This window comes from Arthrobacter sp. N199823 (assembly GCF_002929705.1).
Classification (GTDB): domain Bacteria; phylum Actinomycetota; class Actinomycetes; order Actinomycetales; family Micrococcaceae; genus Specibacter.
Map to the genome: position 1 here is coordinate 339,125 of NZ_PJIN01000004.1, position 55,347 is coordinate 394,471.

Here is a 55,347-nt window from a genome sequence, read left to right on the forward strand (position 1 = left end):
GAAAATTTCCGAGACGATGCCGAAGAACGGCAAAGCAATAATGTAAACCTCAGGGTGACCGAAGAACCAGAACAAGTGCTGCCAGAGCATGGCTCCACCATTTTCGGCGTCAAATATATGCGCGCCAAATCGTCGATCTGCACCCAATGCGAACAGTGCTGCAGCCAGTGGCGGGAATGCCATCATGACCAAGATAGCTGTAACCAGTGTGTTCCAGGTAAAGATGGGCATGCGCCACATGGTCATGCCGGGAGCACGCATGCAAATGATGGTGGTGATGAAGTTAACGGAACCAAGGATGGTACCGAAACCAGACAGTGCCAGACCGAAGACCCAGAGGTCTCCACCCACGCCGGGGCTGTAGGTGGTGTTTGACAGCGGTGCGTAGGCGAACCAGCCGAAGGCTGCAGCACCCTGAGGGGTGATGAAGCCGGCAACGGCAATGGTGCTACCGAAAGCGAAGAACCAGAACGCCAGAGCATTCAGTCGCGGGAAGGCAACGTCGGGTGCACCAATTTGCAGTGGCATGATGACGTTAGCGAAGCCGGCAAACAAAGGTGTTGCAAACATGAGCAACATGATGGTGCCGTGCATGGTGAACAACTGGTTGTACTGATCCTTGGTCTGCAAAATCTGCATTCCAGGCTCAAACAGTTCCGCCCTGATGATAAGCGCCATGACGCCACCAAGACAGAAGAATATGAATGATGTAATCAGGTACATGTACCCGATGGTCTTATGGTCGGTCGAAGTCAACCAGTTGACGACAATGCGTCCCTTGGAAACCGGAACGACTCTAGGAGCAGCTGAATCAACGTCAGTTGCCGAGTACTCGCGCGTAGACACTTTCCTCCCCCTACTTCTTCTCGTCCGCGATGGCGGCGCTTGGGTTACGGTCGTACTTCTCAGTCAATTCACCGGTCTGGCCCTTGGCCTTCAGTGACTCGAGGTGGGCATCAAATTCTGCCTGAGAAACAACCTTGACGTTGAAAAGCATTTCGGAGTGGTACTCACCGCACAACTCAGCACACTTACCGTCATACGTGCCCAACGCGGTGGGCGTCAGGGTCATGTAGTTGGTCTTGCCGGGAAGCATGTCCTTCTTGTCCAGGAACGCAGGAACCCAGAAGGAGTGGATGACTTCACGTGAGTTCAGCTGAAGCTCAACCGAACGGTTCACCGGCAAATACAGTGTGGGCAGCGTCGACTTGTCGAACGGCTTGCCGTCCAGTTCAGCCTGAACACCAACGGAATATACGGATTCCTTGACATCGTTGCCAGCCAAGTAGTTGAAGTCGAATGACCACTGCTTGGCACGGACGTCGATCGTCACATCCGGGTTGTCGGTCCGGGCATTGATGGATTCCTGCTCCACATTTGTGAAGTGGAAGAACACCAGCACCATGAACAACGGGATCAACGTGTAAAAAATCTCCAACGGGAGGTTATAGCTAGTCTGCTTCGGGTAGCCAGTGGCACCCTTGCGACGACGGTAGGCAATGATGCACCAGATGATCAGTGCCCATGTAATAAGGCCAACGATCAGGACCGTGATCCAGGTATTAACCCAAAGATCGATGATCCCAGCCGTGTGATTGGTCGTATCACGTTCGGATGGCAACCAGCCATTCTTATTCTCTGCCGTACATCCTGACAAAGCTAACGCTCCGACAATCGCCATCCCAGCTATGGGGATGACTTTTGCGCGTCGGCTGCCGGTTCGGTCCTGCGAACTCACAGACGGCCCTTCCTCTTGTTACTATGCTCTGCAACGGTTACACACCGCTGGAGCGAAATGGGTTTTACTACTCGATGTAGAGCTTACCGCTATGGCACGCAAAATGCGTACTAAACCCTCCGTGCGTCGAATGTCCACAAAGAATCTTTGTGGACATTCCTACCTCGAGTAGAAGTTTTATTTAGTGGAACGAATCGCCGCAGGCGCAAGAGCCTCCAGCGTTGGGGTTGTCAATGGTGAAACCCTGCTTTGAGATGGTGTCCTCAAAGTCAATGCTGGCACCGTCCAAGTAAGGAACGCTCATCTTGTCAATGACAACTTCGACGCCGTCAAAATCGCGGACAGCATCACCATCGAGCATGCGCTCATCAAAGTACAGCTGGTAAATCAGACCGGAGCAGCCTCCGGGCTGAACTGCCACGCGCAGGCGAAGGTCGGTGCGACCTTCCTGCTCGAGCAGGCTGCGCACCTTGCCTGCAGCAACATCGCTGATCAGCACACCGTGGGTGGGCAGCTCAGTTGCTTCTGCGGCGGCGGCAGTTGAGGTTTCTTCGTGAACATTTGCAGTCATGGCGTTTCCTTACGTGGGGGTACATGTACATGCTACGTCGAGCCCGGCAGGGGCGCTAACTAGTCTCAACCATTGCTGGGTGCGTTGTGTTCCCGCAACGCTCCGCCGTTGACGGCGGCCAACAGTAGGGCCTGCGCGACGATGGCCTTTTCGAAATCGCCCAGGTGCAGTGACTCGTTGGCGCTGTGCGCCCTGGAATCTGGATCTTCGACGCCGGTCACCAGGATCTGTGCGTCGGGGAAGATCTCCTTCAGATCAGCAATGAACGGGATGGATCCGCCCATTCCTGTCTCAACAGCAGGGACACCCCATGACTCCCCCATCGCCCACAAGGCTGTCCGGGCGGCAGGTGCCGTGGTGTCGGTGGCGAAAGCCTGGCCTGCTTCGCCAGGGGTGAAGGTAGCCAACGCACCAAAGGGTGCGTTGGCAGCAACATGGGCCGACAAGGCCTCCATGGCCGCTGCCGGGTCCTGACCCGGTGCAACGCGCATGCTGATCTTTGCCCGGGCAGAAGGCAATAATGTGTTTGAACTCATATCCACGCTGGGGATGTCCATGCCAATCACGGAGAGTGCGGGCTGGGACCACAGGCGTGAGGTGATGCTGCCCCGTCCGGCCAACTTCACGCCGTCGAGCACTGCAGCATCGGCGCGGAACATCTCCTCCGGATAGTCAAGATCCCCTTCAGCCCCGCGATGCAGCCCCGCGACAGCCACGGAACCCTGATCATCGTGGAAGGTGGCGATCAGGCGGGCCAGCAGGGTGGGTGCGTCAAGGAGGGGCCCACCGAACATGCCTGAGTGGACCGCGTGTTCGGTGACGCGAACTTCCACCGTGCCGTCAACAAGGCCACGCAAGCTTGTAGTCAGGGCCGGAATGCCCACCTGCCAGTTCGCGGAATCGGCCACTACGATGACGTCACCGGCGAGCAGTTCGCGGTATTCCTGCAGGAAATCCTTGAAGGTGGGTGAGCCGGCTTCTTCCTCGCCCTCGATGAAGAAGGTAATTCCGACGCCGAGCTTTTCACCGAGGGTTTCGGTAAGGGCCCGGAATGAGGCAATGTGGGCCATGATGCCGGCCTTGTCGTCTGCAGCGCCGCGCCCGTAGAGGCGGCCCTCACGTTCAACGGCAACAAACGGCTCACTGTTCCACAGGGTTGAATCACCAGGAGGCTGGACGTCGTGGTGCGCGTACAGCACAACTGTGGGCATGCCGGGGGCTGGCAGTTTCCTGGCCACGACGGCGGGACCGCCCTGGCCGCCGTCGTTCTTGGGCACACGGAGAATCTGGACATCATCAAGACCAGTGGAACGAACCAGCGCCGCCACGGCCTCTGCGCTGCGTTCGAGCTGCGCGGCATCGAAGGCTTCCCAAGCAATCCCGGGAATGGCCACGAGCTCCACCAGCTCGGCAACTGTCGTCGCAAAATTTTCGGCCACGCGGGCACGCAGTTCAGTAATGGGTAGATGGCTAGCGATTTGCGGATCCAGCACTGTAGGGCCGGTCTTCTCAAGAGTCATAATCCAAACACTACCGCCGACAAAGCTGAACCGGTCAAGGTGGCGGCCCGGTTCAGGGTATTCTGTACGGGTGTTTGGACGTAAGAAAGATCAAGCCCCCGACCAGCAGGTCACGCCTGCCTCCACCGCGCCGATTAACCGGTCTACGGACCCGCAATCTGCCAAAGGCGTGCCCACGCCCTCGCGCAAGGCACAGGAAGAGGCCCGCAAGCGGCCGCTCGTGCCTACCGACCGCGGAGCCGCGAAAGTGGCAGCGCGCGACGCACGCCGTGAGGAACAAGCCCGGATGCGCCGTGCCTTGGACACCGGCGAGGAACGCTTCCTCCCGGCCCGTGATAAGGGTCCGCAGAAGCGCTACGCCCGCGACTACGTGGACGCCCGTTTCAGCCTCGGCGAGTACGTCATGTTTGCCGCCTTGGCGATTGTGCTGCTGACAGTGGTCATCCCGCCGCAAAATGACGCAACACTGATCTTGTTCGCCGCCTTCTGGGTCATGGTTGCCGGTGTTGCTGTTGACGTGTGGCTGATGACGCGAAAGCTCAAGCGGCTGCTGATCGCCAAGTTCGGCGGTGTTGACTCCGGAGTCATCTGGTACGCCTCCATGCGTTCCATGCAGTTCCGCCGTTTGCGTCTCCCCAAGCCCCTGGTGCGTCGCGGGGAATGGCCTTCCTAGTCCCCACTCCCTCCCAAATCTCGTACCTCGGTTCGGGACCCTCGGGAGCGTGGGCCCACCACACCTCCTAAATCTCGTACCTCGGTTCGGGACCCTCGGGAGCGTGGGCCCACCACACCGCCCGTCAGCAAAGCTGACCCCAGCGCAACACGCCGGCACTTTCCCAACGGAAGTGGCCGGCGTCGCACTTTAACAGTGGTTACCCTGAAGGTATGGAATACCGCTACCTCGGCCGCTCAGGCCTGAAGATCACTGAAATCACCTACGGCAACTGGCTCACGCACGGCTCTCAGGTAGAGAACGACGTCGCTACGGCGTGCGTCCGTGCCGCGCTCGACGCCGGCATCACCACCTTTGACACGGCCGACGCCTACGCCAACGGGAAGGCAGAAGAGGTTTTGGGCGCTGCCTTGGCCTCCGAACGCCGCGAATCCCTAGAAGTGTTCACCAAGGTGTACTGGCCCGTGGGCCTCAAAGGACCCAACGACACCGGGCTCTCGCGCAAACACATCATGGAGGGCATCAACAACTCCCTGCGCCGCCTGAACATGGACTACGTGGACCTCTACCAGGCGCACCGCTTCGACTACGAAACTCCGTTGGAAGAAACCATTTCCGCCTTCGCCGATGTGGTGCGGGCTGGGAAAGCACTCTACATCGGTGTTTCCGAGTGGAATGCGGAGCAGCTCCGCGAGGGCCAACGTCTGGCACGTGAGGCCGGGTTCTCCCTGGTATCCAACCAGCCCCAGTACTCCGCGCTGTGGCGCGTCATTGAACCCGAGGTCATCCCGGCTTCAATTGAATTGGGCATGTCCCAGGTGGTGTGGTCACCCATGGCACAGGGCGTACTGAGTGGCAAGTACCTCCCCGGCGCTCCCCTGCCAGCCGGTTCACGCGCACTTGATGAGCACGGTGGGGCGAACACCATCAAGTCATTCCTCGATGATGAGATCCTCTCCAACGTGCAAAAGTTGCGCCCCGTTGCCGACGAGCTTGGCCTCACTATGCCTCAGCTGGCCATCGCCTGGGTGTTGCAAAATGAAAACGTCGCCACAGCCCTCGTGGGTGCCTCCCGCCCCGAGCAGGTTGCCGAAAACGTCAAGGCCTCCGGCGTGAAGATACCGGCCGAACTCATGTCCGCTATCGACACTGCCCTAGCCCCGTCAATTGTCAACGACCCCACCAAGACGCAGAGCCCGGCAACACGCGTCGCATAGCCGGAAACAGAAGCCGGGCCCCGCAGTCGCAGGCCCCGGAGCGAGGATGGATTTTGCTCGGGAGGAACGACCGGCAAAATCTTACTGCTCGCGAGGGGTCTGCGACGGAGGGCCGGGCTTCTTCTCGGCGGAACTACTTGCGCAGGGCTGCCAGTTCCTTGTTGATGCGGGCTGCCCAGAAGGGCCCTTCGTAAAGGAATGCCGTGTAACCCTGAACTAGGGTGGCCCCGGCGTCGAGGCGTTCCTGGACGTCGGCGGCGGTTTCAACGCCACCTACGGAGATCAACGTCAGCTGATCTCCAACGATGGCTTTCAGCTGCTTCAACACGGCGAGTGAGCGAGCCTTGAGCGGTGCACCGGAGAGTCCGCCGGCACCCTTCTCCTGCACCAACGCGTCGGGGCTGGCCAGTCCATCGCGGCTGATGGTGGTGTTGGTGGCGATGATGCCGTCGAGCTTGAGCTCAAGAGCCAGCGCGGCAACATCGGCCACGTCCTCGTCGGCCAGATCGGGTGCAATCTTGACCAGCAGCGGCACGTGGCGGCCGGCAGCGGCGTCCGCTGCCTCGCGGACACCCGTCAGGAGCGGCCGCAGCGTGGCAACGTCCTGGAGCAAACGCAGGCCGGGAGTGTTGGGAGAACTGACATTGACCACCATGTAGTCCGCCGATTGCGCCAAGGTGCGGGCGCTGACCAGATAATCGGCCAGCGCATCGTCAAGCTCAACAACCTTTGTCTTGCCAATGTTCACACCTATGATGGGGCGCACGCCCGGGTACGTCTTGACCAAGCCGGCCAGCGCCTGCGCCAGGCGTGGCGCAACGGCGGCGGCGCCGTCGTTATTGAACCCCATGCGATTGATGACGGCCCTGTCCGCGACGAGACGGAATAGGCGCGGTTGCGGGTTGCCGTCCTGGGCCGCACCGGTGATGGTTCCGACCTCAACGTGACCAAAACCGAGATTGGCCAGGGCGTTGATGCCTTGGCCTTCCTTGTCGAAACCAGCAGCCAAGCCAAACGGCGTCGGGAACGTCATGCCCAGAGCCTGCGTCTGCAGGGACGCGTGAGGGGTGAACAGGCGGCGCAGCACAGCACCAGCTCCCACGGTGTGGATGGCCTTGATCATGGTGAACCCGATCTTGTGGGCCTTTTCGGCGTCCATCCAGGAAAAGCAGAGCCGGAAAACTGTGGGATAAATTCGCATACCCCTAGTTTTCCGGTTCCGCAGCCCAACTGCAAAACGATCAAACATGACGTGGATGCGAAAAGGACTACCCACCTCACCGCAAAGAGGCGTTAGCATGGCCCAATGAATACCAATGGCGGTAACATCTGGCAGCAGTCTGACGTGGTAGTTGTGGGGGCTGGGCTCTCCGGTCTGGTGGCCGCCGCCGAGGCTTATAACGCGGGACGCAAGGTACTGATCCTTGATCAGGAGCCTGAAGCGTCGCTGGGCGGACAGGCTCATTGGTCCTTTGGCGGGCTGTTCCTTGTTGACTCTCCCGAGCAGCGCCGCCTCGGCGTCAAAGACTCCGTTGAGCTGGCCTTGAGTGACTGGATGGGTTCGGCCGCCTTTGACCGCCCCGAGGACACCTGGCCCCGCGCCTGGGCGGAGGCGTATGTGAACTTCGCCGCCGGCGAGAAACGCTCGTGGCTGCATGCCCTCGGCGTGCGGCTCTTCCCTTTGGTCCAGTGGGCCGAACGCGGCGGTTACGACGCGCAAGGGCACGGCAATTCCGTCCCCCGCTTCCACGTGGTCTGGGGCACCGGCCCCGGCATCGTGGCGCCCTTCCTGAGCAAAGTGCAAGAAGGTATTGCCGCCGGACGCGTGCAAATCGCATTCCGTCACCGCGCCACGGAGTTAATGTTCGACGGCGGAGCCGTCACCGGAGTGCGTGGGCAGCTTCTGGAGCCTTCTGCCGCCGCTCGCGGGGTGGCCAGTAGCCGAAGCGTGGTGGGCGCCTTTGAGGTCTCTTCCGACGCGGTTATTGTCACCACTGGCGGCATTGGCGGGAATCATCCCATGGTCCGCGATCAATGGCCCAACGGTAACGGACCGGCCTACATGCTGGCCGGGGTCCCGGCCTCCGTTGATGGTCAGTTCCAGCAGTCGGTGGCCAGCAGCGGTGGCACCCTGATCAATACTGACCGCATGTGGCACTATCCCGAGGGCATCCATAATCCTGATCCGGTATGGCCCAACCATGGAATTCGCATCCTGTCCGGCCCCTCTCCCCTGTGGCTCGACGCCACCGGAAGGCGGCTTCCGGTGCCCCTGTTCCCGGGCTTTGATTCGCTAGGCACCCTGCGCCATTTGGAGACCACCGGACATGGGCATTCCTGGTTTGTGCTGAACAAAACCATCATGAGCAAGGAATTTGCCCTCTCTGGCTCCGAGCAAAACCCGGACCTGACAGGCAAGGATGTAAAGCTCCTGGCGAAGCGGGCCTTGCCGGGCACCATCGGCCCTGTGCAGAAGTTTCTCGATGCCGGGATCGACTTTGTCCAGGCCACCACGGCCCAGGAACTGGCAGCCAAAATGAACGCTCTAGTGGGCACCACCCTGATCGATCCCGAAGGTCTGCACAGTTCCATCGTGGCGCGTGACATGCAGGTAAACAGCGGGCTGGGTAAGGACACTCAGCTCAACGCCATCCGTGAAGCACGCCGTTTTGCCACCGACAAGTTAATGCGAGTGGTGCCACCCCATCCTCTGCTGGCCCCAGAGCACGGCCCGCTCATTGCTGTCCGCTTGAGCACCTTGACCCGCAAAAGCCTGGGCGGGCTTGCCACGGACCTATCTGCCCGAGTGCTTGGTGCGCACGGTGAGCCAATCCCTGGCCTCTTTGCTGCCGGGGAAGCGGCCGGCTTTGGTGGCGGCGGCATGCATGGCTACCGCTCCCTTGAAGGAACATTCCTGGGCGGCTGCCTATTCTCCGGCCGCACGGCGGGCCGGCAGGCTGCGGGTACCATCGGTGGATGAGCAACAGCAAACCACAGTGGGTCCCTGACATTCTGGGCCCCGACTATGAGGCCACCACCTTGCTGGTGCAGACCCGCGAACAGGTGATGGCCGAGCAGGACTACCTTGAACAGGGCTCAGCTGAGCAGAATCTGGCCGGACCGCTTTACAGAGCGACCCTGGTGCGGCACCGACCGCGTGAGCGAGCAGCTGGGGCTGGGGTGCCTCGCTCAGGTGTCCCCGTGCTCTTCATCCACGGATGGAGCGACTACTTCTACAACACCGGGCTAGCCGAATTCTTTACTGACCGGGGCTACGATTTTTACGCCCTTGACCTCCATAACCATGGACGCAGCTTGGATTCCCCGGATATGGGCGGTTACGTAGCCAATCTGGCCGACTACGACGCCGAGATCCTCGCCGCACACGGGGTTATCTGTAATGACGTCACTAACAACTGTGAGATTGGTGGCGACCGTCAGCTCATCCTGGTGGGCCACTCCACCGGCGGACTCATAGCGACTCTCTGGGCACACCACCATCCTGGACTTGTCAGCCATCTGGTGCTCAACAGTCCGTGGCTGGAGATTCAGGGAGGAGCCGCCATTAGGCGCGCCGCCACTCCGCTGGTACAGCTTGCTGATCTGCGACCACTGCTGCGCATGCGCGTTCCAGAGCGTTCCTTTTACTGGCGCGGCATCAGCAATCAGGCGTACGGCGAATGGGCAGTCGATAAAGCCCTGCGACCACCGCACGCGTTTCCCGTCCGGGCCGGGTGGATGAAGGCCATTTTGGCCGCCCAGCAGGAGGTCGCCACAGGACTAAAGCTCCCCATGCCGATCCTGGTGCTGCTCTCATCCAAGAGCATGCTCGGCCCGGTGTGGAATGATCAAATGCTGCACGCCGATGTGGTCCTGGACGTGCGCTCTCTCGCCTTGCGAACCCTGTCTCTTGGCAATTCGGTAACGCTGGAGAGGATCGACGGCGCCCTGCACGAAGTGTTCCTGTCCCGGCGGCCGGTCCGTGAAGACGCCTATGCCAAGTTGGCTCGCTGGCTGCACGGTTACGTAGATCATAATTTAACCCAACAGCGTTAAAAAGAGAGTTAACTGAGAATCAGGCAGCCTAGGCTTGAGCGGCTGCGTCTATGGCACCACCATAGCGCCGGTCTCGGCGGGCATACTCATCCACGGCAGCCCACAAGGTCCGGCGGTCCACATCAGGCCACATGGTATTCATGAAGACGAACTCGGCATAGGCCGACTGCCACAGAAGGAAGTTGGAGAGCCGCTGCTCTCCGCTGGATCGTAGGAACAAGTCCACGTCCGGGACATCTGGCAAGTACAGGTACTTCTGGACGGTCTTCTCATTAACGTGCTTGGGACTCAGTCGTCCGGCTGCCACATCGGCAGCCAATGCGGCTACGGCATCGGCGATTTCTGCCCGCCCTCCGTAGTTAACACACATGGTCAACGTGATCACGTCATTGTCTTTGGTATGTTCCTGTGCGGCCTCGAGCTCTTTGATGACCGACCCCCACAACTTTGGCCTGCGTCCGGCCCAGCGAATCCGAACTCCCCAGGCGTCAAGCTGGTCCCGCTGACGTCTTAGCACATCTTTGTTAAATCCCATGAGGAAGCGAATCTCTTCCGGTGAGCGCTTCCAGTTTTCGGTGGAAAAGGCATAGACGCTGATGTACTTAATGCCCATTTCAATGGCACCGGCCATCACATCCAGCAGCGCCGGCTCTCCAGCTTTGTGACCTTCTATACGCGGCAGGCCCCGCTCATTGGCCCAACGACCGTTACCGTCCATGACGATGGCCACATGTTCGGGGATAAGTTCTCGTGGAATAGCCGGAACCGGCACACCCGTTGCGTGCGGCCAGGGTGCCACCACGGGTGGCTTTGCCGGATTGCGGCCACTCTTGCTTCCGCTTCTGCTTTTGTTTCCGCTTCGCTCCAGTGCCATATTTCTATACACGCTCCACAAGTTTCAGGGAACGCACTGTGCGTTCCAAATGCCATTGCACGTAAGCAGCTACTAGTCCTGCCGCTTCGCGTCGGTGAATTGTCAAAGATCCATCGGCTCCACTCCAGTTGCCACTGAGCAGCTGCCCCAACAACACCATGGTCTCGGGGGCAGGGGCAGGAGAGCCCGGCGGCCGGCAGTCGTGGCAGACCGCCCCACCCAGCGACGCGTTGAAAGCACCATGGGGACCGGGCTCGCCGCAGCGTGCGCAGTCCGAGAAACTTGGCGCCCACCCTGCTATCGACACAGCGCGTAACAGATACGAGTCAAGAATGAGTTCGGGGGCATGGGCGCCGCGACTGAGAGCAGCCAGAGCGCCCACCAGCAGCAGGTAGTGGGCGGTTGAGGTTTCACCATCAATGTCGGTGAGCCGCTCTGCTGTCTCGGCCATGGCTGCAGCCACTACATATCTGTCATAGTTGGCCGCGATGGCATCCCCGTAGCTGGCACGGGCCACAGCTTGGGTGATGATGTCCAGTGAGCGGCCCTTGACGAGCTGCAGATCTGCCACCATGAATGGTTCAAGTCGGGCGCCGAACTTACTGCTTGTACGCCGCACACCTTTGGCTACCGCCCGCAACTGCCCATGATGATGGGTCAATAAGGTGATGATCCGGTCTGCCTCACCCAATTTGTGAGTACGCAAGATGACGGCATCATCCCTGTAGGTGCGGGCAGCAAACGATTGATTGGGCACTCCCCCATTGTCCCATCTTTACCCGGCGCGGGCGTCCCAACCGCGCCGGCAACCAGAACACCCCGGTACTGGCCACTGTCATGGCGAATACCGGGGTGTTTTTTACGGCTGGTAGGAGGCTAGGCCTTAGGCGGCGTTCTTGACGTCCCGGATGGCCCGGTTGACAGCTGAGATAACGGCCTTGAGCGAGGACGTGGAGGTGTTGGCATCAATGCCGACGCCCCACAGCACACGCTCGCCGACGGCGCACTCAACGAAGGCTGCGGCGCGGGCATCGCCACCCTCAGAGAGAGCATGCTCGGAGTAATCCAGAACTCGCACGTCCACGCCGTCCTCGGCCAAAATGGCCAACAGGGCCGCGATGGGGCCGTTGCCGGTTCCCGTGCGGGTGTGGACGGCACCGTCAATGCTGACCTTGGCAGTAAGGGTCATTTCGCCCTCATCATCCGTTGACGTGGTGAATGAACCGATACGGTAGCGAGCCCACTGGCCGTCATTGCCCTCAGCCGGCAGGTATTCGTCCTTGAAGATGGTCCACAGTTCAGCGGCACTCACTTCACCACCCACCGTGTCGGTGCGCTGCTGAATGACGCCGGAGAACTCAATCTGGGCACGGCGGGGCAGGTCCAGGCTGTGCTCGTTCTTGAGCAGGTAGGCCACACCACCCTTGCCCGACTGGGAATTCACACGGATAACAGCCTCGTAGCTGCGCCCCAAGTCCTTCGGGTCAACGGGCAGGTACGGCACGGCCCAGGTGTGGTTCTCCACAGTGGTGCCAGCCGCTTCGGCGTCGGCAGCCATGGCGTCGAAGCCCTTCTTGATAGCGTCCTGGTGTGAGCCGGAGAAGGCTGTGAACACGAGGTCGCCACCGTAAGGAGAGCGTTCCGGAACGGGCAGCTGGTTGCAGTACTCCACCGTGCGGCGGATTTCATCGATGTCGGAGAAGTCCAGCATGGGGTCAATACCCTGAGTGAACATGTTCAGTCCCAGCGTCACCAGGTCAACGTTGCCCGTGCGTTCGCCGTTACCAAACAGGCAGCCCTCAATGCGGTCAGCGCCGGCCAGGTAGCCCAGTTCAGCAGCAGCGACACCCGTTCCGCGATCGTTGTGCGGGTGCAAGGAAAGAATGATCCCTTCACGCGGGTGCAAGTTGCGGCTCATCCACTCTATGGAATCCGCATAGACGTTGGGAGTCGCCATTTCAACGGTGGCTGGCAGGTTCATGATGACCTGGTTGTCGGCAGACGCTTCGAAAATATCAGCGATGGCGTTGCACACGCGCAGCGCATATTCCGGCTCTGTTCCGGTGAAGGACTCGGGAGAGTATTCGTAGGTGATATGGGTATCGACCAACGTCTCTTCATACTTCTTGCACAGGCGGGCACCCTGCAATGCAATGTCCAAGATGCCGTCTTCGTCCTGGTTGAACACCACCCGCCGCTGCAGCACAGAGGTGGAGTTGTACAGGTGCACGATGGCCTGCTTGGCACCCTGAAGTGATTCGTAGGTCCGCTCGATCAGGTGTTCGCGGGCCTGCGTCAGGACCTGGATGGTGACATCGTCGGGGATATGGCCACCCTCGATCAGTTGGCGAACAAAGTCAAAGTCAGTCTGTGAGGCGGAAGGGAACCCAACCTCAATTTCCTTGAAACCCATCTTGACCAGCAGCGCAAACATCTTCAGCTTGCGGCCCGGGCTCATGGGATCGATGAGTGCCTGATTGCCATCCCGCAGGTCAACGGCGCACCAGCGCGGGGCCTTGGTGATGGTCTTATCCGGCCAGGTGCGGTCAGGCAGGCTGACGGAAATCTGGTCCTGGAACGGAATGTAGCGGTGTACGGGCATTCCTGAGGTTTTTTGCGCATTTCGCATTGTGGGTGACCTTAATGTTGTTCAACGAGAGGGAGGCCGGCCGGGCAACACAAACACCGCAGCGAGGGTGGCCATTGCCCACATTGATCACATCAACGGGTTCGAGGCCTCGCCGCGGCAGCTAAGAAGAAGCATTCCAGTGCGCACAAATTCACCCTAACACGGCACGTAGGATGAAGGTGAACGATCTCACGTTGTGGGCTCTGGCGCCGCCCATCACCACTTCGACAGCCAGACAGCAATTCGGCAAGACTGCAAGAGCACAAATATTTTTAAAGGCCGCAAACCCACGAAGGGGAAACGATCCACTTGACTCACACCGGAATCAATCTCAGTAATATTGACCCGAGCACAAGGCCCCAGGATGACCTGTTTCGCCACGTCAATGGCGCTTGGCTGGACGCGGAGGTGATTCCTGATGACCGCGCAGTCACCGGCTCATTCATCACCTTGCGTGACGACTCTGAAAATGCCGTCAAGGCCATCATTGAACACGCTGCCACCGAGGCAAGTAACCCAGACGCCGCAAATCCCGTCTTATCCGCCAAAATCGGCGCCCTCTATTCGGACTTCATGGATGAGGCTGCCATTAACGCTGCCGGGGCCGCGCCGCTCGGTGACAAGCTCCGTGCCATTGCGGAGGCCACCACGATCGATGCCTTGGTCCAACTCATGGGCGCGCTTGATCGTACCGGTGGCAGCACCTTGTTTGGTGCCTATGTTAATAACGACGCCGGCAATCCTGACCACGCGCTGCTGCACCTTTTTCAGGCTGGCCTGGGACTCCCGGATGAGTCCTACTACCGGGATGAAAAGTTTGCGGCAATCCGCGCATCCTATGTGAGTCATATTCAGTCCATGTTGGAGTTGGCGGCAGTGCCAGATGCCGCGGCAAAGGCACCACGCATCATGGCGCTAGAGACGCAGATCGCCGCGACACATTTGGACAAGGTGTCCCTACGGGATCCGCAAAAAACATACAACCTGATGACGCGCCAGGAAGTCCTCACCCTGTTGCCTGCACTGGCCACTTGGCTGGATGAGCTCGGCGTCACGGCCGCGCAGAGCAGCGAAATGGTTGTTGCCACTCCTGAGTTCTTCATCGGCCAGCAGGCGCTGCTGGTGGAAGACCGGATTGCTGACTGGCAGGCATGGCTGGTCATGCGCACCATCTCCAGCCTGGCCGGTTACCTGTCCAAGGAATTCGTCGACACCAACTTCGCCTTCTACGGCACAACCCTCAGCGGCACTCCCGCCATCCGGGACCGTTGGAAGCGCGCCGTGGCACTTGTAGAAGGCGTGCTGGGCGAGGCCGTGGGCCAGCTGTATGTGGCAAAGCACTTCCCGGAATCCCACAAGGCACACATGGAAGCCCTGGTGGCCAACCTCATTGAGGCCTACCGCATCAGCATCGCCGACCTTGCTTGGATGAGCAATGCAACCAAGGAGAAGGCGCTTGAGAAATTGGCCGCCTTCACACCCAAAATTGGGTACCCGTCCACGTGGCGTGACTATTCAACCTTGGACATTGTGGAAGGTGACTTGCTGGGCAACATTGAGCGCAGCAACGCCTTCGAGCTGGCCCGCCAGCTGGCAAAAATCGGGGCCCCCATTGACCGTGAGGAGTGGCTTATGACCCCACAGACGGTCAATGCCTACTACAACCCCGCCATGAATGAGGTGGTCTTCCCGGCTGCTATTTTGCAGCCGCCCTTCTTCGATGCCGAGGCCGACGACGCCGCCAACTACGGCGGAATCGGCGCCGTTATTGGCCACGAGATTGGCCACGGATTCGATGATCAGGGTTCCCAATTTGACGGTTCCGGAGCACTGCGGAATTGGTGGTCCGACGATGACCGTGCCGCGTTTGAAAACCTCACGGGAAAATTGGTGAATCAGTACAACGCTTTGTCCCCTGAGGCCGCCCCTGAAGAGTTCGTCAACGGTGAGCTCACTCTGGGTGAGAACATTGGTGATCTAGGTGGTTTGGCCATCGGATACAAGGCCTACCACCTAAGCCTCAACGGCAGCAGCGCCCCCGTCATTGATGGACTGAGCGGTGCCACGCGTTTCTTCTACTCGTGGGCCGAATGCTGGCGTACCAAGATCCGTCACGAGGAAGCCGTGCGGCGCCTCACGGTTGATCCGCACTCCCCCGCGGAACTGCGCTGCAATGCTGTGGTGAGCAATCTTGACGCCTTCCACGAGGCCTTCGGCACGGCAGACGGGGACCAGCTATGGCTTGCCCCGGAAGAGCGCGTGAGCATCTGGTAGGACTAGGAGAACAAGGACAAATCGGGGCGCCGGGATGAAAGAAATCTTTCATCCCGGCGCCCCTATTTGTTTGAGTCGCAACAGCTCCAGCAAGTGGATACAGCTTGCTGCCAGTTCGGGGTCAGTTCGTCGCTAGTTGGTGTAGAACAACGGATTGACTACTAAACACCCGGAGCTTTGTTCGGCGGTGCTGGAGACTATGTCCGGTGGGATTACGATCGTGCCAAACTCCTTGCCGGAGACCCAATCTGCGCCCACTACCAGGCTCACGCCGGTCACCGTGGGATCAGACTTCACGGCGCTGGCCGGAAGCTTGAATAGCGTGGCAAGGTCTGCTGCAACATCTGCCATATCGGCGCCGTACAGTAGCTGGGTCTCGTTCACCACTGGGACATCGCCAGCCTGCCATGCACTCTGGAAGCCCTTTGCTGCCAGTTCCTGCACAAGCTCCAGGGATCGGCCAACAATTCCAGTGGCATTGACCACGCTGATGGGTTGAACTGACTTGTCATAGGGCACCGAGCTCGGGGCTGCAGTGGTAGGCGCCGCACTCGCAGGGGCGCCGGACGTGCCAGACGGTTTAGCTGCCGCCGTTGTGGGCTTTGGACTACCCGTCAAGTCCGTGTCCTTGCGCAGCGCAGCGAAGAACTGGCTGGCCTGAGGCTGTTTGAGCTGAACCCTGTTGTTATCGGCTGCATATGGCTCGGTGGGAACGGTGACAAAAGAGACCTTGGCGAGGTCGATCTTGGCCAGACGAGTGGCAATCTTCACCATGGAGGGAACATTCGCCAGGTCCTGGTCAATGGTGAGGTTCTTCGTGATGACGTCAGCCAAGTTGTAAAGCTTGGGCAAATTAGTCAGGGTGTCTTCGCTCTTGACCTTGCGGACCATAGAGCCGAGGAACTGTTGCTGAGCCTTGATCCGGTCTAGGTCACCGGAATCACCAAAGGCGTGGCGAGTTCGCAGGAAGGCCAAGGCCTGTTCACCTTCCACCAGGCTTTTGCCCTTGGGCAGACGAAGGAAGGATCCGCCGTCGTCGAACATGGCGTGGTCCACGCATACCTCAACCCCGCCCAGAGCCTTGGAAAGCTCCTTGACAGCTGTGAAGTCGGCCAGCATGAAGTGGTCAATAGTCAGCCCGGTGACGTCATTGATGGCAGCCACGGTGCAACCGGGGCCTGCCTGCAAGGCCCCGTTGAGCTGTCCACTGAGGCTCCCAGGGATAGTTTTTTTGTCCGTGGCGGAGACGCAATCGGGGATGGGGACCATCAAGTCGCGAGGGAAACTCGTGACAGAAACCCTGCTGTTGTCAGGGGAGATATCCATCAGCAGCATGACATCTGACTGGCCGGCTCCGGCCGAGTCCTCCTCGGTGCCGTACTGACTGTTCTTGCCTTCGCGAGTATCGGTGCCCAGAATCAAGATTTGCAGCGATCCGGTGTCTTCTATGGACGAGCTCGAGGTGCCGTTCGGTACACGGGCATCCAATGGAGACGTGGTGACGTTACTCTGCAGCTTGTAGAACAACAGTCCAGCCGTGCCCACCCCGACGACCAAAACCGTGCACAGTGCCAAAGCGGTAATACGGATCCACAACGGTGCTTGGCGGCGGGGCTTGAAATGCCTACCGGCCGGATCGTTAGCATTCTCCGGTTCACTATTTGGGGTGCCGGCAGCCTCAGCTGCCCCCGTTTCGGCACGGCGTCGCCCCATGAATAAACCTTTCAGTATGGATATAAAACTCTGATGAGTTTAGCGGCGAAGGCTGGGAACATCCCCAAAGCCACACGTTCGCCCAAAATAAACACCAAGAAGTTGGGCGGCGGCTCTAAGGAGCGCCGCTCGCCCAACAACTTTTTTTCGAATAGCAGGTGTTTAGAAGCCGAGCTTCACAAGCTGCTTGGGGTCCCGCTGCCAATCCTTGGCTACCTTGACATGCAGGTCCAGATAGATCTTTGTTCCAAGCAAAGCCTCGATGCCTTTTCGGGCGGTGGTGCCCACATCACGGAGCCGGGCCCCACCCTTACCAATGATGATGGCCTTCTGCGAGGGTCGCTCAACGTAAAGGTTGACACGTACATCCAGCAGCGGGTTGTCCTCGGGACGCCCCTCACGAGGCAGAATCTCCTCAACCACTACGGCCAGGGAATGCGGCAGCTCGTCACGAACACCTTCCAGTGCAGCCTCGCGGATCAGCTCCGCGACCATGACAGCCTCGGGCTCGTCGGTGAGGTGACCATCCGGGTACAGGGCAGGCGAGAGGGGCATAAAGCTGGCAATGACGCCGGCCAGGGTCTCGACTTGGAAGTCTTCCACAGCGGAAACAGGCACGACGGCGGCAAATCCACTCTCGCCGAAGATCTCCCGTCCCAGCCGGTCAACGGCAATGAGCTGGTCTGTGACAGCCTGGCGGTCCACGGTGTCAGTCTTGGTGACGATGGCGATGACGGGCTTTTTGCCCACCTGTGAAAGCTGCTGAGCGATGAACCGATCACCGGGACCGATCTTTTCGTTGGCCGGCAGGCAGAATCCAATGACGTCAACTTCGGCAAGGGTGTCGGCCACTAGATCGTTCAGGCGCTTGCCCAATAGGGTGCGCGGGCGGTGCAGACCCGGGGTGTCAACCAGAACCAGCTGGTAGCTGTCCCTGTGGACCAGGCCACGAATGGTGTGGCGGGTGGTTTGCGGCTTCGCAGAAGTGATGGCAACCTTTTGGCCCACCAGTGCGTTAGTCAAGGTCGACTTGCCAGCGTTGGGACGGCCAGCCAAGACGGCAAAGCCGGCTCGAAAGCCGTCGTCCTTGGGAGCAGGCATAGCCAGTTTCTTGTTCGACTTACTCATGGTTGCTCCTATTATTTTCATCATTGGACGCCTCGTTATGAGACGCAATACCTTGTTTTTGTTCTGTACTGAAAGTGTCCGTCTCAGGGCGCCTGCTGGCAATACTGCGACTGGCAATGACATGGCTGATGCGGTTGCGTTGGGGTTCTTTACGTTCTGCTTGCAAAATTAACCCGGACACTTCAACAATGTCCCCCACCATGGGGATCCTACCCAAGTGCTTGGCCAGAAGGCCGCCCACCGTGTCCACCTCGTCGTCGTCCATGTCCTTGCCAAAGAGCTCACCCAATTCAGCGACAGCCATTCTGGCCCGGATCCGGAATTGTCCTTCAGCAAGTGTTTGCACATCAAGGGACACTGAATCGTACTCGTCAGCAATGTCACCGACAATTTCCTCAATGAGGTCCTCAAGGGTGACTAGGCCAGCAGTTCCGCCGTATTCATCCACAACAATGGCAACATGGGTGGACTCCACCTGCAGTTCTTTCAGCAGCACATCCACCGGCTTGGACTCGGGAACGTATCTGACACTGCGGGAGAGCTGCTCGACTGTGGGCTGCCCTTGGACTCCACTGTTGCGATAGAGACTTGCCACCAAATCTTTCAGGTACAAGATGCCCAGAATGTGATCGGTACTGTCGCCGATCACCGGAATGCGGGAATAGCCGGAGGAGAGAAAGATCTCCAACGCTTCTTCCAAGGGGGAGTCTTGTTCGATGCTCTGAATATCGGTGCGCGGAACCATGACGGCGCGAACCATGGTTTCACCCATGTCGATCACGCTGTGGATGAGTTCGGCCTCGTTATCCTCAATCATGTCCGATTCGCTGGCCCTGTCGACGAATTCACGGAATTCCTCTTCGCTGACAAACCCCTCATCGGCGGGCGGGGCGTCCTTGGCCAGTGCCGCACCGAGCCGGTTCAACCACTCGGGGATGGGTCCCAGAACGCGGCGCAGCGCGTGCACCAGCCAGGAGGAGCGGCCCACTAGTGCACCGGCATGGAGCCGGCCTAGGCGACGAGGGGAAACTCCCACGATCATGAAGCCGAGAAAGGCCATGATGACGGTGGCAATGAGTCCGGCAATCCATTCGTTCTCGAGTAAACGCACAAAGAAAATCGCCACAGCCACGGCAGCGGCCATCTCAGACCACACCCGCCAAAACTTCAGGGCGTTAATGTGTGCCAGCGGATCTTCCAGGACTTTTTCCAAGGAAACGCCCCGGCGGTGCGTGGCAATAGTTTCAGCATCGTGGCGCGGGAAGAATGCCACGGCTGATTCAATAGCCGTCAGGAAGGCGGCAATGGCCGTGAAGAGAATCCCCATGACCGGTAAGAAAACCAGAGTCACCGAGTAGTCTCCTGAGGCGCTTCCTTACCTAGGAAGCTGGACAGCAGTTCACGCTGAAGGCCAAACATCTCTTCTTTTTCATCCGGTTCACGGTGGTCATAGCCCATGAGGTGCAACATGCCATGCGTGGTCAGCAGCAGCAGTTCCTCATCCATGGAGTGCCCTGCGGCCACAGCCTGCTCTTGGGCTACTACGGGGCACAGGACAATATCGCCCAACAAACCGGCAGGGGTGGGATCGCTGGCCGTGCCCGGACGGAGTTCGTCCATGGGGAAGGAGAGTACGTCGGTGGGGCCTGGCTCATCCATCCACTCGATGTGGAGTTTTTCCATGGTTTCCAGATCCGCCAGAATCACCGAAACTTCGGTTTGCGGGTGCAGGTGCATGGCGTTGAGGATGTGCCTGATGAGCTTGACGAGCTCCTCCTCGGGCGCCGGAACGCCCGACTCATTGTTGATTTCGATGCTCATCGTGAAGTGCTGTCCTTCGGTTTTGTGGGGCTGGGATGGGCGTCATCCCAGCTGTTGTAGGCGCTGACAATGGCGCCCACCAGGCGGTGGCGCACCACATCGGTGGCGTCCAGTATGGAGAAGTTGATGTCATCAACGTCTCGAAGAATGTCCCTGACCACGCGCAGCCCTGATTTGGTTCCAGAGGGCAGGTCAACTTGGGTGATGTCGCCGGTGACGACAATCTTGGAGCCGAAGCCCAACCGAGTCAGAAACATTTTCATCTGCTCGGGGGTGGTGTTTTGGGCCTCATCCAAAATGATGAACGCATCGTTGAGGGTGCGTCCTCGCATATAAGCCAGCGGAGCCACTTCTATGGTTCCAGCCGCCATGAGTCGCGGGATAGTTTCGGGATCCATCATGTCGTGCAGCGCGTCATAGAGCGGGCGCAGATAGGGATCGATTTTGTCGCTCAGAGTTCCAGGCAGGAAGCCCAACCGTTCCCCGGCTTCAACAGCGGGGCGGGTCAGAATGATCCGGCTAACTTCCTTGTGCTGCAGGGCCTGGACGGCCTTGGCCATGGCCAGATACGTTTTTCCGGTACCAGCCGGGCCAATGCCAAACACCACGGTGTTGCGGTCAATGGCATCGACGTAGTCTTTTTGATTTGCTGTCTTGGGCCTAATGGTGCGGCCCCTGCTGGAGAGGATGTCGTGGGTCAGGATGTCAACCACTGACACCTCAGGCCGAGACTTGAGCATGGCAACCAATTGTTCCCACACCCCGGCCGTCATGGCGCTGTCGCGGGCTACCATGCCACGGGCTTCTTCCATGAGGTGCATGATGCGTGGCACCACAGAGGTGGGTCCGGTAATGGTCAGGACATTGCCACGGGCCAGAAAAGAAATTCCGGGGTATAGGTTCTCAACTATCCGTAACCCTTCATCTTCGGTGCCGAGCGTGGCAACCATCTGCTCGGTGGAGCGGAAATGGACCAGTTCGGTGCGTGTGCCGTCGACGGAGTGCGGGAAACGCCCTCCGGGCCCCTCCTCAGAGGATGGACCGCCGTGGTGTGCTGTTGTCTCTGCCATAAGTCCGGCCTATCGAGGCCTGAAATCTCTCCTTGGTTGTACCGGCTTTTAGCTCCGGCTATCTGGCTCTTTCTACGTAGAGTCAATTCTAATGCACGGCCTCGTCATAGTGCCCCTACCATTTCCCCACAGGGCCCAAAACCCCGCTGCGCAACTCCAATACACACTGTTCATCGAGTCTGCAAGCTACCTGCGAGAAGTGTTTCGATACGGTTTCAGTTCTCACCAACGGGCCAATTCCAGCGCATCCGGACATTCTCCTGTGCCAAGCTAGATAGTGTTCACGGCCTTGTGGGGATGCTTGGAACAGCCCAATTCTCCTCATGGATTGCGGCCTATAACCATCTTTGTCAACAGAAATAGTGAGATAACTCCCCATGCGTTCCTTGCCCCCTGCGCCAACACCACGGAACGGCGCCTGCGCCATCCGTGATGTCAAAGCGCAGCGGACAGCGCAGCGGTATCGAACCGTAGACAAAATCGCAATTGTGGCGCTTTCGGTGACGTTGCTGTTGGGCGGCTGCACCTCAGGCAATGGTGAGAACCATGACACTTCGATGCCAGCCACCGTGTCGTCCTCAGCAGCCGGGATGGTGACTAGCGCTCCACTGGAAACAGCAACGTCCGCTGAAACCCTGCCGGTCTACTGGCTCGGGCACAGCAATGATGAGGTGTTCCTCTACAGGGAGTTCCGTTCCTCCACCAACGCCGATGAGCCCATTGTCGCGGCATTGCGCACCATGATGAGCGAGAAGCCCTTGGACCCCGACCACTTCACCCTATGGAACAGTCCTTCCCGGCTGGGTGCTTCAATTTCAGCCAAGAACGTCATCACAGTTGACGTCTCTGCCGACGCCTTTGGCCAAAAAGTGGATACCGGCCTGGCCCAACGCTCCATCGCCCAGCTGGTGTACACGGCCACTGCGGCTGCAGCGATGGCAGGACTGGTTGACACCACCACACCCATCCAGGTCTCTGTTTTGGTTGATGGACACACAGGCTACAACGCTTTCGGCGAAGTCTCGCTAGATAAGCCCCTCACCCGCAACCCTGACTTTGTGGCACCGATCTGGATCATCGATCCCGCCCAAGGCTCCACGTACAAGAAAGTCCCCCTCAAGGTGACTGGGCAAGGTGTCTCCCCCACCGGGACCCTGTCCTGGCAGCTGTCCCTAGTCAATGACGGCAAAGTGTCCAGAGACTACCTCAGCGGTACCGTCAACATTCCCGCGGGCCCCAATGAGCTGGGCGAATTCACCTTCAGCCTGGTTCCTCCGCCGGGTAGTTACGAGCTCTCGATTTTCATCAACGACCCCATGCTGCCGGGCCGAAAAATCGGCATCGACAGCAAACTGGTCACGATAGCTACCCCTTAGCCCACGCGCCCGAGGGACCCGCATCGAGCTAGCGAACCGTCAGCGGCGTGGTTGGGCCCACGCGCCCGAGGGACCCGCGGCGAGCTAGCGAACCGTCAGCGGCGTGGTTGGGCCCACGCGCCCGAGGGACCCGCGGCGAGCTGGCGAGCAGTGGGAGGGCGTGGGGACCAGCGGCGAGCTAGCGAGCAGTGGGAGGGCGTGGGGACCAGCGGCCAAGTTCCTGACTCAGAAGTACGACGGCGGCCGGTCCGGCAGTCGAGGAGCGCAGGACATGGTGGCCCAGAAGCGCAGTCCGTGCGCCGGCAGCCGTGAAGGCCGCAACTTCTGCGCTACTCATGCCACCTTCCGGGCCAACGATCATGAGAACAGTTTGGGGACCGGTTGCCGGGGCACCGGGTGCAGCGAGAGCATCCTGCCATTGGCGGGCAACGGCCGCCACAGAGTCCGTGGCGTCTTCGTGCAAAATCAAGGCGAGCCCGGAGGCTGCAATCGCCTCACAGACGCCCGCCGTTCCCACCAGAGAGCCGACGCTCGGGACGGTTGAACGCCGCGCCTGCTTGGCGGCGGCAGCTACTACCTGACGCCACTTCTCCGGGCCTTTGACGGCCTTGTCCATCTTCCAGCGCACGATAGAACGTTCGGCCTGCCACGGCAGCACGGCGTCAATACCGAGTTCCGTGGCCATTTCAATGGCCAACTCATCCCGGTCACCCTTGGCTAGTGCCTGAATCAAGGTGAAGGACAGCGTTGGGGCAGATTCACGCTCAATCCGTTCCACCTGCACCGTCAACAGCCCCTTTTCGGCGCTACTGACAGTGCAGGACAAACGCAGCCCGGCGCCGTCGCACATGTCAACCGACTCACCTGTGGCCAGGCGCTTCACGGTTGTGGCATGCCGGCCCTCAGCACCGCCCAAAGTGAAACTCGAGCCGGGGATGAGCCCGGCAAGCTCTGAAGGATCGGCGTAGAAGACTGGATTGCTCATGGGCGTTTAGAGGTTGCCCAGCTTATCCCGCAGCTTGGCGAACATGCCGCCGCTGGAGACCAGCTTGCCTTCGGTGAACGTTTCCCCACGCAGGGCAGCGAGCTGCTTCAGAAGTGCTTCCTGTTCGGCGTCGGGCTTGGTGGGCGTCTCAACATGGATGTGCACCTTCAAATCGCCTCGGCCAAAGCCGCGCAAGTGGGTCACGCCCAAGCTGCGTAGGTTGATGACTTCACCGGCTTGGGTGCCGGGCTTGATGCTGATGGGCTGTTCGCCGTCGAAGGTTTCGAAATTCAGCTCGGTGCCCAACGCCGCTGCGGTCATGGGGACGCTCAGTGTGGCGTGCAGGTCATCGCCTTCGCGCATGAAGTTGGGATCGTTGTTGACCTTCATCTCCACGTACAGATCGCCAGCGGGGCCGCCGGCAGGGCCGGCCTCGCCCTGGTTGGCCAGCTGGATCCGGGTGCCCGTACCCACGCCGGCCGGAACCTTGATGGTGAGCGTGCGGCGGTTGCGGACACGGCCTTCGCCCATGCATTCGTTGCACGGATCGATGATCATGGTGCCGAAGCCCTGGCAGGAGTTGCACGTAGCCAAGGTCATGACGTTGCCCAGGATGGAGCGCATGGGACGCTGGATCTGGCCAGCACCGTGGCAAACATCGCACGTGGTGGGTGAGGTGCCTTCACGGCAGCAACTGCCTTCACACGTGGGGCAGGTGACGGCCGTATCGATTTCCAGTTTCTTGTTGACTCCGAAAACTGCTTCGCGAAGTTCGACGCGGACTGTGATGAGCGCATCCTGACCGCGGCGCATGCGTGACGCGGGGCCGCGGCCCCCGCCTCCTCCACCGGAACCGCCGAAGAAGGTCTCGAAGATGTCCTGGAAAGCGAATCCGTCGCCACCATATCCGGCTCCTCCGCCACCGCCGCCAACATCGTTGCCGTTCTCGTTGCCTGTGGTGTCATAAATGCGTCGCTTCTGCGGGTCCGACAGTACTTCATAGGCGTGTGTGACAGCCTTGAACCGGTCCTGGGCATCAGGGGCGTCGTTGACATCTGGGTGGAACTTGCGGGCAAGCTTGCGGTAGGACTTCTTAATTTCCTCGGCGGTTGCGTCGCGGGCGACGCCCAATGCATCGTAATGGTTGCTCAAAGTGTTGCTCTCTTTTGTTGACTCGGTGGCCGCTTAGCTGGCCAAAATTCTCGACAAGTACTGGGCCACGGCGCGAACGCTGGCCATGGTGTTGGGGTAATCCATTCTGGTGGGGCCAACCACACCGAGCTTGGCATTTTCGCCAGGCACGTAACTGGTAGCCACCACAGAGGCCTCGGCCAAGGAATCGTGGGGGTTCTCGCGGCCGATCACGACTGCCATTCCCAACGAATCCTGGGCCATTGCCTCCAGTAGACGTAGCAGCACCACCTGCTCCTCCAGAGCATCCAGCACTGGGCCGATACTCAGCGGAAAGTCATTGTTGGACCGGGCTAAATTAGCCGTGCCCGCCATGACAATGCGGTCCTCGCGGGCGTTGTGTGCCAGCAGCGCGAGCCCTTGGGCCAGCCGAGTGGCAGCGCTTTGCTCCACTGCTGCAACATCGAGGGGAATCTTTGCCACAGCTGCGGGTAGCTGGGCCACTGTCAGCCCATTGAGCCCGGCCATGAAAATTTTCCGCAGTCCGGCAAGGACCTCGTCATCGACGGCGGCGCCCAGGTCAATGACGTTTTGCTCCACTTTGCCAGAGGCAAGGATCAGCACCACCAGAACCTGATGGGCTGCCAGTGAAACAAACTCAATGTGGCGAACAGTTGCCGCGGTGGTGCGCGGATACTGGACAACAGCTACCTGATTGGTCAGGTGCGCCAGCGTCCGGACTGTGCGTTCCAAAACATCATCAAGATCGGTAGGCCCATCCAGCAATACCGAAATGGCTCGCCGTTCAGCAGCAGACAACGGTTTGACGGAGGCGATCTGATCCACGAAGAGCCGGTATCCGGCATCCGTGGGGATACGGCCCGAGCTGGTGTGCGGGGCGGTGATTAGCCCCTCTTCTTCCAACGCGGCCATGTCATTGCGGATGGTAGCGCTGGAAACGCCCAGGTGGTGCCGTTCGACCAAAGCTTTGGAGCCCACAGGTTCACGTGAATGCACATAATCTTCAACAATGGCCCGTAGGACTTCCAATTTCCGTGGCTCACTCATGCCTGGCACCTCCTTTCAGCCTTTTCACCGCACAAATTTTCTTCGTAGGGCATGCCTGGCGGCACTTGATAACTAACTTTTAGCACTCTACCCAACCAAGTGCTAAGTCTAATACCTTTTCAGGCCGCCTCCCCCTGACTGATCCACAGGCCGGCCGGGCACGCCACGGCCCGCAACTGCCGCTGCCACGGGGGTAGACACAGCACGCGATAGCATGGCTTTTCACCCAGTAGCGTTCGCCATGAGCGTTTCTTTGAGCGTCAAGAGTCAGGTTCCTCTATGCATTTCAATGACGTATCCCACCATCAGTGGGGTCCACAGGATCTCAGCACCCCTCCGGAACGGGTGCTGCGAAAAATCGAAGCCCGCCCAGGCCTCGTGGTGGAGGATGTCCAGACAGGCTGGGTAGGTGCTGTGGCGCGTCTGGAGAAGTCCGGTGGCATGCACATTGTGGAACTCGCCGACAGACGAGAGAAGATCCGTGCCTTCCCGCTCGGATTCGGCTTCCTACTGGAAGGCGAACCCATTGAACTCATCGCCCCCATGGCTGCCGCAGCCAAGCAGGTATTGCGCACCGCTTCTGGTTCCGTCAAGGTCACCGGAGACAGGGCCAAGGTTGCTAAGGCCAGCCGAATCTGGGTGGAGGGCAAGCACGACGCCGAGCTCGTCGAGAAGGTCTGGGGAGACGATTTACGGGTGGAGGGAATCGTGGTGGAGCCCCTGCGAGGAATTGACGATCTTGCCGCGGCCGTGGCCGATTTCAGCCCCGGTCCTAACCGCCGCTTGGGCATTCTGGTGGACCATTTGGTGCCCGGCTCCAAAGAAACTCGCATTGTGGCGAATCTCATGAAAAACGCTGGCGTGCGGGCGAATGTGTTAGTGGTGGGTCACCCCTATGTTGATGTTTGGCAAGCCATCAAACCTGCCACTTTAGGGATACCGGCATGGCCGGTTATCCCGCGAACAGTGGAATGGAAGGTGGGAATCTTGAGAGCCTTTGGCTGGCCGCACACCACTGCAGAGGACATTGGATTGGGCTGGCAGAGGTTGCTTTCACGCGTGAGTTCCTACTCCGACTTGGAGCCTTCATTACTAGGCCGTGTCGAGGAAGTCATTGATTTCCTGACAGCACCCGTATCCTAGACTAAGGGCCATGATCTTTCACGCCCGTAGCTTCGCATGTTGAAAGGCCTGTAACTGTGAGCCACCCGGCCAACCAGAAAAATCAAAACAACCAGGGCAACGTTGTTCCCGTGGTACCCCTCACCCCCTCAGAAGACAAGCAGTGGGCTTTCATGTCCCATTGCGGTGGCATTTTGGGTTGCGTTCCGTCGCTGTTGATTTACAAGTTCATGGCGCCCCGCGGCCGTTTTACGGCACAGGAATCCAAAGAAGCCCTGAACTTCACGCTGATCCCCACCTTGGTGGCGGTCCTCTTGAACATCGTGGCTTTTATCCTGCAGATGATCAAGCCTGGATCCGGCACACCCTTTTCCCTGTTGGCACTGCTGATCTGGGCTCTCCTGACCGTATTCGCCATCATTGGCGCTGTGCGGGTCAACAACGGCCAGCCTTACCGTTACCCGATGAATCCGCGGCTGATCAAATAACGCAGACGTTTTTGGTTTTTTAACGCCGAAGGGGCCAGTTCATGACGAACTGGCCCCTTCGTATTTTCCTCTGCGTTTCCACAAGGAATCGTTCAACTAGTCCAAGAGGGCCCGTGTTACGGCGTCGCCCAGCAGCCGGCCCTTGAGCGTGAGCACCAAGGTACCAGCAAAGGCCTTGACAGGGTCCACGAGTTCCCCGGCGATGAGCCCCGCAATAGCTTTGCGTGCGGCTGGAGACAGCGTCTCAATGACCAGCCCTTCTTTCAGCCGTGAGACCAGCATGATGCGTTCAAGCTCGCGGGTATCGGCGTCGAGAGTTTCACGCCCGGCCGCCGGCGATTCACCGTTATCCAGACGGTTAGCGTAGGCCGTGGGGTGCTTAACGTTCCACCAGCGCACACCACCCATATGTGAGTGTGAGCCTGGCCCAATCCCCCACCAGTCGTCCCCACGCCAATAGGCCAGGTTGTGCTGACAGGCGTCCTGCGGTGTGCGGGACCAGTTACTGACCTCATACCAAGACAAGCCGGCCTCTTGAAAGAGCCGATCGGCAAGTTCGTATTTGGCGGCATGGTCGTCGTCGTCAATGTTAGGGACCTGGCCGCGGCGGATCTGAGCGGCTAGCTTGGTCCCCTCCTCCACAATTAGAGAGTAGGCAGAGATATGGTCCGGCTCATAGCTCAGCGCTGTGCGCACCGAGGTTTCCCAGTCCGCGAAGCTCTCCCCCGGCGTGCCGTAGATCAAGTCGACACTGACCCGCAGGCCAACCTCGCGCGCCCACGCAACCGCCTGCGGAACCTTCTCCGGGTTGTGGGTACGATCCAAGACCTTGAGGACGTGCGGCACAGCCGACTGCATGCCGAAGGACACGCGAGTGAATCCGCCGTCGAACAACTCCTGCAGGGACTCCCGAGTGACTGAATCCGGGTTGGCCTCGGTGGTCACCTCGGCGCCGTCCTCAATCCCCCACTGCTCGATGGCGGCACCCAAAATGCGGGTGAGGTCGCTGGCAGGCAGGAGCGTTGGGGTGCCGCCACCAAAGAAGACTGTGCTCAGCTTTCTGGCGGGCAGGCCCGACGCCACCATGGCCTTGGCGGCAAATTCCACCTCACGAACGGCAGTGCCAGCGTAGGCATCCTGGGACGCTCCACCCCCGAGCTCGGTGGCCGTGTAGGTGTTGAAATCGCAGTAGCCGCAGCGTACAGCACAAAAAGGAATGTGCGCGTACAAGCTGAATTTACGGACGGAAGCACCGACGGCAGCCTGCGCGGGCAGGACGCCGTCGGCCGGAGCCGGGTCCCCGAGGGGCAGCGCAGATGGTGTCACTTCTTTGCTTTGTCCTTGGGCGATTCGCTGGTGGTCAAGGCGGCGATGAAGGCTTCCTGCGGGACTTCTACACGACCCACCATCTTCATGCGTTTCTTACCTTCCTTCTGCTTTTCGAGCAGCTTGCGCTTACGCGAAATATCGCCACCGTAGCACTTGGCCAAAACGTCCTTACGGATGGCACGGATGCTCTCACGGGCAATGATGCGTGCACCAATAGCCGCCTGAATGGGCACCTCAAACTGCTGACGCGGGATCAGTTCACGCAGTTTGCCGGTCATCATGACACCGTAGGCGTAAGCCTTCTCGCGGTGGGTGATGGCGGAGAATGCGTCCACTTGCTCGCCCTGGAGCAGGATGTCGACCTTGACCAGATCGGCGACCTGATCGCCGTCGGCCTTCCAATCCAGCGAACCGTAGCCCCGGGTCTTGGACTTCAAAATGTCAAAGAAGTCAAAGACAATCTCAGCCAGTGGCAGACGGTAGCGGATCTCGACGCGATCCTCGGAAAGGTAGTCCATGCCGCCAAGGATTCCTCGGCGGGTCTGGCACAGCTCCATAATGGCGCCAACAAACTCGGTGGGGGCCAGAATGGTCGCCGCAACCATGGGCTCACGTACCTCGGCAATCTTGCCCGAGGGGTATTCACTGGGGTTGGTAACGTGCACGACCTTTTTGTCTTCCAACGTGACCTCGTACTCCACGTTGGGAGCTGTGGAGATCAAGTCCAGGTTGTGTTCGCGTTCCAGACGTTCACGGGTGATTTCTAGGTGCAGCAGACCCAAGAAGCCAACTCGGAAGCCGAAGCCCAAGGCTGCGGAGGTCTCGGGTTCATAAATGAGCGCAGCGTCGTTGAGCATGAGCTTCTCGAGCGCATCACGGAGCACCGGGTAATCGGTGCCGTCCATCGGGTACAGGCCGGAGAAGACCATTGGCTTGGCGTCGTGGTAGCCGGCCAATGCCTCGGTGGCGGGCTTGTGGAAGGTGGTGACGGTATCGCCCACCTTAGACAGGCGAACGTCCTTCACACCCGTGATCAGGTAACCCACCTCGCCAACGCCCAGGCCTGTGGAGGGCTTGGGCTCCGGGGAGCTGACACCAATTTCCAGCAGCTCGTGGGTAGCACGGGTGGACATCATCTGAATTTTTTCACGCGGGCTCAGGCTGCCGTCAATGACGCGGACGTAAGTGACCACGCCGCGGTACGTGTCATAGACGGAGTCAAAGATCATGGCGCGGGCCGGGGCGTTAGGGTCACCCTTGGGAGCTGGCAGATCACGGACAATCTGATCCAACAACTCTTCAACGCCGGCACCGGTCTTACCGGAAACCATCAGCACATCTTCGGGCTTGCCGCCGATGAGGTTAGCGAGCTCAGCAGCATACTTCTCAGGCTGCGCGGCCGGGAGATCAATCTTGTTCAACACCGGGATGATGGTCAAGTTGTTTTCCATGGCGAGATACAAGTTCGCCAGGGTCTGCGCTTCAATGCCCTGAGCGGCGTCAACCAGCAGGATGGCACCTTCACAAGCGGCCAGAGAACGGGAAACTTCATACGTGAAGTCAACGTGGCCCGGGGTGTCGATCATGTTTAGGCAGTATGCCGTGCCATCAACTTCCCACGGGATACGAACAGCCTGGGACTTGATGGTGATGCCGCGTTCACGCTCAATGTCCATGCGGTCAAGGTACTGTGCCTTCATGTCACGCTGCTGAACCACTCCGGTGAGCTGGAGCATCCTATCGGCCAGGGTGGACTTGCCGTGGTCGATGTGGGCGATGATGCAGAAGTTCCTGATGATCGCCGGATCGGTCTGGGCGGGCACCGGGGCAGTGCGGGCCATGGGTGACACTAGGGTTCCTTACTGTTGCATGAACGCAGGGATTGCAGCTGTAGCGCCGAACCGTGCAGGGTTGTGACCGCGCCTTGCACGGGCGGACACTCATTGCCATCAAGTCTCCCACGTTTACCGCGCCATAAGAGAACGCACCACCTAGAAGCGTCCTCCTATTCGTTACCCTAGAAACCATGGCATCGACTTCCGAGCACATTTTCAAGTTCCTCCGGTCCCTGGCGGGCGCACTCTTCAGCCCTGGGAAAACCTCCCAGCCACGGAATAACGCACCCAAAAGCCGGCCCGGCAACAAACCCTCAGCCTCCTCCAACGGTAGGGCAACGTCCCGCCCTGGCGCCCGTCCGAGCCCGCCCACCAGCGGGCTCAGCGCACCCTACCCGGGAGACTTCCGCGGCGCGGCGACTGTGAGCTATTCCCCCAAGCCCGACGGCGCGGCGGACCCCGGCGAGATTGTGTGGACTTGGGTGCCGTATGAGGAAGACCACAGCCAGGGCAAGGACCGCCCCGTCCTCATTGTGGGTAAATCAGGAAAATATCTGCTGGCGCTGATGATGACCAGCAAGAACCATAGCGATGATCGGCGAGGCGACAACGACTACGTCGACATTGGAACGGGCTCCTGGGACAAGCAGGGACGCGATAGTGAAGTGAAGTTGGATCGCGTCCTGCAGGTCTCCGCCGCGGATATGCGCCGTGAAGGAGCCGTCCTCGATAAGAAGCGCTTCGGCGCCGTGGCCACCGGCCTACAACGGCGACACGGCTGGAAGTAGTCAGGACCAGGACAGCGCCGCTGATCTGATAAACTTTTGACTGTGTGTATCCGTGCAGGTCGGCGGATGCAACAGCTTGGCCCGACGTTCACCATAATTCGAGCATCCCCACGCCGCTGTCGACGGCCAAGCTACGCCCTCTACGACCGAATTTACGTATCAAAAGAGAGTTATACATCGTGGCTAATATCAAGTCTCAGAAGAAGCGCATCCTGACCAACGAGAAGTCGCGTCAGCGCAACCTCGCCGTTCGTTCAGGCGTCAAGACTGCTGTCCGTGCAGTAAACGTGGCAGTAATCGCAGGCGACAAGGATGCAGCAGCAGCCGCACTGGTGAATGCCGGCCGCAAGCTGGACAAGGCTGTCAGCAAGGGCGTTTTGCACGCCAACAACGCTGCCAACCGCAAGTCAGGTCTCGCTGCGAAGGTTAACGCCCTCTAAGCTGAGCTGACCCGCTTCGCAACTCAAATGAAGGACCCTCGCCATCAAGGCGAGGGTCCTTCATTGTTTTAACAGTTCAGCTTTAACAGTTCAGCTTTAATGATTCAGCACCGTGCCCACCCAGTTCTGGGCACCACGAATCTTCTCCCACCGGCGAGTGGTTAGCGGGTTAGCGCCTGGCTGCCGTCGCAATCACAATCACGGCGCGTTCCACCGCGTACACCGGATCCTTCGCCTCACCCTTAACTTGCGCGTCGGCTTCGGCCAGCACCTTAATGGCAGTCACCAGCGCCGGTCCACTCCAGTGCCCGGCATCGCGGCGTGCCGAATCAACCTGCCAAGGGCTCATCCCGAGCTGTCCTGCGAGCTGGGCGGAACTGCCACGGAGCGAAAATACCTTGGCCACCTGGCGAACCTTCATGGCCAGCGCTCCCACTAGAGGCACAGGGTCAACACCTGTGGCCAGGGCATGTCTGAGAGTAGACAGTGCTACGGGGGCGTTGCCCGCGAGGGCAGCATCCGCCACGCGGAAGGCGGTGGCTTCCACGCGACCACCGTAGTACTTGTCGACGTCGTCGGTGCTGACCAGGCCAGTGGTGTCAGCGATCAGCTGCGAACAGGCTGCCGCCAATTCCGAGAGGCTAGCGCCAACGGCTGCGACCAGGGCCCGAACGGCCTGGGCATCGATTCTGCGCTTGTTCAGTGAGAACTCTGCGCTGACAAATTGCGACTTCTCCGCATCCTTCTTCAACGGCAAGCACTCAATGCGAGGAGCACCGAGCGCCTTCAACGCGTCCAGGAGCTTCTTCCCGCGGGTACCGCCGCTATGCACCAACAGCAATGTGACATCCGGGGCAGGGTCCTTGATGTAGGCCAGCACATCCTGCAGGAAATCGTCATTCATGGTGGCCAAAGCCTTGGCTTCAATGAGCTTAGGTTCGCTGAAGAGGGACGGGCTCGCCACCATCCCCAACTGCCCTGCCGTGTACTGAGCAGCATCGATAGACGTCAGTTCAATAGCCGGGTCCTGCGCCCGCAACTTCCGGCGAACATCGTCGGTGGCGCGGCTGGCGATGAAGTCCTCAGGGCCAAAGAGCAGCACCACGGGAGCCAAAGGAACATCCCGCCAATCGGAGCCTCCGGAAGGCCGCTGGGAAGTTCTGGGTGCGGGGCTCACTGGCGGCTTCCTGTCCATGCATTATTCACAGCATCTACTGTGCCACTGACAGCTGTGATTCCCAAGCTGTGCGGCGGTGCCGACCTCACCTGCCGCTGCACGGCAGGATCCGCCTCAGACTGTTTGAGCGTCGCGGTTGCCCGCCGGCACCTGCGCGGTCTCTTCATAGTTGTAGCACCGCCGCACCTCATAGTTGTAGCACCGCCGCGCTCCACCATGCAGTTGTTCCGGCCGCCAGAACCACAGTGATCATGAACCAGTGATCTCGCCAACCGGCAGGTAACAAGGAACGCACTTTTAGCGCCAGCGCCATGGCGCGTTCCCGCTCCATCATGACAAATAGAACGGCGAGCAATGCGGCATTCAACAGCGACATCAGCACCACCCCCTGCACCCCTGAAGGCCAGGGCAGGCTCGCAGCTGGCAGTGCCGACATGGTGCGAGCCACCGCCGCCACCCACCAGGCGCCTGCCCCACTGACTGCCGCACACACCGCAGCCAGCGGCGGGATCACAGCGGCCACCACCATACCGAGTGTGCCCACAGTGGTCACGACAGCCACGACTGGGGCCGCCAACATATTGGCCGGAATGGTGAAGGGCGTCAGCCTGGCTTGCAGCAGCACAATGACAGGGGCACAGAACAGCTGGGCAGCGAGGGGAATGGCAACAGCCTGTGCGAGCCACAGTGGCAGCATGACAGCCAGCCACTGTACGCAACGCTTGCCCACCAAGTGCAGCCCCAACGTGGCTAGAACCGAGAGAATGAAGGCGTAATCCGAGGCGAGCCAGGGATCACCGAGCAACAGCACCACGATGGAAAGTGCCAGGAGAGCCCCCACTCGCTTGGGGCGGCCACCCAACACGGCCATGGCGCCGATGGCCCCCATGACGGCAGCTCGTAAGACGCTTGGGTCCGGGCCCACCACCATAACGAACCCCAGCAGCCCCGCACCTGAGGCGGCAAAAGCAATGGCACGCGGCACACGCACTGACCGCAGCCCCAGCATGAGCGATGCCAAAACCAGCGTACAGTTCGCGCCACTGACGGCAGTTAGATGTGTGAGACCAACAGTTTTCATGGCGGCATCAAGACTGCTGTCCATGCCCGCACGGTCACCCATAACCATCCCGGGCAGGAGCCCGGCAGTGTCGGCTGAGCCTTTGTCCCACATTGCATGGACCGCGGTGATCCAGGATGTGCGAATGGCCGTGACCGCAGCCTGTGAACCTCCCTCGGCGGCTTTCACTGCCTGCGGAACAGTGGACGGCCGTAGAAATCCGGCGACTGAATCGCGAGCATCGGCTGGGACGATGATGCCTGCGGTGACAGCCTTGTCGCCTGCTTGCAGGTCCCCCCACGCCATGGACGCCACAACCCGGACGGGTAGTCTGCCGGCCATGAGCTGCCCCTTGGCGCTGGCCGCGAGCACCACCGCGTCGAAGGCCACCCGCTGTGGGCCGTTGTCCATGCCCAGCGGCCGGGGTGTGTTCTTCAGACTCAAGGTGAGCACCATGTCCTCGCCCCGCGCCATGGCCTGCTCAAGAGCCGACTCTGCAGTGCTCCACGAGCGCAGGGCCACCGAGCCCAGCACCGCCACAATGCAGACCATGGTGAGCACTAGCGTGGGAGCGGCTGCCTGCAGCAGAGCGGGCGCACTGCCACAATGGCTTATTCTGCCTCTGCCGGGGCCGTTTCGGCGTATCCTGCCATCAGGAGATTGACGGCCAGCTCGCAGGCCAAAGCTGCGCCGTATCCTGACCGCCGAGAATACTGCCAACAGGACCGCAACGAGCAACAACGCACAGCCAACCAGCATCTCCCCCGACAAGACCACAGCTACGGCTGCTGCTGCCCAGGTTCCAACCACTGCTGGCAGGAGCCGGGCGTCAGGCCTGCGATGCACAGCGACTTCTGCTTGGCCGGCTTGCGCCTCGGCAATCCGTCGCCGCAAATCCGCAAGGTGTAGACGCAAGCGCAGGTGAAGTGGTTTGGGCACCGCGGGCTCTACCTCACCCACGGCTGCTCTGGCGAAACGGGTCCAACGCGGTTCCCGGACTCTCATGACACTGTTACCAAATCACGGAGACCAGCCATCATTTTCGTCCCAATTCCGGACACTGCATCGAGAGCGTCCACCGTAGCAAAGGGCCCGTGATCGGTGCGCCAGCTAACGATCCGTTCGGCCAATACCGGGCCAACCCCCGGAAGCGTGTCCAGCTCTGCCGCCGATGCCGTATTGAGATTGAGCAGCCCGCTAGCACCAGGATGAGAATTCGCCGCTGATCCTGGTGAGGATTCCGGAGCCAGCACGGCACCAGGACGTGGCAGCATCTTTGCGGCCTCTTCCTTGGTGGGCACAAACACCTGCAGACCGTCGGCCAAAGGGGCAGCCAAATTCAAGGCGGCCAATTCCGCCGCCGGCATTGCTCCCCCAGCCGCGTTCACAGCGTCAAAGACCCGGCTGCCCGGTCCCACCATGTACACCCCTGGATTCTTGACCGCTCCCGCCACGTGCACCACAAGCACTCCCTGAGTTACTGTGGCCTGAGTTGCTGTGGCGCTGGATGGCAAAGCCCCACTGGCTGGCGGAGTGGGCGCTCCTGGTGAGGACATCGCGGGCGGATCGGGGCTAGCCTGGCCAGACGGTTGGGCTCCAGCCGTGGCGTCCAGTGGCGGAACTGCCACCTTGCCGACAGTTTCGATGGCAAGTTGTGCCGACGCATTCTGTACTCCCGCGGATTCGATCCACAAGACACCCAATGCGGCAGCCACCATGGCTAGGACCACCACCAAGGACCGCACCGGAACAACCCATCGGGGCCCCAGCCAGCTAGCTGGGCCACGGCGTGGGCCTGCACTGCTGCCAGAGCTTTCAGCAACACCTGAGCCGCCTTCGACCCTTTCGGCGCTATCAGCATCACCGCCCCCGCGGGCGCTTTGACCGACGGATTCCCACCGCTGATTTGCTGCATTGCGCTCGTTCATGGCCCAACCGTAGGCCTCACAACATGCATATGCACGGCCGAAATAGCCCTCTGTGGCGAGTTAGAGCTCCGGGTCCGGCTGTGGAGGAACGACCGCATCTGAAACCACTACAACCAGCACGCCTAGGCCCGCGTGAGCAGCCAGGACGGCAGGCAGCCGGGTCAAGGTGGCATCTTCTAGTCCCGGCGCGCCGGCTTCCAAGGACCGTCCTAGGGCACGGGCCTGATCCGCGTTGCCGAAGTGGTGCAGGCTGATCCGGGTCCCGGCCGCGCCCCGAGCCGTAATGTCGGCCAAGGCCAAGGACTCAAGCCGGGCAATGGCCTTGGCTGCCGTGCGCACCTTTTCGAGCGGGACGATGGCACCATCCTTGATCCCGAGGATGGGTTTGATATCCAGGACTGTCCCGAACCAGGACGAGGCAAGGCTGATGCGCCCACCCCGGCGCAATTGCTCAAGGCTTGGCACGTAGAAGTAGACGGCTGTGGCCGCAAAGGCCGTGGTGGCTGCTGCAATCACGGCTGAGGCCTCGTCTCCACGCAGCGAGGATTCCACTGCAGCCTGGACTCCCCTGCCCTGACCCATGCCCACCGTTGCTGAGTCCAGCACATGCACGGGTATCGGGGACCGGTCTGCCGCCAGCTGGGCCGCTTCAAGTGTTCCCGAGAGTTTCTTTGACAGGTGCAGGGACACGATCTGCGTAAATCCTGCATCGGCCGCAGCCTTGTAGGCGCGTTCAAACTGACCAGGTGACGGTCTCGAGGTTTTGATGGGCTTGCCGGACGCCAGCGCCAGCGATATGTGTACTTCCAGTTCCGCATCATCATCTGCATACACGTTCTCGCCGATGATGACAGGGATGGGCACCACCGTGAGCACCCCGGAGCCGGCAATTTCACTAACCCATCCCGGCGGGAGCGCTGCCGCCGAATCGGTCACGATGGCGACGCTGGGAGCAGGCGGACCGGCCAACTCAGGAGCAAGCTCGGCACTTATGGGGTTGCCGGGTTTGGGGCGGAGCCGAGCAACCCGCTGCTTTAGCCAGGTTAGAGCAGGCGGAGTTTCATTCACCACAGTCGCCCCCTTCACTAAAGCCAACTTACAGAAGTCACCATTTACTCGCCAACAACACAAAAGTGCCCTGCCCCTTTGAGGGCGAGGGCACTTTTACGCTGTGGTGCTAAGCGCAGTGACTCTTCGCTAATTAGGCAGGAACAATATTGACCAGCTTAGGCGCACGCACGATCACAGTGCGGATGCCACGGCCATCAAGTGCTTTTTGAACGGCGGCAGAGCCCAGAGCCAGTTCGCGCAACTCGTCTTCAGTAATGTCCGGGGAAACCTCGAGGCGGTCCTTGACCTTGCCCTGAATCTGGACCACAGCGGTGATGCTCTGCTCGACCAGAAGCGATTCATCCACAGCCGGGAAGCCCGCGTTGGCAACCGAGGCCGGGTGACCTAAGGTGTCCCACATGTCTTCTGCCGTGTAGGGCGCAAAGAGGCTCAGGATGATGGCTACGGCTTCGGCGGCTTCACGGACGGCAGGGTCCTTGGCGCCGGAACCGGAGTCGATGACCTTGCGTGTGGCGTTGACGAGCTCCATGAGCTTGGCGACAACCACGTTGAACTTGTGACCCTCCAGCAAGGACTTGGCCTCGTGGACGGTGCGGTGCGTCAACGAACGCAGTGTGGCATCACCGGTGGCCGGATCGGTCCCCGGTTCGCTATCCACATCACGGCCCAAGCGCCATGCGCGAGCCAGGAACTTGGCCGAGCCCGACGGCGAAACATCCGCCCAATCGACGTCGTCCTCGGGAGGACCGGCAAAGATCATGGTGAGGCGAATGGCGTCTACACCGTACTTATCCAGCTGCTGCCCCAAGTCAACACCGTTGCCCAAGGACTTGCTCATGGCCTTGCCGCCGTTGAGCACCTGACCCTGGTTCAGCAGTGCGCCGAACGGTTCGGTGGCTTCCAGCAGACCCAGATCGTGGATGACCTTGGTGAAGAAGCGGGCGTAGAGCAGGTGCAAAATAGCGTGCTCAACGCCACCCACGTACTGGCCTACTGGCATCCAGTCATTGACCTTGGCCGGATCAAACGGGCCATCGGTGAAGTCCGGCGAGGTGAAGCGCAGGAAGTACCAGGATGAGTCCACGAACGTGTCCATGGTGTCGGTGTCGCGTTTTGCGGGCTTGCCACAGGCGGGGCAGTCAACGTTGACCCATTCGGCCACGGCAGCCAAAGGTGAGGTACCCTTCGGCGCCAGGGCCTCGCCACGCAGATTATCCGGCAGGCGGACGGGCAGCTGATCGTCGGGAACCGGGACCTCGCCACACTCGCCACAGTGAATGATGGGGATGGGCGTGCCCCAGAAGCGCTGGCGGGACAGCAGCCAGTCACGCAGGCGGAAGTTGACGAACTTCTCGCCCGTGCCCAACTTCTCCAGAACCTCAATGGCGGCCGGGATTCCCTCAGACTTGGACAGGCCGTTCAACTCGCCGGAGTTGATGAGCGTGCCTTCGCCTGTGGAAGCGATGCCGGTCTCGGCGGGATCTTCCATGCCGGTGTCCAGCACTGCGCGGATGGGCAAGTCGAAGGCCTTGGCGAAGTCGAGGTCGCGCTGATCGTGAGCAGGCACGGCCATAATGGCGCCGGTGCCGTAATCGGCCAGCACATAATCCGCGGCCCACACGGGCAGCTTCTCTCCGGTCAACGGGTTGATGGCGTAACGGCCCGTGAAGACACCGGACTTGGGGCGGTCGGTGGCTTGGCGTTCAATGTCGCTCAGCGCCTTGACCTGCTCGCGGTAATCGCTCAGCGCCTCAGCGTGCTCGGCGGTCACCAGATCCAGTGCCAGGGGTGCGTCGGCGGCGACAACGAAGAACGTTGCTCCGTACAGGGTGTCCGGACGGGTGGTGAAGACTGTCAGTTCCTGCGCAGGCTTCTCTTCTCCAGCTGCTTCAATCACGAACGTGACGTGGGCGCCTTCGGAGCGGCCGATCCAGTTCTTCTGCATGGCCAGCACGCGGTCCGGCCAGTGTCCTTTGAGGGCGTCCATGTCATCGAGCAGGCGGTCGGCGTAGTCAGTAATCTTGAAGTACCACTGATTCAGGGACTTCTTGGTGACAATGGTGCCGCAGCGTTCGCAGGCGCCGTTGACAACCTGTTCATTGGCGAGCACTGTCTGGTCCGTGGGGCACCAGTTAACGGGCGAGTTCTTGCGGTACGCCAGGCCCTTCTCATGGAAGCGCTTGAACAACCACTGCGTCCACCGGTAGTACTCGGGGTCTGAGGTCTGCAAACGGCGTGACCAGTCCACAGATATGGCGTAGCGCTTGAACGACTCCGCCTGCGTGTCAATGTTGGCGTACGTCCACTCGCTGGGGTGCGCATTGCGCTTGATGGCAGCATTCTCCGCGGGCAAGCCGAAGGAGTCCCAGCCGATCGGGTGCAGCACGTCGTAGCCCAGCTGGCGCCAGTAGCGCGAGACAACGTCTCCCATGGCAAACGCCTCGGCGTGGCCCATGTGCAAGTCGCCCGAGGGGTACGGGAACATGTCCAACACGTAGCGGCGTTCTTTCGAGCCGTCATCGAGGGGGGTGAAGACCTTGAGCTCGTCCCAGATGGCCGGCCATTTGGCTTCCATCGAGGCGAAACTGTAGACGCCCTCTTCGCTGTTCTCTTCAGTCTGAGACTGCACGCTCACGTACCCTGCCTTTTCAATCATTGTTGGCTTCTTGATCCTTCTGACCGTTTACACACAAAAGCCCCTCGACATGGCAAGGGGCGCACCGCAATACAAATTGCGGCTAAATAAGAAGGAGAAATGTATGCACCCCTTTACTTTACCGCACTTACAAAACTAAATACCAAGGCTGAAACGTGGTGTTCGACGACGGACTGCTCCCCTATGCGCCGAACCCGCCGTGGGTTTGGTGCATGTTGTCCACTGGCGCCGAACTCATGGCCAGTTGTGCGCAAAACAGAAGTTAAAAGCACGACGGCGGGACACCACAGTTACATGGCGCCCCGCCGTCGAACATTTCAGGCAGGCTGACTCAGCGCTGCTTAGAGCACGTCCTCGTCAACCCAGTCCATGGACTTGGTGACTGCCTTCTTCCAAAGGCGCATCTGGCGATCGCGCTCAGCGGGCTCCATCTGCGGTTCCCAACGCTTGTCCTCGGACCAGTTGTTGGACAACTCGCCCAGGTCCTTCCAGAAGCCCACGGCCAGGCCGGCCGCATAAGCAGCACCCAAAGCCGTGGTTTCTGTCACCTTTGGACGGATGACCGGAACGCCGAGGATATCGGCCTGGAACTGCATGAGGGCCTCGTTGGCGACCATGCCGCCGTCGACCTTGAGCTCCGTCAGATCAACACCGGAATCGGCGTTGACGGCGTCAAGGACCTCGCGGGTCTGGAAGGCTGTTGCCTCCAGGGCCGCGCGGGCAATGTGACCCTTGTTGACAAAACGGGTCAGCCCGACGATGGCGCCGCGAGCATCCGAGCGCCAGTACGGGGCAAACAGACCCGAGAAGGCCGGCACGATGTAGACGCCACCGTTGTTCTCCACGGTGGCGGCCAAGGTCTCAGCTTCGGGAGCCGAGCTGATCATGCCGATGTTGTCGCGCAGCCACTGGATCAAGGATCCGGTCACGGCAATGGAGCCTTCCAGGGCGTAATGCGGTGCGGCATCGCCAAGCTTGTAGCCCAGCGTGGTGAGCAGACCGTTCTTGGAGTGAACGATTTCCTCGCCCGTGTTGAAGATCAGGAAGCAGCCTGTGCCATAAGTGTTCTTGGCTTCGCCCTGGTTGAATGCGGCCTGACCGAACGTTGCGGCCTGCTGGTCACCCAAGATGCCGGCAACAGGAACTTCACGCAGCAGCTGGCTGCTGTGAACGTGGCCGTAAACCTCGGAGGAGGACTTGATCTCCGGCATCATGGACTTCGGCACGCCGAAGACCGCGAGGATTTCTTCATCCCACTGGAGCGTTTCCAGATCCATGAACAAGGTACGGGAGGCGTTGGTGACGTCGGTGATGTGAACGCCGCCGTCGGTGCCACCTGTGAGGTTCCAGGTGACCCAGCTGTCCGTGTTGCCAAACAGCAGGTCTCCGGCTTCAGCCTTGGCGCGGGCACCCTCAACGTTGTCCAGGATCCACTTGATCTTGGTTCCCGAGAAGTACGTGGCCAGCGGCAGACCGACCTTGGCCTTGAAGCGTTCTACGCCACCGTCAGCGGCGAGTTCGTCCACAATGTCCTGCGTGCGGGTATCCTGCCACACGATGGCGTTGTAGACGGGAACACCGGTGTTCTTGTCCCAGACCACGGCTGTTTCACGCTGGTTGGTGATGCCAACGCCCACAATGTCGTGGCGTGTCAGGTTGGCCTGGGCCAGCGCGGTGCCGATGACCTCGCGGGTGTTGTTCCAGATTTCGGCTGCGTTGTGTTCCACCCAGCCGGCCTTCGGGAAAATCTGCTCATGTTCCAGCTGTCCCGTGGAGACAATGTTGCCGTCGTGGTCAAACACTATGGCGCGGCTACTGGTGGTTCCCTGGTCAATGGCAATTACATACTGAGACATCATTGTTTCCTTTTCTTTGGCACTTTCTTTGGCACTTCAGAAGCGAGCAGAGTTAGGCGACGGCAGCAATCAGATCAGGCATCCATTGGCTCATCAGACCAGCCAGGGCACCACCAAGAAGGGGACCCACAACCGGAACCCAGGCGTAGCTCCAGTCGCTGGAACCCTTGCCCTTGATGGGCAACAAAGCATGCGCAATACGCGGGCCAAGGTCACGGGCCGGGTTGATGGCGTAACCGGTGGGCCCACCAAGTGAGGCACCAATACCTACTACGAGCAGTGCTACTGGCAGCGGGCCAAGTTCGGCCGGACCATTGGCAAAGTGCAAGATCACGAAGACCAGAACAAAGGTGCCGATGATTTCAGTGACAACATTCCAGCCATAGCTGCGAATGGCCGGGCCAGTGGAGAATACGCCCAGTTTGGTAGCCGCATCGGGTTCGCCATCGAAGTGCTGCTTGTAAGCCAACCAGCACACTACGGCACCGATAATGGCGCCAACCATTTCCGCACCAAAGTAGGTCATGGTTGACGCGAAGGTGACAGCAACATTAGGCGCATATTCATCAGCGCCACTGGAAAGAAGACCAACGGTCACTGCGGGGTTCAGGTGTGCACCCGATTTAGCGGCTACGAAGACACCGGCAAAGACTGCCAAGCCCCAGCCCCAGTTGACCAGCAGGAACCCGCCGGAATTTCCTTTAGTTCCCTTGAGTGCGACGTTGGCAACAACACCACAACCCAACAGGGTGAGCAGCATTGTTCCCATCACCTCGGACAGGAACACTATTCCAAGAGACATCTTTGACTCCAATTGGTTAGTTTTTACGAGAAAGGGCCAGCCATTTTGACTGGCCCTCTTGAGCCCCCTTCGCCCCCCTAGGGCTTAGGCAATCAAGCTTTGTACCTGGACGCCATGGAAGCGTGCCAGAATATCTACGCTGTGGCGGATCTCTTGCTCCACCTTCGCCTCATTCCATCCCAGCAACCCTGCCAGCACGGCAGCGGTCTCAGCCAGCAGCTCACTGGTGACCAGGCCTCGGAAGGCAAGGGAGGTGCGGCGGATCATGACGTCGATGAGATGACCGATTTGTTCGTTCTCCACCATGAAGGCAACCTCGCGGTCGCTGAGTTCATTGGTTGAATCGAACACCGTATCTTTCCCTTCGGAAAGGTAGGCCATGACAGTCTCGGCGCGCGTTCCGTAGCGAGTCAGCAGGACCCCAGCCCGGGCGGCGTCGACCGTACCGCTGGTGTGTGAGGAAATCCAGGCTTCGATGCCGGCATTGGTAGCGGGGAAGTTCACACCGCCACCAATGGGCAACTTGGCCGTGGACGTCTTGCGGGGTGTGCCCAAGATGGCCAGCACATCGTTCGTCATGTGCTCGGACAAGGCGCGGAATGTGGTCCACTTGCCGCCAACAAGGCTCAGCACAGGAACGGAGGCACCGGCAATGGTGCGGTCGGCGCGCTCAATCCGGTAGTCGCGGGAGACGAATCCCGGAGCCGTTGCGTCGTGGCGCGGCAACGGGCGGACACCAGCGAAGCTGTAAACAATCTCGTCACGGGTGACCAAGATGTTGGGGAAGACGTGGCCAACGAGGTCGAAGAAGTAGTCAATTTCATCCTCGGTGCAGACGGCATCCTGTGTCATGTCAGCGTTGACGTCGGTGGTGCCGACCAGCACCCTGTCACCCATGGGGTAAATCAGGACGATTCGCCCGTCGGTGTGCTCGAAGAAGATTTCGCGGCCGTTGCACGCTGCCAGCAGACCGGGGTGATCCAAGACGATATGTGAGCCCTTAGTGCCGCCCATGAACTGGGTGGCTGCCCCCATGACGCTATTGGTCATATCCACCCAGGCGCCTGTCGTGTTGACAATGACGTCGGCCTTGAACGTGAACGTCTCACCCGTGAGCTGGTCGGTGAGTTCAACGCCGTCGTCCGTGACAGCAGTGGCGGCCAGATAGTTGGTGGCACGAGCCTTGGCATCGGCGGCGGTGACGGACTGTGCGGCACCAGCCAAGCCGGCCTTCTCGCCGTCCTGGAGGACATCCAGGGTTAGACGCTCCGGGTTGTGCACGGAAGCATCGTAATAGGTGGCAGCGTATTTGAGGTTCGAGGGCAGCTGGGGCAACTCGGCAAGTGCCTTCTTGCGGCCCTTGAAATCGTGGCGCGGAACAGTACCGCCGTCGCGGGAGAAGGCATCGTAAAGCGTCAGGCCGATCTTGATCAAGAAGGCGCCACGCTCCTGCGGCTTGCCCTGCTTGTGTGTGAGGAACCGCATGGGGGCGCTGAGGATGCCGGAGAAAGTGCTGAAGATGGGGATGGTGGTCTGCAGCGGCTTGACGTAATGGGGGGCGATCTTCAGCAGCCCGTTGCGCTCAACGACCGATTCCTTGACGAGGCGGAACTCGCCATTTTCAAGGTAGCGGATGCCACCGTGGATCATGTGGGAGGACGCCCCGGAGGCGCCTTGGCAGTAGTCGCCGCGCTCTACGAGCGCCACGTCCACGCCTTGAAGAGCCAAGTCACGGAACGTTCCAACACCGTTGATGCCACCACCAATGATCAAAACACTGGCGCGCGGGCGCTCCTTCAGGGCCTCAACTTTAGCTCGCACAACCGTTGGGTTTTGGTCCGCTGAATTGTTCTTGCCTGCGTTGCCTAGGAGTCCCACGACGACCTCTTTCGAGTCCAGATTAATTGCGCTCTACGCGCTTCTTCCCTTTATTGTTGGAGCAAGTGGAAATTTTAGTCAACATGTTTGCACGAACGTGCAGAAAGGGTCAATGAACCGTGAGTTCCAAGCGAACAAAACAGCAAGATGCCCTCCGAGCTGCACAAATGTACTACTTGCAGGATCAGACCATGGATGCCATCGCTAGGGAGCTCCGGACCTCCCGCTCCACGGTGTCCAGACTGCTCTCAACGGCCCGTGACAGCGGCTTGGTCCAGATCCAAATCAAGACACCATCGGATCGCGCACCGGAATTAGAACGCGCCATCCGCAAGCGCTACCAAGTAGAGGTCCATGTTGTTCCGGTCTCCGACATGCTCAGTGAAGTTGAAGTCCTCGACAGGGTCAGCATGCAGGCCGCGCGCACCATTGGCCCACTGGTGGACTCCAATGCCGTGATCGGCGTGGCCTGGGGCTCCACTGTCAGCACCGTCAGCCGCCACCTGACCCGCAAGACCACCCACGGCAGCACCATTGTCCAACTCAACGGGGCGGGCAACACCCAAACCTCCGGCATCACCTACGCCTCAGAGATCATTCGCCGCTTCGGAACGGCGTACGGCGCCAAGGTGGAACAGTTCCCCGTACCCGCGTTCTTCGACCACGCCGAGACCAAGAACCTTATGTGGCAGGAACGCAGTGTCCGGCGCATCCTTGACCTGCAGGAACGGATGACCATCGCCATTTTCGGCGTCGGCTCCATGGATGCCGAAATCCCCAGCCACGTCTACAGCGGCGGCTACCTCGATTCCACCGACCTCGATGCCCTAGAAGCCAGTGGAGTGGCGGGAGATGTGGCCACTGTCTTCTTCCGCTCGGACGGAAGTGACGACGGTATTGTGCTCAACTCTCGCTCCAGCGGTCCGGATCTGAAAAGCCTGCGCAAGATCCGGCGTCGTATCTGTGTCGTCTCTGGCCCCAAGAAAATTACCGGACTGCGCGGCGCACTCGCCGCGGGCTTGGTCACGGACCTGATTCTGGATGAAACCACGGCGCGGGAACTGGTGGAATTGTCCAGCCCCTCCAGCGACCCGATTTTTGGCTTCCTCAATGGCTTGGACGGGCTCTGACCACAGACTGGGTAAAGTTGTGGATATGCAACGCTCCCCCAAATACACGCTCAACAACGGTGTCGACATTGATGTGCTCGGCTACGGAGTCTACAAAGTTCCCTCCGCGGACTGCGCAGACCTGGTCTCCACCGCTCTGGACACCGGCTACCGGACCGTGGACACCGCCGCCCTGTATGGCAATGAGGAAGGGGTGGGCACCGCGATCCGCAACGCCGTCGCCGCTGGCACGCCGCGCACCGACTTGTTCGTCACCTCAAAGGTCTGGAACACCGAGCACGGCTACGATTCCACGTTGGCCGCCTTTGATGCCAGCATGGAGCGCTTGGGGCTGGACTTTGTGGACATGTTCCTCATTCACTGGCCGTGCCCCGAGAAGAACTTGTTCATCCCCACCTACAAGGCGCTGGAAACCCTCTATCACGAGGGCCGGGTGCGTGCCATCGGTGTCAGCAACTTCGAGCCGGAGCATCTGGATCAGCTTCTGGATGCCACCGACGTGGTGCCTGCCGTGAACCAAATTGAGCTCCATCCGTGGCTGGCCCAGCACCAGTTGCGTGCACTTCACGCCGAGCTCGGCATCGCCACTCAGGCGTGGAGTCCGTTGGCCCGTGGCGCACTATTGACCGATCCCGTGCTCCTCGCGCTGGCGGCGGAGACCGGAAAATCCGTGGCTCAGCTGGTGCTGCGCTGGCATGTCCAGTCCGGTCATTTGGTGATCCCCAAGGCCAGCTCGGCCGCCCGAATCGCTGAAAACCTGAACGTTTTCGACTTTTCTCTTTCCGATGCGCAGTTCACTGCCATCGATGGCTTGGACCAGGACCGCCGTTCTGGCTCAAATCCGAATGTTGTGAACTGACATGTCTGCCAAGAACAGTACGACGGCGCCTGCCTCACCCATCGCTGTTGATGTGGCGGACCGGGTCAGTGCCCATGTCCTGAATGTGGCGGACACCCTTGTTCATTACTGGGAGTACGCCGCCGTCGAGCCGTCAGCTGCCAGCCGCACCATTGTCATGGTGCATGGTTTTCGTGGCGACCACCATGGGCTTGAGCGCGTGGTGGAGTTGTTGCCGGAGCACCGGATCATCATGGCGGATCTTCCTGGATTTGGCGTCTCCCCCGCTTTTGCTTCCGGCAAGCATGATATCCCCGGATATGGGGCATTCCTTGCCTCATTCCTGGACACACTGGAACTAGGCCCGGACACCGTCTTATTGGGCCATTCCTTTGGGTCTATTGTGGTCAGTCACTTTGTGGCCTCTCATCCTGGCCGAGTCTTTCCGCTCATCTTGGTGAACCCGATCGCCTCCCCCGCTTTGGAGGGGCCCAAGGGCATCATGACTAAGCTGGCTGTCTTCTATTACTGGGCAGCCGCCAAGCTGCCAGCAGCGCTGGGCAATGCCCTCTTGCGCAGCAAGCTCATTGTGCACGTCATGAGTGTGACCATGGCCAAGACGAGGGACAAGGAGTTGCTGGTGTTCATCCACGGGCAACACCACGCGTATTTCAGCGGCTTCGCCAACAGGGACATGCTACTGGAGTCATTTCAAGCCTCCGTCAGTGGAACCGTGCGTGAAGTGGCTACAGCTCTCACTCTCCCCACTTTGCTGATTGCCGGAGCACAGGATGAAATTGCCACACTTCCCAACCAGCACAAACTGCTGGAGATCCTCCCCCATGGCGAACTTCTCGTCATTGACGGGGTGGGTCACCTCATTCACTACGAAACACCCCAGCCGGCAGCAACCGCCATCACTGCATTTCTTGAAAGGCACCCCGCCCCTTGAGCACCCCCACCGCGGCCAACAGGCCAGAACCGTCCGGTCATCAGGGCACATCGGCTAAACCCCGCATTGTCATGGATGCACGCTTCACTCGCATGGATCACCACGACGGCATCAGCCGCTACGGCGCAAGTCTTATGGCCGCCGTCGCACCTTATGCCGACGTGACGATGCTTATCCATGACGAACGCCAGCTGGCGCTGCTGCCGGATTTGCCGTGGGTGAAGATCAATTCGCCGCTGAGCCCGCTGGAGCTGCTTGTGTCCCGGCACGTGAACAAGTTGGGGGCCGATCTGGTGTTTTGCCCCATGCAAACGATGGGCAGCTGGGGACGGAAATACCCCCTCGTCCTGACGCTGCACGACCTGATTTACTACGAGCACCCGGCACCTCCCGGCTTCCTGCCGGCGCCGGTACGCGTGCTGTGGCGGCTTTATCACAAGGCGTATTGGCCGCAGCGGATGCTGTTGAACCGCGCAAACGTGGTGGCCACCATCAGTGACACCACGCTGTCTCTGATGCGCAGGCACAAACTCACCAAGCGGCCGGTGCGGATCATTGGCAACGCTCCGCAGGGCGAGCGGACGCCGCGGGATACTTCGGTGACACCGGAGAAAACGCTGACGTACATGGGCTCGTTCATGCCCTATAAGAACGTGGAAACGCTGATCCGCGGCATGGCTGAACTGCCTGATTTCACGCTTAACTTACTCAGCCGGATTACGCCTGAGCGGCGCGCGGAGTTGGTCTCGCTAGTGCCTGCAGGTGCGTCGGTGGTGTTCCATAACGGCGTAACCGACGCCGAATATGATGAGCTGCTGCTGCGCACAACGGCCCTTGTCACACTGTCCAAAGCCGAGGGCTACGGGCTGCCGTTGGTGGAGGCCATGGCACTGGGAACACCCGTGGTGGTAGCTGACACCGAGATTTTCCGCGAAGTTGGCGGTACGGCTGCGCACTATGTGCCTGCCGATTCCCCGGAAGACTTTGCCGCAGCCGTGCATGCCTTGGCTGACCCCGCTGACTGGGCTGCTTGTTCGAGCGCGTCCGTGGCCCAGGCGGCTACGTTCAGCTGGGATTCCTCCGCCCAGGAACTGCTAGCCATTGCGCAGGAGCTGAGCCCGCCGCGATGACCCCACCGCTCATCCGGGTCCATAGGAAGCCCCGCTTCGGCTTGCCGTGGTTGGCTCTGCTGCTGGGATTCGGAACTGTTTTCTTTGCCGTCCAGGGGTACCAAACAGTTACCGCTTCACCGACGGCTCAGCTCGAGATTGTGGTTGAAGGCCAGCACGGTCTCAACATTTCCCAGGAGAGCGTGGACGCAGTTGTAGGCGAAGGCATCAAAACCTGGCAGCCGATGCGCATGCTCGTCACACCCCGGATTCTGAGCCTCGACGAGAAAAAGGGTCGCGAGGACCTTGGCGCTGATGTCATCTTGTCCACCGTCATCGACGACGACCCGGCTACGAACATCGATAACCGCCGGTTTGCAGGGGCAGGGATCTATCCTGCCAGCGGCGACATTGACAAAGACCTAGACAACACCTTGCAGATCCGCAATGCCTTCATGGACAACGTGGGCCTTGGCCACGGCCCCAAAGCGGTGGTTGCAGCGGCACAGCGTGCGGCAGAGGTTCTCGATGAGGGGCCCCTTCAATCCCCGCTGTTCTGGCTCATGGGGGTGGTTATAGGTTTTGGCCTGACGAGCATCGCAGCGGCGCTCTCCCTCTCCCGGCGCAAGCGTCGTGAACTGATCTTCCGCAGGCTGAGCAAGGCCCAACGGCAACTGGCAACTGTAGTCCTGGAACTGGAAGCGCTCGAGGTAAGCTATCTGGCCACCCCCGTGAAGCAACGTACGGCGGGCTTCACCTCATCGTGGCGCGTGGTTCGGGACGCTTCGCTGCAGCAAGCACGTACAGAGAACGCAGTCATCGATGCGGTCTACAGCCCCAAGACCGCGTTGGCGCCCGCCACGGCTAGCCTCGTCACATCCTTTGAATCCGAAGCTGCGCGTTTAGTGGTGCAAGCAGATGCTCTCATGGCCGCGGGTGCCGTCTTGGGAACTCTGTCAGGACGTCAAGGCGTCTTGGACCGGCTAGCAGCCCCCATGACATTTGCTACGAGGGAACTGCTGGCCCGGCTGAGCACACGTCCGCCAGGTGCCATCGCCGCGAAGCGCGTGCGCCGCCTCAATGACGCCCTGGAATCGTTGCTGCGTATTCTCTCCAACGATCATGGAAGCCCCGAAACCATTCAGGCTTGGCGGTCAGCGGAGAACGAGCTGGAAAAGAGTGCATTGGCCGTGAACCGGTCACTACGCCGACATCGTTTGGCACGTGTCTGGATGCCTGAGCCTAATAAGCAACTGGGCGAGTACTCGGCCTTGCGGTCAGGGTTGGGGCTCTCCCCCACAGGTTCAGAACGAACCTTGAAAGCTCTCAGAGATGCCAACGCCGCGGCCCACGCACTGTGTGGCCCCTTGCCCGGCACCACGGAATCACCTGTGCCGGCTCCCCGAGAATTCAGTTGGCTGATGTTTGTTCCAAAACCTTCCACCCTACTGTGGGCCGCCAGGAGCACACCCTGGCTTTTCCGAGGTGTTGGCATTGTGCTGGTCTCAGTCATCGCCAGCGCAGTATTTGTTGGATACTTGCCATCACGTCACAGCAACGAGCTCACAGGAAATCTGCCGCTGCATTCCCTGGTTTTCGACGGGGACACCACCGGCTTGGACGAATCCCAAATACGCCGGTATTTTGACGACAAATTCACGCAGCAAGTGGACATTACCGTTGCAGTTCGCAGCGCTACTGACTATTTGGGCATACAGACGGATATTCCGGCAGACGATTCCACCGTTGTTGAAAACCAAGAACCCCAAGTCTTGGTGGATGCCTTGTGGCGGGTGAAGGCAGAATTCCCGCGAATTCTGGATCAGTCAACGGCAGAGCTCAGAGAGAACCACGTCATCATTCCGGTCTGGAAGTTGGGCGAGAACCAATTTTCCATTCCGACGCCGATAACTGGTGCCGTGGCAGAGGGCGAATTCAACAGTTTGGGCAGCATGACGTGGGATCAGGGCAGTTATTACTTCTCCGGCATTGGAGACATTACCGTGGCACGGACCATCGAGAATCTAGCTCTGGGGATTCAAGAAAATAGTTACCAGGAACCGGAAGTAAATACCTTCTGGCTCTTTGTTTTGCTGGCCTTGAGTATTGGCTTGGGCACCGTCACTCTAATCCTGGCGATCAGCTACGGCGGAGTCATGTCCACGAAGCTTGGACGTTTTGGCCGCAATTCAGCCACGCTGCGACAGGTGCGCACCCAACTCAATGAGCTCGCCTTGGGATTGGATGATTCACGGCTAAACGCCGTGGCAATGCTCGGTTCGGGTTCAGCGGCCACCTCTGCCGAATCTGATCAGCGTATTTTCGAAGGCGCACTGGCCATGGCGTGGCGTATGGCCGATGACCTGGCCGCACGTTCTCTGTCAGGGCGCCTTGGTGAGGAGTATGTGGCCGACGTCGAGAAACTCGAACTCTTAGTGAAGATGCTGTCCATTCGAGACACAGACGTTAACCAGCGCACCAGGGCCCTGCTAGGTGCAGCCCTTGGTCGAGATTCAGCCAAATAGGCAACCACACAACAGATTTACTTTATTGGCTTTTTGGTAGTTTTTGATGAATTATTGAGCGATTTTGGATACTCGGGCCGCTTGAGTTCGGCATTCACGGTGACTGGGACTCCATAGCCGGGAACAACACGTTAGTTTCCAGCCTTGCGCCCGGCATGCCGAGGCTGGACTTCGGACCGTTCCAGGGAGAACTAGGTTTTCCCCTTAAGGCGAATCGAAGGGAGGCTAGGCGGACGTCGTCGTGGCCGAACACTCCCTCAAAGTCCCCGGAAACAATGGTCCCCATCGGATTCGAACCCATGGCCCGCGCTTGCTGATCAGGGGGCGAGGCAGACCTGCCATGAGGTTACTTTCACCTGTTCCTGCGTAGCGCTATTACAACAATGCAAGATACTAAATAGCCGCCTCCGTGTCTTCAGAAGTCTGAGTTATGCATGACGAGGTGGGAATTCCTGCGGCACTGCTGGATGAGCTGAATCACATATGGTCAGGACCCAATGCTGGGCCAACCATTCCACTGTTGACCGATCACATTTAGCCTTCATGTATTTGCATTTCCAGCACCGATTTCCAGGGCCATAGCGAGGCCATTCGCCAGCTGGCACGCCTTACGCTAATCCTGCGACGTATTGCGGCCCTTGGTCGGATAAGTGACGCTACGTACATACGACGACGCCAATAAGACGGCTGCATGATTCGCAGGACGGTTGGGGCTCACCAGCGGTAATTGCCCGCAGGGGAAACATTCTGCGGGCAATTGAGGCCTTAGAGTGGACACCATGAGATTTCGTTTCCTACGTCGACGGGCCACCCGCGGCCCCGAACTCGCTGCGCCATTGAGCGATGTTGCCCACCAGACAAATGTCAACCTCCCCGGTCAGACAGAGATATTGGCGGTACCTGCCAGCCGAGTGGCGTTGCTGTGGACCAACCCTCTGGGGCGCACTGCGACCCGAGCGGCTCAGCTGCTGCTGGTTTTGGCATTAGTCAGTGTTGCGGTCTTCGGACTTTCCCAGGTCAGTCTCGCTGTGCTGCCTCTTTTGATCGCATTGATTCTCTCCAGCGCTCTGTGGCCGCTGGTGCGGTTGGCCCGCAAGGTTATGTCCGCCATGCTCGCTGCTTGGACCGTGTTTTTAGGCTCCCTGGTGGTCATCGGTGGCGTAGGGACGGGAATAGTCTTCGCCGTCCGGGCCGAGTGGTCCGGCCTAGTGGACCAAGCCGTCGAGGGTTTTAAACAGTTACAGGGCATGGCGAAAGACCTGCCGCTGCAGATTAGCCAGCAACAGATTGACGACGGCGTGACTGCGGTGACGGACTTCCTCACCAGCAGCCAATTTGGTGCTGGTGCCCTGACCGGGCTGTCCGCTGCCGGAAGCTTCTTTACCGGTTTGGTTCTGCTGTTGGTGATCCTGTTCTTCTTCCTCAAAGACGGCGACCGGATCTGGGCATTCTTTCTATCTTGGATACCCCGCCACCACGAGGCCAAGTGGCGGGCAAGCGGCACGCGCACCGTTGAGACGCTGGGCGGTTACATCCGCGGCACGGCCATCATCGCTCTTGTTGACGCCGCTGGCATCGGCATCGCTCTTTGGATCCTGCAGGTACCGCTAGCACTACCGCTGGCGGTCATCGTCTTCGTTACCTCATTCATCCCGATGGTCGGCGCAACGTTTGCCGGCATCATTGCCACGCTGGTGGCGTTGGTGGCCAACGGCCCGGTTGTCGCGCTGATCGTGCTCGGCGTTGTGATCCTGGTAAATCAGCTTGAGGGTAACTTCCTACAGCCCGTCGTGATGGCACATGCCCTGAACTTGCATGCACTGGTCATTCTGCTGGCACTGACGATAGGTACCGTTTTGGCCGGCCTTGTGGGCGCAGTGCTCTCCGTGCCCCTGACCGCCGTCGTGTGGTCCATCGTCAAGATATGGACCGGCCGTGACACCGAGGCGATCGAGGCGATCAAGGCGCGAACTAAACATTAGCTCCCCACGATCCACCGATGGTTGAACGGGGTCATTCTCACGTCCAAAATCCCTGTAAATCCGAGCTTTTTGGGCCCCTATCGGATTCGAACTGATGCCCCCCGCTGTCCTGCCGGGGGCGGGTTTCTGAATGCCCATAAGCTCTTTTGACCTTTTCCTGCATGATGCTGTTGCAACAATGCAAGATACTAAATAACTACTGTTCCGCCTTCAAAAGTATGAGTTTTGTATGACGTGGTGGGAACTCTCGGCAGACCGCTTGACGACCTCGATTGCAATCAATCAGCCAACATTGCTTCACCTCTCATTCCACTCTCGATACAACCCATGATCCGTGCGTTTGCTTCACAGCCGGTGACTGCCGCTTTTTTGGATCTGAGAGGCGCCTGATGCACACCATCACTGAGCTGGTGCTGGAGAAATACAGGATTCTCTCGAACACTGTGCAGACGGAAATTGCCGCCGTCGTGGCCAAGGCCCCGGCGACCAACGGTTGCCTGCAGCCCAGCCCAGCTGGCGACAGCTATTTCAGATGGGGTGGCGTTCAACGAACTGGTTATGACCCAGACCGGCCCTGGCTCAGGCCGCTTCTTGGAACCAAGTCAGGCAGGAATGACCCGTTCCGCGCGAAGTGTGTCGAATAAGGCTGCGAACGAGGCGAGCGTGTCGGCATGGCCGGTGAACCCGGCATTGCGGCTGCGGCTCATGTCGGTGAAGCATTCAACAGGGCGGTTAAGGTCGCTGTCTGTGTGCCACCAGGACGCCACTCGGGAGAGGTCAGGTTCGGCCAGACCCTCGCGTTCCACCAACTGACGCCATGCATCGGCTTTGCCGACCATCTGCTCTTCCAAGGGACGTGGCCGTTCGCTGAAGCCCTCGGCTTCCACACCGAGAAGCTCCGCAATCCGTGGCCACATCCAGCGCCACCTGAAGACATCACCGTTCGCTGTGTTGTAAGCCTGGCTCGGCAAGCCAGGGGTGGTTGCGGCCCAGACCATCTGACGGGCCAGCAGCCCACTGTCTGTCACGTCCGTGACACCATTCCACTGCACCTCGTTACCGGGGAAGATAAAAGGCGTGCCCTCCGCGCGGGACAGTGCAGCCTGAGCGGCCAATGTCTGGCCAAGATTCATGGCGTTGCCGATGGCATGTCCGATCATGGTGTGCGAACGGTGGACGCTCCAACTGAAATCGTAGAGATCAGCGGCTCGCCACAGCTCATCTTCCTGGGCATAGTAGAAATTCGGCGCATCCAGCCGGGGCTCATCCTCGTGGAACGGGGTGTCCCGTGTCGAGCCCGTGCCATACGCCTCGAAAGGTCCAAGATAGTGCTTGAGTCCGGTCACCAAAGCCACGTGCTCCAGCGTCCCAGACGGACCGAGAGCGTCAAGGACATTGCGGACCATGCCGGCATTGACCGAGATGTTTTCGGCCTCGGTGGGCATCCGGCTCCAGGCCGTGAAGTACACGTGCGTAGGACTCAGCCCGGCCAGTGCAGCCTGCACAGACTGCGGGTCGGTCAAGTCCGCCCGCACCGATTCGATGCCATCCTGGGTAGTGACCTCGCGCCGGGACAGACTGATAGTCCGCCACCCTTGGGCGACGAGTTCGCGGGTGAGCGCGCTCCCGGAAATTCCTGTCCCGCCGACGACCAGCGCTGTTCCCTGAGGGTCAATTGGTGCGTTCATCGAAGGTCTCCTTGTTTATCTACCCGCGTATTTGGTGTGCGGGTTGTTGTCCTGGCCCAGTTGGTCTTTGGCCGGGTCTTCAAAGGATAAACGTTGACGTTGACGTTAATGTCAAAAGCGAGACTTCCTGCCTGACAGCCGTGAACGCCGCCACACCCTGGCCGCAAGCAGCCAGCAATCGGTAAACTTTGACAATGACGTCAATGTTGGTCTTTAACGGGTGGTGGATCTGCGCATGAAAATTGGTGAATTGGCGTTCCGCACCGGCGTGACGCCCCGGGCCCTGCGGTACTACGAGGAGCAGGAGTTGTTGCACCCGGATAGGGAGGGCAATGGGTACCGCACCTATCCTGAGTCTGCAGTCGTTCAGGTGGAGCAGGTGCGCGATCTTCTTGCGGCAGGTCTGTCCACACGGGTCATCCGTGTGGTGGTGCCTTGCTTTGACGGTTCCGGGCCGGAGCTGCGGCCCCAGGTAGACAAGGAGCTTGCGGACAATCTGGCACGCGAGGTGGACAAGATGGGAGCCCGCATCGATGCCCTGACCCGCAACCGGGATGCCGTCCGCCGCTTCCTTCAGACCGCGACCCCGACCGCGCCTGACTAAGTATTGACTTCACCGTGGTGACTGGCGCAGGAGGCGGTCCCCCACGATGCCCGCGTCATCACGGATGCACACCACTAAAAAACCCGCCGACTCCTACACAGAACATCTTGGATGAGGTCCGAACCTCTGAGCCAGTCCAACGCAGGATCAACCAGATGAGTTGACGACTGTTAGCGGCCATGAAAAACTGCCCATAGGCGGCCACGAAAGTGCCCACTGATGGCCAGCAGAAATGCCCATTGGTG

Annotated in this window: 44 protein-coding genes (1 of these 44 running past the window's edge); 17 read left to right on the forward strand and 27 right to left on the reverse strand. The window is 59.9% G+C overall.

From position 1 onward, the window contains the following. From ctaD to CXQ93_RS11840, 4 genes are all read right to left on the reverse strand, one after another. A protein-coding gene (gene ctaD, locus CXQ93_RS11825; RefSeq protein WP_104110602.1) for a cytochrome c oxidase subunit I crosses the window boundary here: on the reverse strand, nucleotides 1-846 show its start. It extends 858 nt beyond the left edge of the window; 846 of the gene's 1,704 nt are visible here — the first part of the coding sequence; the start codon lies at nucleotides 844-846; the stop codon falls past the left edge of the window. Nucleotides 847-856: 10 nt separating this feature from the next. Continuing rightward, complete coding sequence (coxB, locus tag CXQ93_RS11830; RefSeq protein ID WP_104110603.1) at nucleotides 857-1,738, reverse strand: cytochrome c oxidase subunit II; 882 nt, start codon at nucleotides 1,736-1,738, stop codon at nucleotides 857-859. Between the two features lie 181 nt (nucleotides 1,739-1,919). After that, entirely contained in the window at nucleotides 1,920-2,309 is a 390-nt protein-coding gene (locus CXQ93_RS11835) for an iron-sulfur cluster assembly accessory protein (RefSeq protein ID WP_104110604.1), read from the reverse strand. A gap of 65 nt (nucleotides 2,310-2,374) precedes the next feature. After that, nucleotides 2,375-3,829, reverse strand: coding sequence for a dipeptidase (locus tag CXQ93_RS11840; protein ID WP_104110605.1), 1,455 nt, complete (start codon nucleotides 3,827-3,829; stop codon nucleotides 2,375-2,377). A gap of 70 nt (nucleotides 3,830-3,899) precedes the next feature. On the opposite strand from CXQ93_RS11840, the gene CXQ93_RS11845 reads away from it, so the two are divergent. Beyond that, a complete protein-coding gene (locus tag CXQ93_RS11845; protein WP_258068930.1) occupies nucleotides 3,900-4,502 on the forward strand; it encodes a DUF3043 domain-containing protein in 603 nt (200 codons plus the stop codon). Nucleotides 4,503-4,714: 212 nt separating this feature from the next. Further along, nucleotides 4,715-5,719, forward strand: coding sequence for an aldo/keto reductase family protein (locus CXQ93_RS11850; RefSeq protein WP_104110606.1), 1,005 nt, complete (start codon nucleotides 4,715-4,717; stop codon nucleotides 5,717-5,719). 133 nt (nucleotides 5,720-5,852) lie between these two features. Here CXQ93_RS11850 and CXQ93_RS11855 read toward each other — a convergent pair whose 3' ends face one another. Continuing rightward, a complete protein-coding gene (locus CXQ93_RS11855; RefSeq protein WP_104110607.1) occupies nucleotides 5,853-6,920 on the reverse strand; it encodes a quinone-dependent dihydroorotate dehydrogenase in 1,068 nt (355 codons plus the stop codon). Between the two features lie 105 nt (nucleotides 6,921-7,025). Between CXQ93_RS11855 and CXQ93_RS11860 the strand changes: the two genes are divergently transcribed. Both CXQ93_RS11860 and CXQ93_RS11865 read left to right on the forward strand, forming a co-directional pair. Beyond that, nucleotides 7,026-8,699 carry an FAD-binding dehydrogenase gene (locus CXQ93_RS11860; protein ID WP_181036137.1) on the forward strand — a complete coding sequence of 558 codons (1,674 nt, stop codon included), beginning with the start codon at nucleotides 7,026-7,028 and terminating at the stop codon, nucleotides 8,697-8,699. Then, entirely contained in the window at nucleotides 8,696-9,775 is a 1,080-nt protein-coding gene (locus CXQ93_RS11865; protein WP_258068931.1) for an alpha/beta hydrolase, read from the forward strand. The genes CXQ93_RS11860 and CXQ93_RS11865 overlap by 4 nt, the downstream gene beginning before the upstream one ends. 28 nt (nucleotides 9,776-9,803) lie before the next feature. On the opposite strand, the gene CXQ93_RS11870 is transcribed toward CXQ93_RS11865, so the two are convergent. From CXQ93_RS11870 to leuA, 3 genes are all read right to left on the reverse strand, one after another. Beyond that, complete coding sequence (locus tag CXQ93_RS11870) at nucleotides 9,804-10,649, reverse strand: isoprenyl transferase (protein WP_104110608.1); 846 nt, start codon at nucleotides 10,647-10,649, stop codon at nucleotides 9,804-9,806. Nucleotides 10,650-10,653: 4 nt separating this feature from the next. Next, complete coding sequence (recO, locus tag CXQ93_RS11875; protein WP_104110609.1) at nucleotides 10,654-11,406, reverse strand: DNA repair protein RecO; 753 nt, start codon at nucleotides 11,404-11,406, stop codon at nucleotides 10,654-10,656. Between the two features lie 126 nt (nucleotides 11,407-11,532). Further along, entirely contained in the window at nucleotides 11,533-13,278 is a 1,746-nt protein-coding gene (gene leuA, locus CXQ93_RS11880) for a 2-isopropylmalate synthase (protein WP_104110610.1), read from the reverse strand. A gap of 309 nt (nucleotides 13,279-13,587) precedes the next feature. Between leuA and CXQ93_RS11885 the strand changes: the two genes are divergently transcribed. Beyond that, nucleotides 13,588-15,552, forward strand: coding sequence for a M13 family metallopeptidase (locus CXQ93_RS11885; RefSeq protein ID WP_104110611.1), 1,965 nt, complete (start codon nucleotides 13,588-13,590; stop codon nucleotides 15,550-15,552). A gap of 132 nt (nucleotides 15,553-15,684) precedes the next feature. Here CXQ93_RS11885 and CXQ93_RS11890 read toward each other — a convergent pair whose 3' ends face one another. From CXQ93_RS11890 to CXQ93_RS11910, 5 genes are all read right to left on the reverse strand, one after another. Then, nucleotides 15,685-17,265, reverse strand: a complete 1,581-nt coding sequence (locus CXQ93_RS11890; RefSeq protein WP_104110612.1) for an LCP family protein — start codon at nucleotides 17,263-17,265, stop codon at nucleotides 15,685-15,687. A 162-nt stretch (nucleotides 17,266-17,427) separates the two neighbouring features. Next, complete coding sequence (gene era / locus CXQ93_RS11895) at nucleotides 17,428-18,393, reverse strand: GTPase Era (protein ID WP_104110613.1); 966 nt, start codon at nucleotides 18,391-18,393, stop codon at nucleotides 17,428-17,430. Continuing rightward, the gene (locus CXQ93_RS11900; protein ID WP_104110614.1) at nucleotides 18,386-19,744 is read right to left on the reverse strand and encodes a hemolysin family protein; all 1,359 of its coding nucleotides are present in this window, start codon (nucleotides 19,742-19,744) and stop codon (nucleotides 18,386-18,388) included. The genes era and CXQ93_RS11900 overlap by 8 nt, the downstream gene beginning before the upstream one ends. Beyond that, on the reverse strand, nucleotides 19,741-20,214 hold the full coding sequence (gene ybeY, locus CXQ93_RS11905) for an rRNA maturation RNase YbeY (protein ID WP_104110615.1): 474 nt from the start codon (nucleotides 20,212-20,214) through the stop codon (nucleotides 19,741-19,743). Before ybeY ends, CXQ93_RS11900 begins: the two co-directional genes overlap by 4 nt. Further along, a complete protein-coding gene (locus CXQ93_RS11910; RefSeq protein ID WP_104110616.1) occupies nucleotides 20,211-21,284 on the reverse strand; it encodes a PhoH family protein in 1,074 nt (357 codons plus the stop codon). Before CXQ93_RS11910 ends, ybeY begins: the two co-directional genes overlap by 4 nt. Before the next feature lie 377 nt (nucleotides 21,285-21,661). Between CXQ93_RS11910 and CXQ93_RS11915 the strand changes: the two genes are divergently transcribed. Beyond that, a complete protein-coding gene (locus tag CXQ93_RS11915; RefSeq protein ID WP_104110617.1) occupies nucleotides 21,662-22,660 on the forward strand; it encodes a GerMN domain-containing protein in 999 nt (332 codons plus the stop codon). Nucleotides 22,661-22,838: 178 nt separating this feature from the next. Here the strand turns inward: CXQ93_RS11915 and CXQ93_RS11920 are convergent, their stop codons facing one another. From CXQ93_RS11920 to hrcA, 3 genes are read right to left on the reverse strand one after another with little or no spacing between them, the layout of a single operon-like run. Further along, nucleotides 22,839-23,645 (reverse strand): 16S rRNA (uracil(1498)-N(3))-methyltransferase, encoded by an 807-nt coding sequence (locus CXQ93_RS11920; protein WP_104110618.1) that lies wholly within the window; start codon nucleotides 23,643-23,645, stop codon nucleotides 22,839-22,841. A 6-nt stretch (nucleotides 23,646-23,651) separates the two neighbouring features. Then, nucleotides 23,652-24,797 (reverse strand): molecular chaperone DnaJ, encoded by a 1,146-nt coding sequence (gene dnaJ, locus CXQ93_RS11925; RefSeq protein WP_104110619.1) that lies wholly within the window; start codon nucleotides 24,795-24,797, stop codon nucleotides 23,652-23,654. 33 nt (nucleotides 24,798-24,830) lie between these two features. Further along, a complete protein-coding gene (gene hrcA, locus CXQ93_RS11930; RefSeq protein WP_104110620.1) occupies nucleotides 24,831-25,844 on the reverse strand; it encodes a heat-inducible transcriptional repressor HrcA in 1,014 nt (337 codons plus the stop codon). 279 nt (nucleotides 25,845-26,123) lie between these two features. Here hrcA and CXQ93_RS11935 point away from each other — a divergent pair, with 279 nt between their 5' ends. Continuing rightward, complete coding sequence (locus CXQ93_RS11935; RefSeq protein WP_104110621.1) at nucleotides 26,124-26,987, forward strand: DUF3097 domain-containing protein; 864 nt, start codon at nucleotides 26,124-26,126, stop codon at nucleotides 26,985-26,987. 56 nt (nucleotides 26,988-27,043) lie between these two features. Continuing rightward, entirely contained in the window at nucleotides 27,044-27,454 is a 411-nt protein-coding gene (locus tag CXQ93_RS11940; RefSeq protein WP_104110622.1) for a DUF4870 domain-containing protein, read from the forward strand. 96 nt (nucleotides 27,455-27,550) lie between these two features. Here the strand turns inward: CXQ93_RS11940 and hemW are convergent, their stop codons facing one another. Then, the gene (gene hemW / locus CXQ93_RS11945; RefSeq protein ID WP_104110623.1) at nucleotides 27,551-28,780 is read right to left on the reverse strand and encodes a radical SAM family heme chaperone HemW; all 1,230 of its coding nucleotides are present in this window, start codon (nucleotides 28,778-28,780) and stop codon (nucleotides 27,551-27,553) included. Beyond that, nucleotides 28,777-30,633: a translation elongation factor 4 gene (gene lepA / locus CXQ93_RS11950; RefSeq protein ID WP_181036138.1), complete on the reverse strand. Its 1,857-nt coding sequence runs from the start codon at nucleotides 30,631-30,633 to the stop codon at nucleotides 28,777-28,779. The genes hemW and lepA overlap by 4 nt, the downstream gene beginning before the upstream one ends. A gap of 176 nt (nucleotides 30,634-30,809) precedes the next feature. Between lepA and CXQ93_RS11955 the strand changes: the two genes are divergently transcribed. Both CXQ93_RS11955 and rpsT read left to right on the forward strand, forming a co-directional pair. After that, nucleotides 30,810-31,406 (forward strand): type II toxin-antitoxin system PemK/MazF family toxin, encoded by a 597-nt coding sequence (locus tag CXQ93_RS11955; RefSeq protein WP_104110625.1) that lies wholly within the window; start codon nucleotides 30,810-30,812, stop codon nucleotides 31,404-31,406. A gap of 179 nt (nucleotides 31,407-31,585) precedes the next feature. Then, entirely contained in the window at nucleotides 31,586-31,846 is a 261-nt protein-coding gene (gene rpsT, locus CXQ93_RS11960) for a 30S ribosomal protein S20 (protein ID WP_104110626.1), read from the forward strand. Between the two features lie 169 nt (nucleotides 31,847-32,015). On the opposite strand, the gene holA is transcribed toward rpsT, so the two are convergent. The 8 genes from holA to CXQ93_RS12000 form a co-directional block, all read right to left on the reverse strand. Then, nucleotides 32,016-33,023: a DNA polymerase III subunit delta gene (holA, locus tag CXQ93_RS11965; protein WP_104110627.1), complete on the reverse strand. Its 1,008-nt coding sequence runs from the start codon at nucleotides 33,021-33,023 to the stop codon at nucleotides 32,016-32,018. Between the two features lie 187 nt (nucleotides 33,024-33,210). After that, a complete protein-coding gene (locus CXQ93_RS11970) occupies nucleotides 33,211-35,088 on the reverse strand; it encodes a ComEC/Rec2 family competence protein (protein WP_104110628.1) in 1,878 nt (625 codons plus the stop codon). Further along, nucleotides 35,085-36,011, reverse strand: a complete 927-nt coding sequence (locus CXQ93_RS11975) for a ComEA family DNA-binding protein (RefSeq protein ID WP_104110629.1) — start codon at nucleotides 36,009-36,011, stop codon at nucleotides 35,085-35,087. The genes CXQ93_RS11970 and CXQ93_RS11975 overlap by 4 nt, the downstream gene beginning before the upstream one ends. A gap of 60 nt (nucleotides 36,012-36,071) precedes the next feature. Continuing rightward, nucleotides 36,072-37,082, reverse strand: a complete 1,011-nt coding sequence (locus tag CXQ93_RS11980) for a DegV family protein (RefSeq protein ID WP_258068939.1) — start codon at nucleotides 37,080-37,082, stop codon at nucleotides 36,072-36,074. Nucleotides 37,083-37,212: 130 nt separating this feature from the next. Then, entirely contained in the window at nucleotides 37,213-39,717 is a 2,505-nt protein-coding gene (leuS, locus tag CXQ93_RS11985; protein WP_374953404.1) for a leucine--tRNA ligase, read from the reverse strand. Between the two features lie 362 nt (nucleotides 39,718-40,079). After that, nucleotides 40,080-41,594 (reverse strand): glycerol kinase GlpK, encoded by a 1,515-nt coding sequence (gene glpK, locus CXQ93_RS11990; RefSeq protein ID WP_104110631.1) that lies wholly within the window; start codon nucleotides 41,592-41,594, stop codon nucleotides 40,080-40,082. A gap of 52 nt (nucleotides 41,595-41,646) precedes the next feature. After that, entirely contained in the window at nucleotides 41,647-42,396 is a 750-nt protein-coding gene (locus CXQ93_RS11995; protein WP_104110632.1) for an MIP/aquaporin family protein, read from the reverse strand. Nucleotides 42,397-42,480: 84 nt separating this feature from the next. Beyond that, a complete protein-coding gene (locus CXQ93_RS12000) occupies nucleotides 42,481-44,274 on the reverse strand; it encodes a glycerol-3-phosphate dehydrogenase/oxidase (protein WP_104110633.1) in 1,794 nt (597 codons plus the stop codon). Between the two features lie 167 nt (nucleotides 44,275-44,441). Between CXQ93_RS12000 and CXQ93_RS12005 the strand changes: the two genes are divergently transcribed. The 6 genes from CXQ93_RS12005 to CXQ93_RS12030 all read left to right on the forward strand — a co-directional run bounded on the left by CXQ93_RS12005 (nucleotide 44,442) and on the right by CXQ93_RS12030 (nucleotide 52,810). Beyond that, complete coding sequence (locus tag CXQ93_RS12005; protein ID WP_104110690.1) at nucleotides 44,442-45,404, forward strand: sugar-binding transcriptional regulator; 963 nt, start codon at nucleotides 44,442-44,444, stop codon at nucleotides 45,402-45,404. A 25-nt stretch (nucleotides 45,405-45,429) separates the two neighbouring features. Further along, a complete protein-coding gene (locus CXQ93_RS12010; RefSeq protein ID WP_104110634.1) occupies nucleotides 45,430-46,263 on the forward strand; it encodes an aldo/keto reductase in 834 nt (277 codons plus the stop codon). 1 nt (nucleotide 46,264) lies between these two features. Then, nucleotides 46,265-47,194 carry an alpha/beta fold hydrolase gene (locus CXQ93_RS12015; RefSeq protein WP_104110635.1) on the forward strand — a complete coding sequence of 310 codons (930 nt, stop codon included), beginning with the start codon at nucleotides 46,265-46,267 and terminating at the stop codon, nucleotides 47,192-47,194. Between the two features lie 71 nt (nucleotides 47,195-47,265). After that, a complete protein-coding gene (locus CXQ93_RS12020; RefSeq protein WP_104110691.1) occupies nucleotides 47,266-48,324 on the forward strand; it encodes a glycosyltransferase family 1 protein in 1,059 nt (352 codons plus the stop codon). Next, a complete protein-coding gene (locus CXQ93_RS12025; RefSeq protein WP_104110636.1) occupies nucleotides 48,321-50,828 on the forward strand; it encodes a DUF5129 domain-containing protein in 2,508 nt (835 codons plus the stop codon). Before CXQ93_RS12020 ends, CXQ93_RS12025 begins: the two co-directional genes overlap by 4 nt. A 779-nt stretch (nucleotides 50,829-51,607) precedes the next feature. Continuing rightward, nucleotides 51,608-52,810, forward strand: a complete 1,203-nt coding sequence (locus tag CXQ93_RS12030; RefSeq protein ID WP_104110692.1) for an AI-2E family transporter — start codon at nucleotides 51,608-51,610, stop codon at nucleotides 52,808-52,810. A 602-nt stretch (nucleotides 52,811-53,412) separates the two neighbouring features. Here CXQ93_RS12030 and CXQ93_RS12040 read toward each other — a convergent pair. Beyond that, nucleotides 53,413-54,498, reverse strand: a complete 1,086-nt coding sequence (locus CXQ93_RS12040) for an SDR family oxidoreductase (protein WP_104110638.1) — start codon at nucleotides 54,496-54,498, stop codon at nucleotides 53,413-53,415. A 235-nt stretch (nucleotides 54,499-54,733) separates the two neighbouring features. On the opposite strand from CXQ93_RS12040, the gene CXQ93_RS12045 reads away from it, so the two are divergent. Then, nucleotides 54,734-55,102 (forward strand): MerR family transcriptional regulator, encoded by a 369-nt coding sequence (locus CXQ93_RS12045; protein ID WP_104110693.1) that lies wholly within the window; start codon nucleotides 54,734-54,736, stop codon nucleotides 55,100-55,102. The last annotated feature ends 245 nt before the right edge of the window (nucleotides 55,103-55,347 follow it).

Coding starts and splice junctions, on each gene's coding strand:
- CXQ93_RS11835 (WP_104110604.1), bottom strand. CDS start 2,309: ATGACTGCAAATGTTCACGAAGAAACCTCAACTGCCGCCGCCGCAGAA.
- CXQ93_RS12030 (WP_104110692.1), top strand. CDS start 51,608: ATGAGATTTCGTTTCCTACGTCGACGGGCCACCCGCGGCCCCGAACTC.
- ybeY (WP_104110615.1), bottom strand. CDS start 20,214: ATGAGCATCGAAATCAACAATGAGTCGGGCGTTCCGGCGCCCGAGGAG.
- CXQ93_RS11995 (WP_104110632.1), bottom strand. CDS start 42,396: ATGTCTCTTGGAATAGTGTTCCTGTCCGAGGTGATGGGAACAATGCTG.
- CXQ93_RS11935 (WP_104110621.1), top strand. CDS start 26,124: ATGCATTTCAATGACGTATCCCACCATCAGTGGGGTCCACAGGATCTC.
- CXQ93_RS11975 (WP_104110629.1), bottom strand. CDS start 36,011: ATGAACGAGCGCAATGCAGCAAATCAGCGGTGGGAATCCGTCGGTCAA.
- CXQ93_RS12025 (WP_104110636.1), top strand. CDS start 48,321: ATGACCCCACCGCTCATCCGGGTCCATAGGAAGCCCCGCTTCGGCTTG.
- CXQ93_RS12010 (WP_104110634.1), top strand. CDS start 45,430: ATGCAACGCTCCCCCAAATACACGCTCAACAACGGTGTCGACATTGAT.
- CXQ93_RS11850 (WP_104110606.1), top strand. CDS start 4,715: ATGGAATACCGCTACCTCGGCCGCTCAGGCCTGAAGATCACTGAAATC.
- CXQ93_RS12005 (WP_104110690.1), top strand. CDS start 44,442: ATGTACTACTTGCAGGATCAGACCATGGATGCCATCGCTAGGGAGCTC.
- CXQ93_RS11910 (WP_104110616.1), bottom strand. CDS start 21,284: ATGGCAGAGACAACAGCACACCACGGCGGTCCATCCTCTGAGGAGGGG.
- CXQ93_RS11920 (WP_104110618.1), bottom strand. CDS start 23,645: ATGAGCAATCCAGTCTTCTACGCCGATCCTTCAGAGCTTGCCGGGCTC.
- CXQ93_RS12045 (WP_104110693.1), top strand. CDS start 54,734: ATGAAAATTGGTGAATTGGCGTTCCGCACCGGCGTGACGCCCCGGGCC.
- CXQ93_RS12015 (WP_104110635.1), top strand. CDS start 46,265: ATGTCTGCCAAGAACAGTACGACGGCGCCTGCCTCACCCATCGCTGTT.
- CXQ93_RS11970 (WP_104110628.1), bottom strand. CDS start 35,088: ATGAGAGTCCGGGAACCGCGTTGGACCCGTTTCGCCAGAGCAGCCGTG.
- CXQ93_RS11870 (WP_104110608.1), bottom strand. CDS start 10,649: ATGGCACTGGAGCGAAGCGGAAACAAAAGCAGAAGCGGAAGCAAGAGT.
- CXQ93_RS12020 (WP_104110691.1), top strand. CDS start 47,266: ATGGATGCACGCTTCACTCGCATGGATCACCACGACGGCATCAGCCGC.
- CXQ93_RS11955 (WP_104110625.1), top strand. CDS start 30,810: ATGGCATCGACTTCCGAGCACATTTTCAAGTTCCTCCGGTCCCTGGCG.
- glpK (WP_104110631.1), bottom strand. CDS start 41,594: ATGTCTCAGTATGTAATTGCCATTGACCAGGGAACCACCAGTAGCCGC.
- CXQ93_RS11890 (WP_104110612.1), bottom strand. CDS start 17,265: ATGGGGCGACGCCGTGCCGAAACGGGGGCAGCTGAGGCTGCCGGCACC.
- hrcA (WP_104110620.1), bottom strand. CDS start 25,844: ATGAGTGAGCCACGGAAATTGGAAGTCCTACGGGCCATTGTTGAAGAT.
- CXQ93_RS12040 (WP_104110638.1), bottom strand. CDS start 54,498: ATGAACGCACCAATTGACCCTCAGGGAACAGCGCTGGTCGTCGGCGGG.
- CXQ93_RS11860 (WP_181036137.1), top strand. CDS start 7,026: ATGAATACCAATGGCGGTAACATCTGGCAGCAGTCTGACGTGGTAGTT.
- CXQ93_RS11915 (WP_104110617.1), top strand. CDS start 21,662: ATGCGTTCCTTGCCCCCTGCGCCAACACCACGGAACGGCGCCTGCGCC.
- CXQ93_RS11865 (WP_258068931.1), top strand. CDS start 8,696: ATGAGCAACAGCAAACCACAGTGGGTCCCTGACATTCTGGGCCCCGAC.
- CXQ93_RS11840 (WP_104110605.1), bottom strand. CDS start 3,829: ATGACTCTTGAGAAGACCGGCCCTACAGTGCTGGATCCGCAAATCGCT.
- leuA (WP_104110610.1), bottom strand. CDS start 13,278: ATGCGAAATGCGCAAAAAACCTCAGGAATGCCCGTACACCGCTACATT.
- CXQ93_RS11855 (WP_104110607.1), bottom strand. CDS start 6,920: ATGCGAATTTATCCCACAGTTTTCCGGCTCTGCTTTTCCTGGATGGAC.
- era (WP_104110613.1), bottom strand. CDS start 18,393: ATGAGTAAGTCGAACAAGAAACTGGCTATGCCTGCTCCCAAGGACGAC.